Source organism: Streptomyces sp. NPDC056452, from assembly GCF_042796085.1.
In the GTDB taxonomy this organism is placed as follows: Bacteria; Actinomycetota; Actinomycetes; order Streptomycetales; family Streptomycetaceae; genus Streptomyces.
Window position 1 is genome coordinate 191696 of sequence record NZ_JBHTRI010000002.1, and the last position, 55016, is coordinate 246711.

The following is a 55016-nucleotide window of genomic DNA, read 5'->3' on the forward strand; positions in this document are numbered from 1 at the left end:
CGCGACGTCCCCCGAGGGCGCCCGCGACTTCGTGGTCCCGTCCCGCCTGAACCCGGGCAAGTTCTACGCCCTTCCGCAGGCGCCGCAGCAGTTCAAGCAACTGCTGATGATCTCCGGCTTCGACCGCTACTTCCAGATCGCGCCGTGCTTCCGCGACGAGGACGCCCGCGCCGACCGTTCGCCCGGCGAGTTCTACCAGCTCGACGTCGAGATGTCGTTCGTCGAGCAGGAGGACGTCTTCCAGCCGATCGAGAAGCTCATGACCGAGCTCTTCGAGGAGTTCGGCAACGGCCGCCCTGTCACCTCGCCGTTCCCGCGCATCCCGTTCCGCGAGTCGATGCTGAAGTACGGCAACGACAAGCCGGACCTGCGTGCCCAGCTGGAACTCGTCGACATCTCCGACATCTTCGCGGACTCGGAGTTCAAGGCCTTCGCCGGCAAGCACGTCCGCGCCCTCCCGGTGCCGGACACCGCGGGCCAGTCCCGGAAGTTCTTCGACGGCCTCGGTGCGTACGCGGTCGAGCACGGCGCCAAGGGTCTCGCCTGGGTCCGCGTCGGCGAGGACGGCACGCTGGCGGGCCCGATCGCCAAGTTCCTCACCGAGACGGACATCAAGACCCTCACCGAGCGTCTGGCCCTCGTCCCGGGCCACGCCGTCTTCTTCGGTGCGGGCGAGTTCGACGAGGTCTCCAAGATCATGTCCGTCGTCCGCGTCGAGGCCGCCAAGCGCGCCGGCCACTTCGAGGAGGGCGTCTTCCGCTTCTGCTGGATCGTCGACTTCCCGATGTACGAGAAGGACGAGGACACCGGGAAGATCGACTTCTCGCACAACCCGTTCTCCATGCCCCAGGGCGGCATGAAGGACCTGGAGGAGAAGGACCCGCTCGACATCCTGGCGTGGCAGTACGACATCGTCTGCAACGGCATCGAGCTGTCCTCCGGCGCCATCCGTAACCACGAGCCCGAGGTCATGCTGAAGGCCTTCGCGATCGCCGGCTACGAGGCGGAGACCGTGGAGAGGGAGTTCGCGGGCATGCTGCGCGCGTTCCGTCTCGGCGCCCCGCCTCACGGTGGCATCGCCCCGGGCGTCGACCGCATCGTGATGCTGCTGGCCGACGAGCCCAACATCCGGGAGACGATCGCCTTCCCGCTCAACGGCAACGCCCAGGACCTGATGATGGGCGCCCCGAGCGAGCTGGACGAGACCCGCCTGCGTGAGCTGAACATCCAGCTCCGCAAGCCCGTCGCGTCGGCCAAGGAGAAGGCGGAGGCCAAGGACTCCGTGGCGAGGGACACCGGCGCGAAGTAGGCGTCAGCGGTTCCGCTTCGGTTCCACGTGAAACAGTCCCCGGCCACCCGGCCGGGGACTGTTTTCGTGCGCGCACGGGATACGCACAGGAACGCACAGCCTGCGCTCACGTCCCTGCCAGCTGGGCTGCCTAGCCTCACCCCTCATGACAGAGAATCAGGGACCCGCACACAAAAAGGATCTGACCCGCCGACGCGTGATCCTCGCAGGTGGTGCGGCCGTGGCTGCCGCAGGCATCGGTGCCGGGGTCGTCGCGACTGCCTCGGCCGGCGAGGAGAAGAGCGGCAGCGGCAAGAAGAGCGGTCGGAGCGAGGCGTGCTACCGGCTGACCTCGGAGACCACCGAGGGCCCGTACTACATCGACGCCGACAAGATCCGGAAGGACATCACGGAGGACAAGGCGGGCATCCCGCTGACCCTCCGGCTCAAGGTGATCGACTCCGACACCTGCAAGCCGCTGAAGCGGGCCGCGGTCGACATCTGGCACTGCGACGCGCTGGGGATCTACTCCGGTTACGAGAGCATGAGCCAGGGCGGCCCCGGCGGCGGCACCCCACCGAGCGGCGCCCCCACGGATGCCCCGACCGACGCCCCCACGGGCACTCCGACCGGGACTCCCCCGTCCGGCGGCCCCGGCGGAGGAGGCGGCGGGCACAGCGAACCCACCGACGACGAGCGCTACCTGCGGGGCACACAGCTCACGGACCAGCACGGGTACGTGGAGTTCAGGACGATCTTCCCCGGCTGGTACCAGGGCCGTGCCGTGCACATCCACACCAAGGTGCACGTCGGCGGGAAGATGACCGACGCCGGGTACGAGGGCGGGCACACCTGCCACACCGGCCAGTTCTTCTTCGCCGAGTCCGCGGTCCTCGACTCGGCCAGGATCGAGCCGTACTCGACCAGCACCACTACCCGCACGACGCTGACCGAGGACACCATCTACGACCGGAGCGGTGTCACGGGCGGGCTGCTCAAGCTCAGCTACGGCAAGGGCCGCATGGCGCGCGGAGTGACCGGCTCGATCACGATGGGCGTCGACCCGGACGAGACCAACGACGGCACCGGTCTCTAGGGTTCTCCGTCACGTGGGGAAGGGCCCGGAACCCCACGGTTCCGGGCCCTTCCCCCTGCGTACGGACAGCCGGGCGGAACGCGCCCCGCCCCGGGTGCACGGAACCCGTACAGCCGGATGGCCCCGGTTCCGATTCGACGCCGCGGGGCCCGGCAATGACTGGCACCGAAGAAGACCGACCGCCCGTCATTGAGGAGCTCCGCACCGTGTCCCTCCTGCGCCGCCCGTATGCCCTTCTCGTCGTTCTGTTCCTGCTGGTCATCGGCTGCTCCGCCGGTGCGGTGCAGACCTCGGCGCCCCGTGGTGCCGCCGGTCCCGAGTCCTCGGCCGCGGCGTCCCCCTCTCCCGAGCCCGTCCGCCCCCGGGAGATTCCGGGGCTGGGCCCGAACACCCGGGCGCAGATCCCGGACTCGGCCCGGCAGGCCGTCGTGGTGACCGGCGAGGGCCCCGACGCCAACCTGTCCACGGCCGTGCTCTACACCCGCGACGACCCCGCTCTCGGCTGGAGACCGGAGGCAGGCCCCTGGCCCGCCCACAACGGCATGGAGGGCTGGACGGACTTCCACATGGCGGACGACCTCAGATCGCCCATCGGCGTCTACAGCCTCACCGACGCGGGCGGCCGCCTCGCCGATCCCGGTGCGCTGCTCCCGTACGACGAGCAGTCGCGCTTCGCGGTGAGCGGCGAAGGCTTCTTCGGGGAGCCCCTGGACGGGTCCTTCGACTATGTCGTCGCCATCAACTACAACCGGATCCCGGGCACGACCCCCTTGGACCGCACCCGGCCGCTCGGCGAGGAGAGGGGCGGCGGCATCTGGATCCATGTGGACCACGGAGGCCCGACCCAGGGCTGTGTCTCGCTTCCCGAGGAACGGATGAGGGAGCTCCTGCTCATCCTGGACCCGGTGAAGTACCCCGTGATCGTGATGGGGGACGCCGCGGCGCTGGGGCTGTGAGGACCGTACGTACGAGAGCCCGGGACCGATGTCCGGTCCCGGGCTCTGAGCTGCCTGCGCAAGGCCGCGTACGACTGCTAAGCGGGCTTCTCCTCCAGGCGCGGGAACAGCACCGCGCCCTTCGTCACCGTCGTCCCCACGGACAGCTGTCCCCAGCGGCCCGCGTCCTGCACCCGCTGCTCGCTCAGGGCGCCCAGCGACGCCTCGGCGCCCAGGGACTCCCACAGCTTCTGCGAGGTGTCCGGCATCACGGCGTTGAGCAGGACCGCGACACCGCGCAGCGACTCGGCCGCCGTGTACAGGATGGTCGCGAGCCGGGCCTGGCCCTCCGGCGACTCGTCCTTGGCGACCTTCCAGGGCTCCTGCTCCGTGATGTAGCCGTTGACCTGCTTCACGAAGTCGAAGATCGCCAGGATGCCGCCCTGGAAGTCCAGCTCCTCGCCGATCTTCAGGTCCGCCGCGGCGACGGCCTGCGCGAGGCCCTCCTGGACCGCGCGCTCGGCGTCACCGGCGGCCGTGGCCTCCGGGAGCGCGCCGCCGAAGTACTTGCCGACCATGGCCGCGACCCGCGAGGCGAGGTTGCCGTAGTCGTTGGCGAGCTCCGAGGTGTAGCGGGCGCTGAAGTCCTCCCAGGAGAACGAGCCGTCGCTGCCGTACGCGATGGCCCGCAGGAAGTACCAGCGGTACGCGTCCACGCCGAAGTGCGAGGTCAGGTCCTGCGGCTTGATGCCCGTCAGGTTCGACTTGGACATCTTCTCGCCGCCGACCATCAGCCAGCCGTTGGCGACGACCTTGCCGGGGAGCGGCAGGCCCTGCGCCATCAGCATCGCCGGCCAGATGACCGAGTGGAAGCGCAGGATGTCCTTGCCGATCAGGTGCACGTTCGCCGGGAACGTACCGTCGAACTTCTCCTGGTTGGCGCCGTAGCCGACCGCCGTCGCGTAGTTGAGCAGCGCGTCGATCCACACGTAGATGACGTGCTTCGGGTCCCAGGGCACTGGGACGCCCCAGTCGAACGTGGAGCGCGAGATCGACAGGTCCTGCAGACCCTGCTTGACGAAGTTCACGATCTCGTTGCGCGCGGACTCGGGCTGGATGAAGCCCGGGTTGGCCGCGTAGAACTCCATGAGCTTCGGGCCGTACTCGCTCAGCTTGAAGAAGTAGTTCTCCTCCTTGAGGAGCTCCACCGGCTTCTTGTGGATCGGGCACAGCTTCGTGCCGTCCTCGGACTCGATCAGGTCGCCGGGGAGCTTGTACTCCTCGCAGCCCACGCAGTACGGGCCTTCGTACCCGCCCTTGTAGATCTGGTCCTTGTCGTACAGGTCCTGCACGAACTCCTGCACACGGTCGGTGTGCCGCTTCTCCGTCGTACGGATGAAGTCGTCGTTCGCGATGTTCAGGTGCTCCCAGAGGGGCTTCCAGGCCTCCTCGACGAGCTTGTCGCACCAGGCCTGGGGCGTGACGTTGTTCGCCTCGGCCGTGCGCATGATCTTCTGACCGTGCTCGTCCGTGCCGGTGAGGTACCACACCTTCTCGCCGCGCTGGCGGTGCCAGCGGGTGAGCACGTCGCCTGCGACGGTCGTATAGGCGTGCCCCAGGTGAGGAGCGTCGTTGACGTAGTAAATGGGGGTCGATACGTAGAAACTCTTCACGCCGTCGCCCCCTTGCTTCTCGGATCCAGTGGCCGCCATGGTCGAAATCCTAACGGTCCGTGGGAGTTCCACTCACATCGTTAAAAGCGGCCCGGTGCTCGGAGAGCTTTGCGAAACATCCCTTCCCGTACCAAAGACGCATCCTGGGAGGAGTGGGCACGCGTGCGCGAGGCGGGAGACAACACGATGCGGGTACTGGTCGCCGAGGACGAGGAGATCCTGGCCGAGCTGGTGGCGACCGGGCTGCGGCGGGCCGGTTTCGCCGTCGACACCGTGTACAGCGGGGACGCGGCGCTCGCCTACCTGGGCCTGCACGACTACGACGTGGTCGTCCTGGACCGTGATCTGCCCCGGGTGCACGGCGACGACGTGGCCCGCAGGCTCGTGTCCTCCGGTTCCCGGACCAGGATCCTGATGCTCACCGCCTCGGGGACCATGGAGGACCGGGTGGAGGGGCTCGATCTCGGAGCGGACGACTATGTGAGCAAGCCCTTCGAGTTCCCCGAGCTGGTGTCGCGGGTGCGCGCGCTCCGGCGGCGCAGCGCCCGGCCCGTACCGCCGCAGCTGGAGCGGCACGGCATCCGGCTCGACAGCGTGCGGCGGGCGGCGACGCGGGACGGGCGGGACCTGGACCTGTCGCCGAAGGAGTTCACCGTGCTGCAACTGCTGCTGGAGGCCGACGGGGGGACCGTCAGCGCCGAGGAACTGCTGGAACGGGCCTGGGACGCCAACGCCGACCCCTTCACCGGGGCCGTCCGCGTCTGTATGAGCAAGCTGCGCGGCAAGCTCGGGGAGCCCGCCCTCATCCGCACGGTGCAGGGCGTGGGGTACGCCCTGTGAAGCGGCTGCTGAGGCGGCTGCGGGCGACCGGTGCCTCGCAGGTCCAGCACTCGACGATCCGGATGCGGATCGCCCTCGTGTACGGCGGAGTGTTTCTGATCCTCGGTACGGCCCTGCTCACGACGGTCAATCTGGCCTCCCGCGCCGGTACGGACTCGCAGGCGCGGGCCATCGCCACGTCCGCCGCGGTCGCCCAGCCGGGCTTCGCGGTCAACGGCCCCCTGCACACGCGGGGCCGCCTCGGTCCGCCCACGGTCTACGACCTCACCGACGATGTGAGCGACGCCGCCGGCCGTGAGCTCATGTACTGGTCGGTCGCCGCGCTGCTCGTCATGACGGCGTGCGCGGTCGCCGTGGGCTGGTGGACGGCCGGGCGGGTCCTACGGCCCGTCCACGCGATGACCGCGAAGGCCAGGCGGCTCTCCGAGCACACCCTCCACGAGCGGATCGCCTCCAGCGGTCCCGACGACGAGCTGAAGGAGCTCGGGGAGACGCTGGACGCGCTGCTGGCCCGGCTGGAGAAGGCGTTCGACAGCCAGCGGCGGTTCATCGCCAACGCCTCGCACGAGCTGCGCACCCCGCTGGCCACCCAGCGGGCCGCGATCCAGGTGGGTCTCGACGATCCGTCGCCGGACGAGCTCGTACGGACCCGTCAGACGCTGCTGGACAACAACCGGCGCAGCGAGCGGCTCATCGAGGGGCTGCTGGTGCTGGCGCGCAGCGAGCGGGGGCTGGCGAAGAGCGAGCGCGAGGAGTTCGACCTCGCGCAGGTGGTGACGGAGGAGGCGGCCCGGCCCGCGGTGGCGGCGGAGCGCCCCTCGGCCCACCCGGAGGTGACGGTCGCGGCGGAGCCGTGTGCGGTACGGGGGAACCGGCAGCTGCTCGCGCAGCTGGTGGCGAACCTGCTGTCCAACGCGGTGAGGTACAACGTGCCCGGCGGTTCCGTGCGGGTGGCGCTGTCCGCGGGCGGGACCCTGGTGGTTCGCAACACCGGTCCCGTGGTGACCGAGGGGGACATCGCGGGGTTCTTCGAGCCGTTCAGGCGCGGTGAGGGGCGGGACCGGATGGGTCAGGGCTCAGGCCTCGGCCTATCGATCGTACGTTCTATTGCGGTGGCTCACGGCGGTACGGTCACGGCGGTACCCGGCCCCGGGGGCGGGCTCGCCGTGACCGTACGGCTGCCGGTGGATCAGTCCCCGGCGACGATTCCGCGGGCGGCGGCCCAGGCGGGAAGCCCGGCGAGCACCTCGCGGTAGAACGTCGCGTCGGGCACCTCGCGCGGTGCCGGGCCGGCGTGGAAGAACCCGGCGTTCTCGACGTCGAGCCTGCGCAGGAAGTCGAAGCCCTTCGCGTCCTCGTCGCCGAACGCGACGAACTGGAAGAACAGCGGCAGCCGTGCCGCGTCCGCCAGCGCCTGCTTCGCGGCCTGCTTGGCGTCCGGGGCGCCGTCCGTCTGGAAGATCACCAGCGCGGGCCCGGTGGCCTCGGACTTCTCGTAGTGCGTGACGATCTCCTCGACGGCACGGTGGTAGTTCGTACGTCCCAGGCGCCCGAGCCCCGCGTGCAGCTCGTCGATCCGGCCCTCGTGGGCGGTGAGGTCGATCGCGCCGGTGCCGTCGATGTCGGTCGAGAAGAAGACGACGGGCACGGTGGCGTTCTCGTCCAGGTGCGCGGCGAGTGCCAGGGTGCGGTCGCCCAGGTGCTGTGCGCTGCCGTCCTTGTAGAACGACCGCATCGACCCGGACCGGTCGAGCACCAGGTAGACGTTCGCCCGGAGGCCGGTGAGCGCGTGAGCCTTGAGCCCGGCCTGCGCCGCCTTGTAGGGGGCGACGAGCTCGGGCGCGGCGGCCTTGACCCGGGCGAGGGTGACGGCGGGCTTACCGCCGGCAGCGGGGGCCGGGGCGGCGGCGGGAGCCTCGGCGACCGGCTCCGGCTCGGCGACCGGCGCGGCTTCGGCGACCGGCTCCGGCTCGGCGACCGGCGCGACCTCGGCGACCGGCGCGGCTTCGGCGATCGGCTCGGCGACCGGTGCGACCTCGACGACAGGCTCGGCTTCGGCGACCGGCTCGACGACCGGCTCGGCCTTCGCGGTGACCTCTTCGGCGACCGGCGGGGCCTCGACGACCGGCTCGGCGACCGGGGCCTCGGGGGCGGTCTCGACCTCGACGATCTCGACGACCGGAGTGGCCTCGACGACCGGCGCGGCTTCGACGGCCGTCTCGGCGGGCTCGGCGACCGCAGCGGGTGCCTGCTCCGGCTCCGCGTCGATGTCGATCGTGATCGGCGTCGGGTCGGCCGCCTCGGCTGCCGGTGCCGGCTCGTCCGCGACGGTCGTGGTCTCCGCGACGGCCGCGGCAGCCGCGGCCGGCTTGGCGTCAGGGGCCGACCCCTGCGCCGGAACCGTCGGCGTGGGCCCGGAGGCCGAGGTGGATGTGGTGGTGGCCGCCTTGTCGAAGGCCTCCGCCACCAGGTCCGTGGCCAGTCCGTTCTCCCGGTCCGCGGTGGACCGCGCCGAAGAGGAGGAGGCCGGTGCCGGTACCGAGGCCTTCGCGGGCTCGGCCGCCGAAGTGGTGGTCTCCGGCTCCGGCTCCGTGGGCTGGGTGCGCTCGGCCTGGGGCGGGACGGTGGCCGTGACCGGCTCGTCCTGCTCCGTGCGGCCGAACACCTTGCGCAGCAAGCTCCGAATGCCCATGGGCGAGGCCTTTCGCATGAGTTGGTGGCGATAAATGTCCGTACTGCGGGAATTGATCCCTGGCCAGGGCGGATACGTAAGGTTAGCGGCCGGATCCGGCCGTTCGGTGGCGCGGCCCGCCCCTGCGTCAACCGAGCTCCAACCGAGCTCCAATTGAGCCCTGAGGACAGCGGTGGCCCGGACTTCACCCCTCGTTCACCGGCCGTCCCTCGTACCGCGTGGATGCGCACCTACCGTCACGCAGGACACACAGACGGAGGGACGAACAACGTGCGCAATCTGCTGCCGCTCATCGGCTCGCACCAGGGCGGGCGCTCTGCGCTGACGTGCCGCTACCGCTGCGGTGACGCCTGCTTCCAGGAGGTACCGAACACCAGCGGAAACGAGTACGCCGGCGACATCATCGCCGGTGCGCTGTCGCGCCGGTCGATGATGCGCGCCGCCGCGGTGGTGACCGTCGCCGCTGCCGCCGGAACTGCCGCTCTGACCGGCCCGGGCGCCCCGCGGGCCGAGGCCGCCGCGCTCGCGGGCCACGGCCACGGGCCGAAGCCCCCGCACCAGAACACCCCTTCGGGCGCCCGCGGCCTGCGCTTCGCGCCCGTGGCACCGAACAAGGACGACAAGGTCACCGTCCCGGACGGCTACAGCCAGAACGTGGTGATCCGTTGGGGCGAGCCGATCCTGCGCGGTGCCCCCGCCTTCGACCCGGACAAGCAGTCGGCGAAGGCGCAGGCGGGCCAGTTCGGTTACAACAACGACTTCCTCTCCCTGCTGCCGCTCCCCGGCGAGCGGGGCCGTCAGGTACTGGTCGCCAACCACGAGTACACGGACGAGATCCTGATGTTCCGTGGATACGATCCGGCCAACCCGACCCGTGAGCAGGTCGAGATCGCCTGGGCCGCGCACGGACTCTCCGTGGTCGTGGTCCAGGAGGAGAACCGCACCGGCAGGCTCGGCCCGGTCAGCCGCCACCCGCTGAACCGCCGCCTCACCGCGACCAGCGAGTTCAGGGTCACCGGCCCGGCCGCGGGCAGCCCCCTGCTCCGCACCTCCGCCGACCCCACCGGCCGCAAGGTCCTCGGCACGCTCAACAACTGCGCGGGCGGCACCACCCCGTGGGGCACCACGCTGCACGGCGAGGAGAACTTCAACCAGTACTTCGCCAACGGCTCCAGCGACACGGACAAGCGCTACGGCATCGCGGCGAGCGCCACCGAGCGCAAGTGGGAGCGTTTCGACAAGCGCTTCGACCTGGCCCAGGAGCCCAACGAGGCGCACCGCTTCGGCTGGGTCGTCGAGCTCGACCCGTACGACCCCGACTCCGTGCCCCGCAAGCGGACCGCGCTCGGCCGCTTCAAGCACGAGGCGGCCCAGCCGCGGCTGACCGCCGACGGCCGCCCCGTCGTCTACATGGGCGACGACGAGCGGTTCGACTACTTCTACAAGTTCGTCTCCAGCAAGAAGATGAAGAAGGGGAACTCGCGTGCCGCGCGCGAGCACAACCTCACCCTGCTGGACGAGGGCACGCTGTACGTCGCCAAGTTGACCGGCGACTCCCCGGCCGCGGAGTTCGACGGCACGGGCAAGCTCCCCTCCGACGGCGAGTTCGACGGCAGCGGCGTCTGGATCCCGCTCGCCACGGGCAGTACCTCGCACGTGCCCGGCATGACCGCCGAGGAGGTGTACGTCTTCACGCGTCTCGCCGGTGACAAGGTCGGCGCCACGAAGATGGACCGCCCCGAGGACGTCGAGCCGTCGCCGCGCACCGGCCGCGTCTACATCGCCCTCACGAACAACACCGACCGCGGCAAGGCGGGCAAGCCCGGTGCGGACGAGGCCAACCCGCGCAACGCCAACAAGCACGGCCAGATCCTGGAACTCGCGGAGAACTGGGACGACCCGGCGGGCGACGGTTTCGCCTGGCGGCTCTTCCTCGTCGCGGGTGACCCGAACGACCCGTCGACGTACTTCGCGGGCTTCCCCAAGGAGAAGGTCAGCCCCATCTCCTGCCCGGACAACGTGGCCTTCGACGACCACGGCAACCTGTGGATCTCCACGGACGGCGCCCAGCTCGGCTCGCACGACGGCCTGTTCGGCGTCGCGACGCAGGGCGAACGGCGGGGTGAGCTCAAGCAGTTCCTCACCGTGCCGTCGGGCGCCGAGACCTGCGGCCCGGTGATCCAGGACCGCCGGGTCCTGGTGGCCGTGCAGCACCCGGGCGAGATCGACGGAGCGTCCGTCGAGAAGCCCGCGAGCACCTGGCCGGACGGCCCCGGCCGGATCGTCCGCCCGTCCGTCGTCGCCGTCTGGCGCAAGGACGGCAGCGACATCGGCGTCTGAACCGGACCCGGTTCCCACTGCCGTTTTCGGTGAGCATCAGGCCTGTGCCCCATGCGGTGCAGGCCTGATGGACGTCGTACAAATGTCCTCTCCGTGGACCGAGTTGCCTTGCCAGCGTGGGCCGAAGGCGTCGGAGACTTCGGTTCCTGACCCGCCCGGGGCGCCTCACCGCATTAGAGTCGGTCGCATGGTTTCCGGTGAGGCGCCGCAGGCGGAGGGAAGTGTCCGGGTCGACGTCTGGATCTGGTCGGTCCGGCTGACGAAGACCCGGTCGCAGGCCGCTGCCGCCTGCCGGGCAGGGCATGTGCGGGTCAACGGCGAGCGGGCCAAGCCCGCCCAGGCGCTGCAGACGGGCGACGAGGTACGGCTGCGGCATGCGGGACGGGACCGGATCGTGGTCGTCTCGAAGATCGTGAAGAAGCGCGTCGGGCCGCCGGTCGCCGCCGACTGCTTCGTCGACAACAGCCCGCCCCCGCCGCCGCGCGAGGCCGCGATCCAGGTCCCGGTCCGCGACCGCGGCGCGGGCCGCCCGACCAAGCGCGACCGCCGGGAGATGGAACGCCTCCAGGAGCGCGGACCCGGCCCGTCCTAGGGCTTCCCGTCGAAGGACCGGCTTCAGATGACGAAGACGGTCTTTCCGCGCGCCCCGCCCGTACGGTTCTGGGCGAGCGCCTGCGGTGCCTTCTCCAGAGGGAGCTCGGCGTCCACGGGTACGGCCAGCTCGCCCCGCACAGCGCCGGCGGCCAGTGATTCGAGCAGTTCCGCCGTCGGGGCGAGCCGGAAGTCGACCCGTGCGACGCCGGGCGGGCCCGCGACTCCGCGGGTGGTGACGGCGACACCGCCGTCGCGCACCAGCGCGGCATGCGCGGCGAAGGCGTCCGGGTCGGTGGAGACCAGGTCCACGAGCGCGTCGACACCGTTCGGGTACACGTCCCGTACCGCCGCGGCCAGCTCGCCGGGACCGACGGTCGTGTCGACGGCTGCGGCGGCGCCGAACGCCCGCATCCGCTTCTCCTCGTCGCCCCGTACCGCCGCGACGACCCCGATGCCCCGGGCGGCGGCGAGCTGGGTCAGGAAGGTGCCGACGCCGCCCGCCGCGCCGATGATCAGCAGACTCCGGCCGCTGCGGACCGCCGTACCCCCCAGAATCTGCGCGGCAGCCGTCCCGGCGGACGGGAGCGCCGCCGCGACTTGGAGCGGCAGGTCGCGCGGAACCAGGGCGATCGGGGAGTCCTGCGGAACGGACACGTACTCGGCGTACGCCCCGCAGCGCCCGACCGGGGGCGCGGTCACCCGGCCGAAGACGGCGTCACCCACCCGGAAGCGGTTGTCGCCGCTGCCGATCATGTCCACCCGGCCCGCGAAGTCGACTCCGACGACGAGCGGGAAGGTATGCGGGGCAACCCCGTCCAGGGCGCCGTCCGCGGTCTGCCAGTCGAGCGGGTTGAGCGCCGCGTACTCGATCTTGACCCGCACGTCGCCCGCGTCGGGATCGGGCTTCGGCACTTCGACGAGACAGGGCTCCGCACAGAACGCGCTGACAGCGATGGCTCGCATACGGCAGACCTCTCAGTCGCCCCCCTGCTCTCACGGGTCCCACTTTCGTACGGCCCACGCGCCCGCGCATGTCGGAGCACGGCGGGCCTGGAGCCACCTCCTACGGCCCGGTGTTCCGTCCGGCGCCCCGCCGCCCCGACACGTATCGTCCCGCCAGTCCGCCGACCACCAGGACCGCACCCACCACGATCACGATCCACACGGTCGTCCGCAGCGAAGCGGTCAGCGCGTCGTACACGGCCGCGGCCCCGCCCCGGTCGCTGCCCGGCACCTCGTCCAGCACCCGGTCGCGGCCCACCGCGACCAGGATGCGCAGCACGATCGCGCCGAGCACCAATCCGCCGCCCACCACGGCGGCGGCGCCCAGCCCGGCCCGCAGTCCTCCCCGTACGAGCGCGAGACCCAGCACCAGGACGAGGAGCACCACCGTCCCCACGGCCGGCCAGACGCTGCAGTGGCGCAGCCACTGGAAGGAGCTCCGCAGGTCGTCCGCCCGGTCGGCGGAGAGCACCGTGATCGCGGTGCTCTCGACGGGGATCTGCTCGGCGAACGGCACTCCGGAGTTCACCAGTTCCCCTTTGACCTGCTCGATCACCGGCGCCAGATCGATGATCACCGCCTGCCCGCTGTCACCGTGCAGCGCGGCGGTCACGGCCTGGTGCGCCGTCCGGTTCGCGGTGTCCCAGGCCCGCTGGAAGGACTCGGTGGTGGTGAACGACTGCACGGTCTCGTGCAGGAACTGCTCCAGGGTCTCCTGGAGCGGGCCGACGTCGATGTTCTTCATCGCCTCGTCGGTGACCAGGGTGGCGACGGTGGTCTGGACGGCGGGATCGGAGGCCAGCGGGGAGACGGCGGCCAGGTACCGGTCGGTGTCGTCGATCTCCAGGTCGACCCATGCGGAGAGCGCGCTCACCGGCACCAGCACGGCGAGCAGGACGAGCAGTACCGCCGAGAGAGCCGCTGAGAGGTAGGTCCGCACACCACCCAGACAATCCCGTGCGGGGCCGCGGCGCTCCGGGCCGTGGGCCATTCGAGTTGCCGGTCGGCGCGGTCGGGTGTGCCCTGGAGGGACGGAGGACGGGGGCGAGGGAAGGAGCTGTCCGCCATGGCCACTCACGCAACGATGCCGACGCGTGGACGCACGCATGCCCGCACACCGGCACGGCGGACGCACAGCGCGCTCGCCTGGGCGCTGCCCCTCACGCTGGGCGTGATCTTCGGTTTCTGGGCCTTCTTCATCAAGCGCGACGGCGGCGCGACCACCGGCGGGCAGATCTGGCTCGGTGTCGTGTCCGGAGTGGCTTTCGCCGCGCTGTGCTTCGCGCTGGGGCGGGTCGGGCACGCCCTGCCGAGGGAGCTGCGGGCGGCGGCGTACGGCGCGCTGACCGGGATCGGGATCGGCTTCCTCTACAGCCTGAACGGCAACAGCGTGTTCTCGTCGAGCGTGCTGGGGCTGGTCGTCGGGGCAGGGATGTTCTGCACGGCCTTCTACCTCTACTACACGCGGGAGGACTGAGCTCCGGGTCCCTCCGGACCGGTGCGTGGCCGCCAGATCGGATCTGGCGGCCACGCTTTTCCTTCTGACGTGCCCCGTGGCGCGGTGCTCGCGTGCCATCGTGGCTCTGACCCACCCGACCACCTCGACATCCCCTCGGCAATCTCCCACTCTCGGCAATCTCGACAAGGAAGGGACCATGAGTACTGAACTGGCCATCGAGACAACGGGGCTGGTGAAGACCTTCGGCGACAACCGTGCGGTGGACGGCATCGATCTCGCCGTTCCCACCGGCACCGTCTACGGCGTCCTCGGACCCAACGGCGCCGGGAAGACCACCGCCGTACGGATGCTGGCGACGCTGCTGCGCCCGGACGAGGGCCAGGCACGGGTCTTCGGCCACGACGTCGTGAAGGACGCCGACGCGGTCCGCAGCCGGGTCAGCCTCACGGGGCAGTACGCCTCGGTCGACGAGGACCTGACCGGTACGGAGAACCTGGTGCTGCTGGGCCGGCTGCTCGGGCACTCCAAGCCCCAGGCCCGGACCAGGTCGGCTCAGCTGCTGGAGGCCTTCGGGCTGAGCGAGGCGGCCGGCAAGCAGGTGAAGAACTACTCGGGCGGCATGCGGCGCCGTATCGACATCGCCGCGTCGATCCTGAACACCCCGGACCTGCTCTTCCTCGACGAGCCGACGACCGGGCTCGACCCGCGCAGCCGCAACCAGGTGTGGGACATCGTGCGGGCCGTCGTCGCCCAGGGCACGACGGTCATGCTGACCACGCAGTACCTGGACGAGGCCGATCAGCTGGCCTCGCGCATCGCGGTGATCGACCACGGCAAGGTGATCGCCGAGGGCACGAAGGGCGAGCTCAAGGCGTCCGTCGGCTCCGGCTCGGTCCATCTGCGCCTGCGGGACCCCGCCCAGCGGCCCGAGGCCGAGCGGGTACTCGCGCTCGTGCTGGACGCCACGGTCCAGCTGGACCCGGACCCGGTCGCGCTGACGGCCAGGGTCAACGGCCACGGCACGGAGAAGGGCGCGGCGGAACAGGCCGCGCGGGCGCTGGCCGAGCTGGCCAGGTGCGGCATCCACGTGGACAACTTCGCGCTGGGGCAACCGAGCCTCGACGAGGTCTTTCTCGCGCTCACGGACAAGAAGGGGGTGGCGGCGTGAGTACCGCACCGGCCAAGACCCAGACGGAGGACGTCGAGCTCACCGCGCCGGACGCCGAGACGCTCGCCTCCCTGCTGGTCGGCCAGGAGCGGCCGCCCAGGCCCAGTGCGCTCTCGGCGTCCCTCACCTTCGGGTGGCGGGCGATGCTGAAGATCAAGCACGTGCCCGAGCAGCTGTTCGACGTCACGGCGTTCCCGATCATGATGGTGCTGATGTACACGTACCTCTTCGGAGGGGCGCTGGCCGGTTCCACCGAGGCGTACATCCAGTTCCTGCTGCCGGGCATCCTGGTGATGAGCGTCGTGATGATCACGATGTACACGGGTGTCTCGGTGAACACGGACATCACCAAGGGCGTCTTCGACCGCTTCCGTACGCTGCCGATCTGGCGCCCCGCGCCGATGGTCGGCTATCTGCTCGGCGATGTCCTGCGCTACGTGCTGGCCTCGGCGGTCATGCTCGCCGTCGGCATGATCATCGGCTACCGGCCGGACGGCGGGGTGCTGGGAGTGCTGGCGGGCGTGGCCCTGCTGCTGGTGTTCTCGTTCGCGTTCTCCTGGATCTGGACGATGTTCGGGCTGCTGCTGCGCACCGAGAAGTCGGTGATGGGCGTCAGCATGATGGTGATCTTCCCGCTGACGTTCCTGAGCAACGTGTTCGTCGACCCGAAGACCATGCCGGGCTGGCTGCAGGTCTTCGTGAACAACAGCCCGGTCACCCATGTGGCCACGGCGGTCAGGGAGCTCATGGCCGGCAACTGGCCGGCGACGGACATCGCCTGGTCGCTGGGCTGGTCGGCCCTGTTCGTGGTGGTGTTCGGCACGGTGACGATGCGGCTCTACAACCGGAAGTGACGCCGGCCGTCGGTCCTCCCGGCGGGGTGCGCTCCGGCGGTGGGGCCGTGCTCCTTCTCTCGCCTCCTCCGCAGGCCGGGACCAGACTGGAAGACAGGGGCACGTGCCTGCCCTGAGAAGCCTGGAGGAGCCATGACGGCCACGACAAGGAACGAGACGCCCGTTGCCTTCGAGGGCGAGGGTGCGGAACTGCGCATGAAGGAGATCGGTGGAGACCTGACGGTCGCCTTCGTCCGGTTTCCCAAGGGCACGGACATGCGCCCGGCGCTCAAGGGCATGCCGGACGACCTGTGCCCCTGCAACCACTGGGGCTATCTCCTCAAGGGCCGGCTGAAGATGTGGACAGGTGCCGACTCGGAGTCGTACGAGATCTACGAGGAGGGGCAGGCGTACTACTGGCCTCCCGGCCACGCCCCCGAGGCTCTCGAGGACTGCGAGTACGTGGACTTCTCGCCCACCCAGGAGTTCGCCCGGGTGCTCGAACACGTCAATTCCCAGGGCTGAACCCGTCCGGCCGCGACAAGGGCGGGCCACCGCGTGGGTGGCCCGCCCGTGAGCCGGACCGGGAGGTCCTAGTCGCGTACGACGGTGACCGGGCAGGGGGCGTGCTGGGTCACGTGGAGGCTGACCGAGCCGAGCAGCGTCGCCTTGAAGCCGCTGTAGCCGCGGGCGCCGACGACCAGCAGATTCGCGCCCGCGGCCCGGTCGAGCAGGGACTGCGCGGGGTTGCCGATCACGACGATCTTGCTGACCGATGCCGCGCTTTCGGCGCCGAGGGCCTCCTCCAGCGCCTCGGTGAGGGCCACGATCGCCACGGCCTGAGGATCGAAGTCCTCCGGCATGCCCGGCATCATGGACGCCCAGCTGGACGCGGGGTACTCCCAGCTGTTGACCGCCTCGACCGTGTCCCCGGTCAGTTCGGCCTGGCGTACCGCCCAGCGCAGCGCCTTGATCGACGCATCCGAGCCGTCCACGCCGACGACGATCCTGCCCATGTCTGCCTCCCGTTCGGTCCGCTCATGCCTGGCCTGCTCTTCACCAGGCCTCTATTCGCGACAACTCTAACGAAAACGGGCATCTGGGGCCTGCGGGTCGAACGGAGGCCCCAGGTGTTCCGTTCAGGCCGTGCGCAGTCCGGCGAGCTGTTGCTCGAACGGCACGACCGCGTCCTCGCCGTCGTCGAGGGTGAGCGACCGGGACGCCCCGGAGGCCGTGTGCCCCATGACCGCGGAGGCGAGTTCGCCGCCGGCGCGGCGGATCCGGGAGGGCAGCCCCTCGGTGTACTCGTCGCCGGACGCACCCCAGTCCTCGGACGCCGCGTACACGGACGTCGGCAGGACGACCGCCCGCAGGTACGTGAAGAGCGGGCGCATCGCGTGCTCGAGGACCAGCGAGTGCCGGGCCGTGCCGCCGGTCGCCGCGACGACGACGGGCTTGCCGGTCAGGGCGGTGTTGTCGATCAGGTCGAAGAAGGACTTGAACAGCCCGCTGTACGAGGCGGTGAAAACGGGCGACACGGCGATCAGCCCGTCCGCCCCGGTCACCGCGTCGATCGCCGCCTTGAGGTCCTTCGGCGGGAAGCCGGTGACGAGGTGGTTCGCGATGTCGACGGCGAGATCGCGCAGCTCGACGACCTGCACGTCGACCCTCCGGTCCTGGCCGGCCGCCAGCCGCTCACGGGCGGCATCGGCCAGCCGGTCCGCCAGCAGCCGGGTGGACGAGGGGCTGCTCAGCCCGGCGGCGACGGCGACGATCTTCAGGGGTGCGGTGGCGAACACGGTGGTCAGACCTCCTTCTGGGTGGCGCGGGCGGCGCGGGCGGCGGTGACCGCCGGGTGGACGGGTGCCTCCGGCACGCCGGCCGGGCGCAGGGCGGCGAACTCCTTGCGCAGCACGGGTACGACCTCCTCGCCGAGGATGTCGAGCTGCTCCAGGACCGTCTTGAGCGGCAGTCCCGCGTGGTCCATCAGGAACAGCTGGCGCTGGTAGTCGCCCACGTGCTCGCGGAAGGTCAGGGTCCGCTCGATGACCTCCTGCGGGGAGCCGACGGTCAGCGGGGTCTGCTCCGAGAAGTCCTCCAGGGAGGGCCCGTGCCCGTAGACCGGCGCGTTGTCGAAGTACGGGCGGAACTCCCGTACCGCGTCCTGCGAGTTCTTGCGCATGAACACCTGGCCGCCGAGGCCCACGATCGCCTGCTCGGCGGTGCCGTGCCCGTAGTGGGCGTAGCGCCGGCGGTAGAGGTCGACCATCTTCTTCGTGTGCTCCAGGGGCCAGAAGATGTTGTTGTGGAAGAACCCGTCGCCGTAGTAGGCGGCCTGCTCGGCGATCTCCGGGGAGCGGATGGAGCCGTGCCAGACGAACGGCGGGACGCCGTCCAGCGGGCGCGGGGTCGCGGTGAAGGACTGGAGGGGTGTGCGGAACTTGCCCTCCCAGTCGACGACGTCCTCGCGCCACAGCTTGTGCAGCAGGGCGTAGTTCTCGACCGCGAGCGGGATGCCCTGGCGGATGTCCTTGCCGAACCAGGGGTAGACCGGCCCGGTGTTGCCGCGGCCCATCATCAGGTCGACACGGCCGTCCGCGAGGTGCTGGAGCGTGGCGTAGTCCTCCGCGATCTTCACCGGGTCGTTGGTGGTGATCAGGGTGGTGGACGTGGACAGGATCAGCTTCTCGGTGCGGGCGGCGATGTAGCCGAGCGTGGTCGTCGGCGAGGACGGGACGAACGGCGGGTTGTGGTGCTCACCGGTGGCGAAGACGTCCAGGCCCACCTCCTCGGCCTTGAGCGCGATCGCGAGCGTCGCCTTGATCCGCTCGTTCTCGCTCGGCGTCGTACCGGTCGTGGGGTCGGTGGTGACGTCCCCGACGGTGAAGATCCCGAACTGCATGGCGCCCGCCTCCAGCTACTGGTTGAACGTTGAACTATCTGAACACACCCTACAACGGGAGACCCCGCCCCCCTATTCCGCGGGCTCCGTGCGCCCCGGGGCTGCGTACCCTGGAGCCGGGCCTGTCGCGGTGAAGGAGCGGAAAGAGGTGAGCCATGAGCGAGAGTGAGAGCTGGAAGGAGCGCGGTGTCGTCCTGCGCGTCTTCGTCTACATTTTCGCGACGCACCTCTTCGCCGGGTTCATCATGCTGCTCTTCTACGTGGGCGGCCACGCGGACAAGTGACTAAAGTGGGCGCATGACCTCCGTCCCGTGCCTGAACCGGTGGCGCTCCTCCTAGGAGCGGCCACCTTCATCTGCACGGAACCAGGGCCGTTCGACATGGACGGCCCTTTTTTGCTGCCCCGATGTCCGTCGGCGGGCCGTCCTGAACGCATACGCGATCAGCGAGGAGAGCCACGTGACCGTCACAGACCTGCCGCCCGCCGGCCCCGCAGCACCCGCCCTGCGCCGCAGTGCCGAGCTTGAGGAACAGCTCGCACAGGATCCGGGCCGTTTCCGGGTCCTCACCGGCGACCGGCCCACCGGGGCCCTCCACCTCGGGCACTACTTCGGCACCCTCCACAACAGGGTGCGCCTCCAGGACCTCGGCGTGGACGTCTTCGTCCTGATCGCCGACTACCAGGTCCTCACCGACCGGGACGTCGCCGAGCGGCTCACCGAGCATGTGGAGGGGCTGCTGCTGGACTATCTGGCCATCGGGATCGACCCCGCCCGCACGACGGTCTTCAACCACAGCGCCGTACCGGCCCTCAACCAGCTCCTCCTGCCGTTCCTCTCCCTCGTCTCCGTCGCCGAGCTCGGCCGCAACCCCACCGTGAAGGACGAGATCGCCCACTCCCGGCAGGCCGCGGTCAGCGGGCTCATGTACACCTACCCGGTGCACCAGGCCGCCGACATCCTGTTCTGCAAGGGCAACCTCGTACCCGTCGGCCTGGACCAGCTGCCCCATCTGGAGGTCACCCGCACCGTCGCCCGCCGCTTCAACGAGCGGTACGGGGCGGTCTTCCCGGAACCCGACGCGCTGCTCTCCGCCGCGCCCCTGCTGCTCGGCACGGACGGCACCAAGATGAGCAAGAGCCGGAACAACTCCGTCGCCCTCGGCGCGGACGCCGACGAGACGGCCCGGCTGATCAAGGGCGCGACCACCGACGCCGAGCGGCACATCACGTACGAGCCCGAGCGGCGGCCCGGGGTGTCCGGTCTGGTGCTGCTGGCCGCGCTCTGCCTCGGGCGCGACCCGCACGACGTCGCCGAGGAGATCGGGGACGGCGGCGGTGCCGCGCTCAAGCGGACCGTGACGGACGCGGTGAACGCGACGATGGCCCCGATCCGGGCCCGCCGGGCCGAGTACGCGCAGGACATGGCGTACGTGCGGTCGGTGCTGCGCGCGGGCAACGAGCGGGCGAACGCGATCGCCGAGGCGACGCTGGACGAGGTGCGCGAGGCGATGGGCACGCCCCGCTGACCCCGCCGCCGCGCCGACCCGTGGCCGAGTGCTCGGCCACGGGTCACAGCCGGTTCATCGAGCGCTGCCTGCGCAGCAGTTCCGCCAGACCGCGCCGGGTCGCCGCGATCACCACCCGGTCGTCCGCCCGCAGCACGTAGCCCGGATGCAGGTTCCAGACCAGGCCGGCCGGCCGGTCCGTCGCGTCGGGGCCGAAGGCGAGATCGGGGCGGCGGTCGGCCGGCGGGGTGGCGTCCAGGGCCAGGACGCGCCAGGAACCCGGTCGGAACGCCTGCTCGACGGTGTGGCCCTCCAGCTGCGGATGGCCACCCACCTCCAGGGCGGCGAACAGCATGACCTTTCTCTCGACCGGGACCGCCCCCAGGATCTGACGGCCCATCATGGCGACGGCGAACGAGGGGGCGGCCAGGTGGGAGACGGAGCGGGAGCGGGTCAGGGACTGCGGGTGGACGGTGCGCAGGGTCCGGTAGACGGCGTTGGCGAACTCGTCGTCGTACAGGCGCAGCGCCACCCGCAGGTCGGGCTTCACCGAGCGGGCGTACAGGGCGGCTTCGAGGTTCGTCGTGTCGACGCTGGTCAGGGCGAGCAGCGCGCGGGCCCGGCGGATCTTGGCCGCTTCCAGGACGCCCTCCTGCGTGACATCGCCGATGACCGTCGGGATGTGCATGCTCCGGGCCAGCGGGATACCGCGTGCCTCCGGGTCCTCCTCGACGACGACGACGGGGATGTCCAGCTCGCGGAGCCGCACGAGGACCCTGGTGCCGATCTTGCCGAGGCCCAGGAGCACGACATGGCCGGACAGGCCCCGCGGGGGGCGGCGCAGCGCGGACGCGGTGCGCAGCGAGCCGAACGCCTCCAGGACGGCGGCGACCAGCAGCGGCAGGAGGAGGAGTCCGGCCGTTCCGGAGAGGAGCTGGATGATCTGGCGGGACGCCGGGTCCTTGTCCCCGTCCGCCGGGTCGCCCATCGCGAGCAGGTCGAGCAGGGTCAGATAGGCGGCGTGCACGGGGCTGTCGCCGGTGGTGACGACCGAGGCGACGGCCAGGGCCACGACGGCCGTGGCGACGCCCGCCGCCGACCAGCGCAGCCGGCGCGAGAAGATGTGGCCGAGCGGTGCGCCCCTGCCGCCCATCCGGGTGGGTGTCCGGTCGGGTCCCGCCTGGCTGATGGCTTCCAGGACGACCGTGCCCCGGCCGGTGGCCGCGGCCACCGTCGCATCGTCGGGCAGGAGCTGGGGGCCCTCCTCGCCGCTGCTGTCGGAGCCCTCGGTGCCCGCGGGGTCATGGGTGGTGGAGGAGAGCAGGGCCAGCGTGCACAGGCCCGGGTCGGCGAGCTCGCCCTGCCGGGGCGGGGTCCGCTCGGCGGCACGCAGGAGCACGCCCTCGGCCTGGATGACCTTGCTGCTGCCGGTCAGTGCGGTGGCGGCAAGGGCGGGGGCGGCGGTGTCGGCGTCGGACAGCACGGTCGTGGAGGCGTCCAGGGCGGCCGGGTCGAGCCCCGGCATAGCGACGGCGGCCGCCTGGTCGAGCAGGGTCTCCAGGTGCTGGCCGAGCTTGCGGTTGTAGAGCCGGATGACCAGCCGCAGACGTGGGTTGAGGCGCCGGGCCGTCAGGGCGGCCCGGATGTTGCGCTCGTCGTCGTCGTAGACCAGCGCGAGTGCGGCGGCCCGGTCGACACCGGCCTCTTCCAGTACGTCGTCGGACGGCTCGTGCGCCTCGATGATGCGTACGGCCTCGACCCCGGCGTTGGTGTCGCCGTCACCGGTCCCGCCCGCCCCGCCGTTGCGGTTCATCGCCGCCGACATGCGGCCGAACAGGGCTGCCGCCCGCGCGCGTTGGGTCAGCGGCAGATCGGGGCGGCTGGTGTCGCGGCCCGGCGGGAGCAGCAGGGTGACCCGTTCCCCGTACACATAGCGCAGCTCCACGGCGAGCCGCCGGGCGAGCGTGTCGTCGCCGCAGACCACCATGTGGCCGCTGGTGGTGGGTCGTTGGGGCTGCTGAGGAAGGGGAGGCACGAAACCCAGCATGCCTTGTCCTCTCCCGAATCTCGATCATCAGCCTTCGCTCACCCGCGGTGGGCGGGGCGTGGGCGGTCAGGCGGCCTCGCGCGGCAGCGGTCGGCGGGCGGGCGCGTCGTCGTACGCCGAGACCCAGAAGAACTCGCCCTCGTCGTCGTACGCGTGGAGGAGCCCCGTACTGCCCGCCGCGAGCACCTCACCGGGACCGGACGACGGCACCGGCCGGCGGACCCGCACGAGCGCGGTCGAACCGTCGGCCGCCGAAACCTCCGCCTGCCCGAAGCCGGTACCGACGGACCCCGTACGGATCGTGCAGGCCTGCCCCAGGAAGTCCTGCCGCGACGGAGGTCCCGCGTGGAAGTACCGGCGGAGGTGGCGTACGAGCATGCGGACGACCCCCCAGGCGATCAGCAGCGCCCCCGCCAGTACGGCGACATGGAGCAGGGAGCGTGCGGTGCCGGTGACACCGCTGCGCTGGACCAGGACCGAACCCGTGAGGCCGGTGAACCAGGCGATGACCACGGCGAGCGACGCGGACACGGCGACCGGTACCCCGCCGACGCCCGCCGCGTCCGCGTCGAGGTCGCTGTCGAAGGAGTCCGTTCCGGTGGCCCCGACCAGCACCAGCAGCCAGAAGCAGACGACGACGACCAGGGCGGCATCGAGGACGACGACAGGAAAGGCAAGTGCTGCGGAAAGGATTTCGGCCATCCGGTTCACCCCCTGCGTCGCTGCGCGCCTCTGTCGGCCAGGGGTGGCGGGGTGCGCACGGGGCCCCGGCGCCGCGACACCGCGAACGGCACCGCAGCGGCCGGGTCTTCCCCCGTGTTTCCCCCGTAACCCCCGTGCTTCCCCCGTGTGTTGCTGAAGAGATCGTGCCAGTCGGGGCGCTTTCCCCGCACTGCCGGAATGCGGCAGTCTTTGCGAGTTCCTGATGCCGGGCACCGGCACCCGTCCGTGTGCGTTGGAGAGGTGTCGGCGCCGGTCGGTGCCCTCACGTACGGGATGCAGGAGGAGTGAGCCGTGGCAGAGCCGGAGATCCCCGAGGAGTTCCTGGGGGACCACGCCCGCGTGCTGGGCGAGGTCGCGGACACCGGCCGCCGGCTCACCCGTGACGAGCTGGAGACCCGTCGCGCGCTGGGCCGTGCGGCCGCGGAGGCCGGCCACCAGCTGCGTGCCCTGGTGAATCTGCATCTGGCGGCCACCCGCGCCGCGTGGCCGCGCGCCGCGGTCGGGTCCGGTGCGGCCGCCGATGCCGTGCTGGCCGCGGTGGAACAGGCGGTCGACGCCTTCGCGGAGGGCTTCGAGCGGGCGCAGCGGCTCACCGTACGGCGCGAGGAAGCGGCGCGGCGGGAGTTCATCGACGACCTGCTGTACGGGCGCAGCGACCTGGGCAGGCTCGCGGAGCGCGCCACACGCTTCGGGCTGCGGCTCTCGCGGGCGCACGCCGTCGCCGTGGCGACGGGGCCGGAGGCGTACACCGAGACCGACTCCGTGTCCCGCAGTGTGGAGACGGCGCTGCTCACCCGCTTCAGCGGCCGGAAGATCCTGCTCACCACGAAGGACGGGCGCCTCGTCTGCATCGCCCCCGGCAGCCAGCCGGATGTCCTGAGGTACTTCGCCAAGCAGGCGCACGCCGCGACGGACGGCGGCCAGGTCGCGGTCGGGCGCGCGCACCGGGGTCCCGGCGGCGTCGTCCACTCGTACGACGAGGCGCTCGAGGCCCTCGACCTGGCGCAGCGGATGGGGCTCGACGAGCCGGTGCTGTACGCCACGGACCTTTTGGTCTACCCGGTGCTGACGCGGGACCGGCAGGCGATGGCCGACCTGGTGCGCAGCGAGCTCGGTCCGCTCCAGGAGGCCCGGGGCGGCGCGGAACCGTTGCTGCGGACACTGTCCGTGTACTTCGAGGCGGGATGTGTCGCAGCCGAGACGGCCCGCCGGCTGGCGCTGAGCGTGCGCGCCCTGACGTACCGGCTGGAGCGCATACACCAGCTGACCGGTTCCGATCCGTCCGATCCGATGCACCGCTACACGCTCCAGACCGCGGTGATCGGGGCCCGGCTGCTGGACTGGCCGGCGAAGGAGCTCTGAGGCGGGGAGGGGGCCCGGTTCCCCGGGGGCTCCGGGGACCGGGCTGCGGGGAACCCCCGGCTCACCGTCTCAGTCGGCGTCGCGCCCTGCGTGCTCCGGCGTGAGGTCGTCGTGCGAGGGCATGGGCTCGACGCTCGCCACGGCCGGTGCCGGCTTCTTCCCCCGGCCCGCCAGCTTCGCCTGAAGCCCGGAGGCGACCGGCTCGGTCCAGCGGGCGGTGAGCGGTCCGACGATCACCAGGATCAGCACGTACGCGGTGGCGATGGGCCCGATCCGCGGTTCCGTCGCCACGGCCAGACCGGCGATGACGATCGAGAACTCGCCGCGCGCGACCAGCGTGCCCCCCGCGCGCCAACGGCCCCGCGGACCGATGCCGGCCCGCCGCGACGCGTACCAGCCGGTGCCGATCTTGGTGAAGACGGTGACGATCGCCAGCAGGGCCGCAGGAAGCAGCACCGGAGGGATGTCCGCCGGATCGGTGGACAGACCGAAGAACACGAAGAAGACGGCGGCGAACAGATCGCGCAGCGGCGTCAGCAGCTTGCGCGCACCCTCGGCGACCTCTCCCGACAGGGCGATACCCACGAGGAACGCGCCGACGGCCGCGGACACCTGCAACTGCTGCGCCACACCGGCCACCAGGACCGTGAGCCCGAGGACGACGAGCAGCAGCATCTCCGGGTTGTCGGAGGACACCGCACGGCTGATGAGCCGCCCGTGCCGCAGCGCCAGGTACAGCACGAACCCGACGGTCCCGAGTGCGATCAGCAGGGCGATGCTGCCACCGGCCAGGCCGACGCCGGCCAGCATCGCCGTGAGCAGCGGCAGATAGACGGCCATGGCGAGGTCCTCGATGACGAGGACACCGAGGATGACGGGCGTCTCGCGATTGCCGAGGCGCCCCATGTCGGTCATCACCTTGGCGATCACGCCGGACGACGAGATCCAGGTGACCCCGGCCAGCGCGACGGCCCCCACGGGCCCCCACCCGAGCATCAGACCGGCGATCGCCCCGGGCGTCGCGTTGAGCACGAAGTCGACGGCCCCGGACGGGTACTGCGTCTTGAGGCTGGTGACGAGTTCGGACGCGCTGTACTCGAGCCCGAGCAGGAGCAGCAGCAGGATGACGCCTATCTCCGCCCCGATGGCGGTGAACTCCTCACTGGCGCCGAGCGGCAGCAGACCGCCTTCCCCGAAGGCCAGCCCGGCCAGCAGATAGAGCGGAATCGGCGAGAGGCCTATCCGCCCGGCGAAGCGGCCGATGATGCCGAGCCCGAGAATGACGGAGCCGAGCTCCACCAGCAGTGCAGTCGTGTCGTGCACGGTCAGCCCTCCGCAATGATCTCGGAGAGCGTGTCGACGCCCTCACGTGTGCCGACGACGACGAGCGTGTCCCCGATGGCCAGCCGGAAGTCCGGACCGGGCGACGGATGCGCACTGTGCGTACGCAGGACGGCCACGATCGACGCGCCCGTCCGGGTCCGCGCCCTGGTCTCGCCGAGCAGCCGCCCGCCGTACGGGGAACGGGTCCCGAGCGGAATGTGCTCGGTGACGAGATCGATCCCCTCGGTCCGTACGGCGTCGATCGGCGCGGCATCGATCAGATGCGCGAGCCCGGTGGCCTCGGCGGTGGTCAGGGGTACGGAGAGCAGGCACGAATCTGGGTCGTCCTTCTCGTAGAACCCGAGGAAGCGCCGCCCGTCGTGGTGCACGACCACGGAGATGTGCTGTCCCGACTCGGTGGTGTAGTCGTACTGCACGCCGACTCCTGGCAGCGATGTGCGGTGGGTTCCCATGGCTTCCTCCCGAGGAGCGCGGCGGTTCGGCGATGCGTCTTGGTGATCCTTTTAGCTTTCCATTACCTTATCCGGCGACGAAAACCGGCCATGGGGCAGCAAGCGGGGCGCTGTCGGAGCGGCGTGATAGTTCTCCGGGCATGGCTGACTTCAAGGACTTCAACTTCAAGCTGCTGGTCATCGAGAAGCTCATGTACGCGGACGGGACACTCCTACCGGCGTACCGCATCGACGAGCGGATGCGCGCCCGGGGCGTCGAGGACGTGCAGACCCACGTGTTCGACAACGACCTGGCGTTCACGGTGCTCGACGAGTCCCGCGCCTTCTTCGAGGAGCTGGAGATCAGCGACGAGCTGCTGGCGAGCGTGGACGAGCTGCTCGTCGACGGCGGGCACGAGGTGTACTACGAGTGCTCCCCGGTCTGGGACGGCGAGGACGACCTGTTCGACGTCCGGTCGCTCGACGACCTGGCCCTGCTGCCGAACCTCGAGCGCATCACCTGCATAGCCGATCTGCGGGTCCCCGGCGCAGCGGAGATCCTCGCGGCCCGTGGGATCGCCATGGACTGAGGCGGTGCTCCCCGCCGAGTGAAAGGGCCCGGCGGCGAAGGATCGCCGCCGGGCCCGGTGGGGCGGAGGTGCGTCAGTCCGTGACCTCGATCTTGTTGTTCGTGTGCTGGGGGGCGGCCGGCGCCGGTACGGACTCCGCGCCGCCCACCTTGCCCTTCAGGTTCTGCAGGAGCGCGCCCAGATCGACGCCCGTGGTCGAGCTCAGCAGTTCCATGCCCTGGGCCACGTTGTCCGTGACCGTGCGGGACAGCTGGCTGGCGCCGTCCGTCGAGATGACCGTCAGCTTGTCGATGGCACTCAGCGGCTCGGCCGCCTTGGCGACGACCTGCGGGAGCACCTCGACCAGCATCTGCAGCACCGCCGCGTCGCCGTACTGCGCGAAGGCGTCGGCCTTCTTCTGCATGGCCTCGGCCTCGGCGGAGCCCTTGGCGGCGATGGCGGCGGCCTCGGCCTCGCCCTCGATGCGGACGGCGTCGGCGAGGGCCGAGCGGTGGAGCTTCTCGCCCTGACCGGTCAGACGGGAGCGCTCCGCGTCGGCCTCGGCCTCCTTGACCTGGGCGATACGGCGGGCCTCGGCCTCCTGCTCCGCCCGGTACCGGGCGGCGTCGGCGGGCTTGCGGACCTTGGTGTCGAGCTCACGGTCGGTCAGGGCCGCCTGGCGCTGGGCGACCTTCTCCTGCTCGGCGAGGACCTCCTGCTGGCGGGCCGCCTCGGCGAGGGGGCCGGCCGCGTCGGCCTTCGCGGTCGCGGCTGCCGTCTCGGCCTTGATCTCGGCCTGCTTGAGGTAGAACGTCCGCTCGGCGATGGCGATCTCCTCGGCCGCCTTCAGCCGGGCCTGCTCCGAGGCCCGCCGGGCGATGGCCTCGGCGATGTCGGCCTCCTGCTTGGCGCGGGCCGCCTCGGGGCGTCCGAGGTCCTCCAGGTAGGAGCCCTCGGTGGTGATGTCCTGGATCTGGAAGGCGTCCAGGATCAGGCCCTGGCCGGAGAGGCTGGCCTCGGCCTCCTCGGCGACCTGGCCGGCGAACGCGGCGCGGTCGCGGATGATGTCCTCGACGGACATCCGGCCGACGATCGCGCGCAGGGCGCCGGAGAGCACTTCCTGGGTGAAGCCGACGATGCCGTTCTGCTGCTGGAGGAAGCGCTGGGCGGCGGCGCGGATCGCGTCCTCGCTCCCGCCGACCTTGACGATCGCGACGCCCTCGAGGTTGGACTTCACGCCGCGCAGGGTGACCGCTCCGCGTACGGCGACGGGGATGTGCCGGCTGGAGAGGTCCAGGGTGAACTTCTGCTGGACGAACGGCACGACGAAGACGCCGCCGCCGACGACGACCTTCTGGCCGCTGTTGTCGATGCTGGTGCGGCCGGTCACCGGGTCGGTCGACTTCTTGCCGCGGCGGCCCGTGATGATGAAGGCCTGGCTGGGTCCCGCGACCTTGTAGCGGGTGATGACCGCGAGGCCGAGGAGTACGACGAGAACGACTATGCCGATGACGGCGATCACTACTGGACTCATGAGAAGGATCCCCCCTGCCCCCCGACGGGGTGGCAGCTCGTTCAGGTGGTGGACAGACGTGTGGCCCGGCGGTGTCAGCGCTCGACGGGGCGGACCGTGACCGAGGTGGTCGAGAGGGTGGCCTCGACCCAGATCTCGGCGCCGCGTTCGACCGGTACGTCGCTCTTCGCGGAGAACTTCACGGTCTGGCCCGCGAGTCGCAGCAGGACCTCGCCGTAGCCGTCGGCCGGGATCGGGGTGACGACGGATCCCGAGGTGCCCACGAGGTCCTCGCCGCGGGGCGTGGCCGTGGTCTGATCCCGCATCAGCGCCTTGCTCAGCCTCCAGGTCAGCCAGGCCGCCACGAGCCCCGCCGCGGCCCCGGCCGCGACGGACACCGGGATACCCGCGCCGGTGGTGCCGAGGACGATCGCGCCGCCGAAGCCGAGCATGGAGATGAAGCCGGCGATGACGGGCAGGGAGAGCAGACCGTCGAAGAAGCCGTTCAGCAGCCCGCCCAGCGCGTCGCCGAGGAGCCCTTCGAGGATTCCGTCGAAGATCAGGGAGAGGGTGAGAAGAGCGATTCCCGCAATGCCGAGACCGAGAAATATGGTCACGTGATCACTCCCCCGGCTTTCGATTTCCCCCGAAATGTTTCCGTCGAACCGACTGAAGGATCCCATACGCCACCGGCCAGGGATACTGCCGGAGTCCGGCAGTCTTTACGCGGTTCCGATGCCGGAAAGGTGCCCGGCGAGCGTGTCCAGCGACTGGAACGTGGCACCGAGCAGGGCGACATGCTTCCAGCGCAGTACGCCGTCGGGCCCGATCAGGAAGACGGAACGCCGTACTCCGATGCCGGGCGCCGCGACCCCGTAGGCCCGGGCGATGTCCCGTCCCGTGTCGGCCAGGAGCGGCATGCGCAGTTGGTGGGTGCGGGCGAAGGACTCGTGGCTGTCCACACCCTGTGGACTGATTCCCCAGACCTCGGCGTCGAGGCCCTCGAAGGTTTCGAGGCCCGAGGAGTAGGAGCAGAGCTGCTTGGTGCAGACGGCCGTGTTGTCGCCGGGATAGAAGGCGAGGACGACGGCCCGGCCGCGGGCGGCGGAGAGCGTGAAGTCGCGGCGCTCGAAGGTGTCCTCGGCCAGTATTCCGCCGGGAAGCGTGAAGTCCTGGACGTTCTGGCCGATCTGGGGTCCTGATGCCATGCCGGCAGCTCCCTTGGTCCGGTAAGTGAATGGGTCCGTGCCTCGTACAGTGAACGGCACTTTCCACGTATCGACACGTTCGACCCATCCTTGCGCCGCCCGGCGCCGAATATGGGAGGAGTGGGCGGGCACGGGCTCCGCACCCCGACCCGGAGGTACGCGTGGCCGAACGACCGCCGTCAGCAGCTGTGCTCGTCCTGCACGGCGGGTACGAGACGGGTCTGGCGCCGCCCCCGCCCGGCGTCATGAACCTGCCCGGCCTGCGGATGCTCCCGATCGCCCGCGCGGTGGCCCGGGCCGTCCGCCCCGCCCCCGGCGTACGCGTCCGCCGGGTCCGCTACAGCCACCGCGGCTGGAACGGCGCCCGGCAGGACCCGATGCGCGACGTCGTACGGGACCTGGACGCACTGCGGAGCGAGGCGGGCGACATCCCCGTGGTCCTCCTGGGCCACTCGATGGGTGCGCGTGCCGCTCTGCACGCCGCCGGCCATCCGCTGGTCCGCTCGGTGGTGGGCCTCGCCCCGTGGTGCCCGCCGGGGGACCCGGTCACCCAGCTCGCGGGGCGTGACGTCGTCCTGCTCCACAGCACCCGGGACCGCGTGACGAGCCCTCAGGCCACCCAGTCCCTCACGGCCAGGGCCCGCCGTGCGGGCGCCCGCACCTGCCTGGTCACGATCAGGGACAGCGACCATGCGATGCTCCGGCGCGCACCGTCGTGGCACCGTCTGACGGCCGACCTGGTCAGGGGCATGCTGGGGCTCGGTCCGCTCCCCGACGCGGTCACCGCCGCGCTGGAACTGCCGGTGAACGCATCGGCGGCCGACGGGACCATGGCCCTGGACAGCCTGCCCGCCGGACCCGGCCGACGGCCGGTGCGGGGGATGCCGCGCACCTGAGACCGGGGGCGGCCCGGGCCGAAACGGCCCTCGGGCGACGCATGCCGGACGGTGGCAGCCCTGGCGCCCCGGCCCGTTGTCGGTGGCGGGTGCGAGGATCGGCGGCATGGAACCTCTGCTCCTCGCCGACATCGAAGCCGCCATCCGCAGCAGTTGGGACGCGGACACGACCACGCCCGAGCACCGGCCCCGGTGGGACCCGGACAATCCGGCGCGGGACCAGTGCGGAGTCACCGCCCTCGTGGTCAACGACCTGCTCGGCGGCGAGCTGATCCGGGGCGAGGTGACGGTCGACGGAGAGCAGGTCGACTTCCACTGGTGGAACAGGCTGGGCCTGGGCATCGAGATCGACCTCACCCGGGAGCAGTTCGGACCGCACGAGGTCGTCACCGGGGGCACGGTGATCGAGCGGCCGGCGGAGATCGTACGGCTCCGCGAGGAGTACGAGACGCTGCGCGGCCGGGTGCTGGAGCGGCTGCGCGGGCGGATACGGGTGGGTTCCGGCCGGTCGGTGTGATCGGTCAGCCGAGTTCGAGGCTGGTGATGCCGTACAGGCCCGCCCGGTCTGTTTCCGGCACCGGCCCTGCGTACATGCGCGCCGTGTCGAACGACGGGGCCAGGCCGAGCTGTTCCGCGAGGCGTACGGCCGCCGGGTTGATGTCGGGGACGTCGATCGCGACGGCGGTGCCCTGAGCGGTTGCCGCGAGCGCGCTCACGAGGGCGCCGGCCACCTCGGGGGAGTCGGCGTGGAGCGGGCCGATGCGCGAGGCGGCCCGGCAGGCGCGCAGCACGGCGAAGCCCACGAGCGAGCCGTCGCGGACCGCGGCGAGCGCCGTGCGCCGGGGCGCGGTGATCCAGGGGGCCAGGAAACTGTCGCGTGCCTCGGGGAAGAAGCGCCGGTCGTACGCGCTGAGCAGGCCGAAGGGAAGGGTCCGGGCGTCGACGAGCGTGACACCGGCCGGCGGTGCGACGTCCAGGGGCACCACCCCCTCGTAACGCGCGTTGCTCCAGGCGGTGCGGAATCCGGACCTGCGGTAGTTGTCCTGCTGGGCGGGTACGCCGTCGAGCCCGACGCTGCGCCCGGAGAGCCGGGCCAGGCCGGCACGCCAGACCTGGGTCCCGTACCCCCGGCCACGCAGTGACGGCCGGGTCAGGTAGAAGCCGAGAAAGCCGAAGCAGGCGCCGTAGCGCACGACGGAGACGGACGTGACGGGCTCGCCGTCGAGCCGGCCGATCAGGAAGCCGCACGGATCGGCGGCGAAGAAGGCCCGGTCGTCGGTGAGGCCGGGGTTCCAGCCCTCGTCGTCGGCCCAGTCCCCCAGCATTCCGACGTCATCGGCGCTCGCGGTGGTGATCTCGAATGTCGGCACGGATCACTCGTACCCGGTACGGGGCCCGTTGGCTCAGGCGAGGAGGAAAAACGCCGCGGTCGCCGCACCCAGGAACGCCCCCGCGGCCGTCTGCGCCACCGAGTGGTAGCGCAGCGCCACCCGCGACCAGCACACGGCGACCGCCGGTACGCAGGCGGTCAGCCACCACAGGGAGTGCACCACGCAGAGCAGGGCCACCACGGCCGAGGCGACCGCCGAGTCCACCGAGATCTTCCAGACCGTGTTGACCGCCAGCAGCACGATCGTCATCGCCCACAGGGCGATCATCGCGATCAGGATGCCCGCGGGGGCACCGCCGAGGACCATGATCAGCGAACCGGCGCCGAGGGAGCCGAGGATCACGAGGAAGATGGGCGCCCGCTGGGTCCGGTCCACGACATGGCGGTCGCCCCAGGTGCCGCGGCTGCGCTCCCACTCCACGTACCCGGCGGGGACGAGCCCGGCACAGACTGCGCCGAGGAGGCCCCAGGGCAGCCCGGTCCAGTCACCGGCGGACGCGAGTCCGATGGCGAGCATGCCGGCGAGCAGGACATTGCGGGGCTGGAGGACGTCCGTGACCGTGCGGGCCGCCGTCGTGGTCCTGCTGGTGGTGCTCATACCGTGTTCTCCGGGGCTCCGCGGGCTCCGCCGGCCCCGTGATGCCGGTGGCCGGGCGTGACTGTAGCCCTTCACGACGGGGGATGCGTGAAGGGCTACTCCTGCAGTATGACCGCTCGCAGGTCGGCGGACAACTGACCGGCCGGTCAGTCGTGTTGGGGCATTCGGGGGAATCCTCGCAGCGCCGGGAGGGCGGTCCGGGCGGCGCCACGCTGCGCGCGGGGCGCCACGATGTGGGGAAATCTGTTCCGGTGGCGATAGACATGGACTACCGGTACGCCTAGGGTTTCTTGTGCAGCCGGGCCATATCAATGGGTCGGTGCGCAGCAGAAGAGGTGCAGATGCCCCCGGAAACCCCCTCTCACAGCATGGATCGTCTCGACGACGACGACTACCCCGCGTACACGATGGGGCGGGCCGCGGAGATGATCGGTGCGACACCGGGTTTCCTCAGGGCCATCGGTGAGGCCCGCCTGATCACGCCCCTGCGCTCGGAGGGCGGCCATCGCCGCTACTCCCGCTACCAGCTGCGTATCGCCGCCCGCGCCCGCGAGCTCGTGGACGGCGGCACCCCGATCGACGCCGCCTGCCGCATCGTCATCCTGGAGGACCAGCTCGAGGAGGCCCTGCGCCTCAACGAGGAACTGCGGAGGCCCGCGGTCGGCCGGAGCACCGCCGATTCCTGACCGGCGGGCGGGTGCATATCTGTTTTCGCCAGCACAGAAATACGCGCAATGAGCGGTGAAGGTTTATGCCGCGAACGGCGGAGCGGTGCCGGAGTGATATGGCGTACAGCCCGCACCTGCCCAAATCGTGCTACTGTTGAGCTCAGTTGCAGTTGTGGTTCCCAAAACTTCAAGTGCTCTCGCCGGTTCACTCGGGTGGGTGCACTTTTGTATTTCCGGTTTCTTCCGGACGGGGCAATCATTTGCGGCGACGTGGCTCGCACAGTGCGGGACACGGGCAACGCCCCGAAGGAGATATGACATGGCTACTGGCACCGTGAAGTGGTTCAACGCGGAAAAGGGTTTCGGTTTCATCGAGCAGGAGGGTGGCGGCGCTGACGTCTTCGCCCACTACTCGAACATCGCCGCCCAGGGCTTCCGCGAGCTGCAGGAAGGCCAGAAGGTGAACTTCGACGTCACGCAGGGCCAGAAGGGCCCGCAGGCGGAGAACATCACCCCCGCCTGATCACCTCAGGCGTATGGCGCAGCTGGGGCCCGCACCTTGGGGTGCGGGCCCCAGCTCGTTGTTGTTTCCCGGCACTGTGACCCCGGCGTCGTCGCCGCGGTAGGCCCAGTACGTAAATTTCTGGTGCACGCGGGTCGTGCCGGAGCAGTCCCATTGCAGTCATTCCGAAGCGCCGTATACGGCTGATTACCGACGGACGGGCTTCGTTCTTCATTATTTCATCGGCTCGTTCTTGCGATTCTTGGCGCCGTACTTGGCTGCAGCCGCCCGGAAAAAGAATCCCTCGATACGTGCCATTCGAGGGAAGGGTTCTCCATTGAACCGCGATCGCACAGCTCGCACGAACGACCGATTTTCGCGCACTCGCTCCGGCGGGTCCCAGAGCGGCCGCACCGCCAACGGATTCCGCTCGGCGGCGTCCAGTAGGCAGGGTGGCTCGGGCTCCCAGGGCCGCTCCGGCGGCGGACGCTCCGGAGGCTACGGCCGCCGGTCCTCCTCCGTCTCGGGTGAATTCGCCCTTCCGGTGACCATCACTCCCGCGCTCCCCGCCGCCGAGTCCTTCGGCGACCTGGACATGCCCGCGCCCCTGCTGGCGGCGCTCAGCTCCGAGGGCATGACGGTGCCGTTCCCCATCCAGGCGGCGACGCTGCCGAACTCGCTCGCCGGACGTGACGTCCTCGGCCGCGGCCGCACCGGTTCGGGCAAGACGCTCGCCTTCGGTCTCGCGCTGCTGGCCCGTACCGCGGGCAACCGCGCCGACGCGCGCCGCCCGCTGGCCCTGGTCCTCGTTCCCACCCGGGAGCTGGCCCAGCAGGTCACCGACGCGCTGACCCCGTACGCGCGCTCCCTCAAACTCCGACTGGCAACGGTCGTCGGCGGTATGTCGATCGGCCGCCAGGCCAGCGCCCTGCGTGGCGGTGCCGAAGTCGTCGTGGCCACCCCGGGCCGGCTGAAGGACCTCATCGAGCGCGGCGACTGCAAGCTCGACCGCGTCGCCATCACCGTCCTCGACGAGGCCGACCAGATGGCCGACATGGGCTTCATGCCCCAGGTCACCGAGCTGCTCGACCAGGTGAACCCCGAAGGCCAGCGGATGCTGTTCTCGGCCACCCTCGACCGCAATGTGGACCTCCTGGTCCGCCGCTACCTGCACGACCCGGTCGTCCACTCGGTCGACCCCGCTGCCGGTGCGGTGACGACGATGGAGCACCACGTGCTCTACGTGCAGGGCTCCGACAAGTACGCCACGACCACCGAGATCGCGGCCCGCGAGGGCCGGGTGATCATGTTCCTGGACACCAAGCACGCGGTGGACAAGCTCACCGACCACCTGCTGAACAGCGGTGTACGGGCTGCCGCACTGCACGGCGGCAAGTCGCAGCCGCAGCGCACCCGCACCCTGGACCGGTTCAAGACCGGCCATGTCACGGTGCTGGTCGCCACGAACGTCGCGGCCCGCGGCATCCACGTCGACAACCTCGACCTCGTCGTCAACGTCGACCCGCCGAGCGACCACAAGGACTACCTGCACCGCGGCGGCCGTACCGCCCGTGCCGGGGAGTCCGGCAGTGTCGTCACGCTGGTGCTGCCCAACCAGCGCCGCGAGATGACCCGTCTGATGGCCGATGCGGGGATCACCCCGCAGGTCGCCCAGGTCCGCTCGGGCGAGGCCGAGCTCAGCCGCATCACCGGGGCGCAGGCGCCCTCGGGTGTCCCCGTGACCATCTCCGCGCCGCTGACGGAGCGGGGCAAGGGCAACGGCTCCTCCTCGCGCCGGCGCGGCAGCAGGCCCCCGCAGGCCCGCCGCTCCAACGCCACCACCGCGACTCCCGAGGCGCGTGCAGCTGCCGCGCTGCGTCGGTCCAACCGGGCTGCCTAGTCACCGGACCGGCTGTCCCTTCCCGGCTTTCTCTTCGACCCTGTTGAGGCACTATGCGCTGTGTCATCGCCCGCTTCCCCTTCGATCTGTTCAAGAACGAGGTGGAGGATTCGATGAAGGGCATCAAGCCCGAACCCGTCACCGGTGACGCGGTGGTCATCAGCCGCCGCGTCTACCCCGTCAAGCAGGTCGGGGAAGTGATCACCCGGCAGGACCGCCGCGACTTCAGCGCCGCCGAGGTGACCAGGGCGCTGTCGCGCCTGGGCTTCACCTGCCGTCCGGCCGAGGTGCCCGCCCCCGCGGTGCCCCTCACTCCGCTGGAGAACGCGTCCGCGATGCTCGGAACACCCGGCAACGTCTGAACCGGCCCGTCCGGTGAGAACCGCACCCCCTGTGCCCGTCCGGGCCCAGGGGGTGCGGTGCGTCAGGAGGCCGCCGGGTCCGGGTTCCGCTTCTTCGCCCAGTCGAGCCGGGGCTCCACCACGTACCGGAAGACCCGTCGCACGGGCGGGCTGCACAGCAGGGTGACGACGGCCGCCGCGGCGAGTGACACCGCGATCCGGCCCGTCGGGGTGGAGACGATGTCGGCCTCGAAGAGGTCGAGGCGGATCGCCCCCTTGATGACGAAGCCGTGCAGCAGGTAGCCGTACAGCGTGCCCGCGCCGAGCGCCGTCATCCACAGCCGGCGGCTCGGCACCCAGGCCAGGAAGCAGGCGCTGAGCACCACGGCGCAGCCGAACAGGAGCAGGGTCACCGGCGCACCCGTCCAGGCGGGCGAGCCGAGCTCCTCGGCGCCGTACCGCCGGAAGAACCACGACGTCGTCGTGCGCGGGACCGCCCAGTACGCCGCGGCCAGGGCGATCAGACAGACCGGTACGGAGGCGATCCGAACGGCGCGGCGGCGCACCAGGTCGAAGTGCGCGGGCCGGAGCTGCAGGCCCAGGACGTAGAACGGCAGGAACTGCAGGACGCGCTGGAGCTGCAGATCACCGCCGATGTTGCTGGTCACCGCCCCCATGGCCGCGACGACCAGGGACAACGCCAGGGGCCACCGGACCGTCTGCCAGATCGGCGTGGTGAGACGCCACAGGAACAGCGCGGGCAGGAACCACAGCAGCCAGTACGGCGTGAGGGGGCTCAGCGGGAAGTCGGGGGTGCCCGTGAGGCGCTCGAACAGTGTGTACGCGATCTCGAAGACCGCGTAGGGCACGACCAGGCTGGTGACGAGCTTCCACACCCGCTCGGGACGCAGGTCGAAGCTGCGGGAGAAGTAGCCGGCGATCATGATGAAGACCGGCATGTGGAAGGTGTAGACGAAGGTGTAGAGCGTCTCGACCAGGCGGCCGCTCCCGGGCAGCGGCTCCCAGGCGTGCCCCATCGCCACGAGGACGATCGCCAGGTACTTCGCGTTGTCGAAGTACGGATCGCGGCCGGCCCGGGGCGCGGCCGGGGACGCGGCCCCCGGGGAGGCCGGGCGGCCTGGGGTCAGTGAGGTCAAGGACGGCATCCGGCCACCCTAATCACCCGCGCAAGGGCCCCGGGCCCCGTGCCGTGGCCCGTCAGGGGACCAGGATCACCTTGCCGGTCGTCCGGCGTGCCAGCAGGTCCTCGTGGGCGCGGGCCGCCTCGGCGAGCGGGTAGCTGCCGCCGGCCACGGGCCTGAGCCGGCCCGCGGCCGTCAGGGCGAAGAGCTCCTTGACCGGTCCGGAGACGGCGCCGGGCACCGCGAGGGTGGGACGCAGCCAGAAGCCGACCACGGAGGCGTTGAGCCGGCCGAGCCTGGCGGGGTCCACCGGGGTGAAGCCGGTGCGGGAGGCGTTGCCGTAAGTCACCAGGCGGCCGAAGGACGCCAGCGAGTCCAGTGCCCGGTCGAAGAGTTCGCCACCGACGGCGTCCAGGACGACGTCCGCCTTCTCCTGGAGGGGGTAGGTGACCACCGCGTCCGCGCCGAGGTCCAGAGCGAGCCGCTCCTTGGCCGGGGAGGAGACCTGGGCGAGCACCCGCCCCGCGCCGAACTCCCTGGCCAGCTGGACGGCGAGGCTGCCCACCCCGCCCGCTGCGGAGTGGACGACGACGGTCTCGCCGGTACGCAGCCGGGCCGAGGTCCGCAGCAGGTGCCAGGCCGTGAGTCCCTGCACGAGCAGGGCGAGTGCCTCGGCGGCGCCCAGCTCCTCGGGCAGGTCCAGCACGGCGGACTCCTTGGCGACCACCTGCTCCGCGTACCCCTGCGAAACCCGGGCCAGGACCCGCCTGCCGTCCGGGGTCCGGCCGACGACCTCGCTGCCGGGTACGTACGGAAGGGCGTCGGCCGTCAGGTAGGAGCCGTCCACCTGGTGTGTGTCCGCGAAGTTCACCCCGGCGGCCTCGACGGTGATCAGCACCTCGCCGGGGCCCGGTACGGGGGTGGCCAGTTGCGTGGGCCGGAGGACTTCGGGACCACCGAAGCGGTCGAACTGGATAGCGAGCATGCCGCACGGTATCGCGGTGATCCGGAACGGTGTCCGGGAAGTGACTTTCGGCCATCTCCGGAGGACGGTCGAGAAAACAGTACATCCGGTTTGTTAGAGTACTCACTCTGGGTGGCTGTCCGATTGCACAGCATGGGCAGCCGCTTCCGCAATCATCGGAACCCCGTACTCACCGGAGCGCCAGGATGGCCCAGCAGGACCGCGCGGTACGCACGCGGCAGGAGCTGATCCGGTCGGCCGCCGAGGCCTTCGACCGGAGCGGGTTCGCTCCGTCGTCACTCACGGAGATCAGTGTCGGAGCCGGAGTCAGCAGCGGTGCGCTGCACTTCCACTTCGGCAGCAAACGCGCGCTGGGCGCTGCCGTCGAGTCCGAGGCGGCCCGGATCCTCCAGGACATCATCGCTCCGCGCCCCTGTGAACAGCCCGCGTCGTTGCGGGATCTGGTCGACACCTCGCACATCCTGGCGCGGCGGCTCGCCGAGGACGTCGTGCTGCGCGCCGGCTTCGGCCTCGCCGCGGACGCCGCCTGGCAGGAGGACGTCGCGCTGTGGCGGGTGTGGCACACCTGGGTCCGCTCGATGCTGACCCTGGCCCGCGCCGAGGGCGTCCTGGCGGCGGACGTCCTCATCGAGGACCTGGTGTCCGCCGTGACCGCGGTGGTGGTGGGAGCGCAGGCCCTGGGACGCGCGGACGCGGACTGGTCGGCGCGGCATGCCGTCGCCCAGTTCTGGAACCTGATGCTGCCGCGGATCACCACGGCCATGGTCCGGCCCTGACGGGCCTGCAAGACTGCGGCCATGAGCGATCTTCTGAACGGCAAAGTCGTCCTCATCACAGGGGCGAGCAGTGGTATCGGCGCAGCCGCGGCACGGGTCTTCTCGCAGGAAGGCGCGACGGTGGTGCTGGCGGCGCGCAGGGAGGACCGGCTGGCCGCGTTGGCCGGCGAATTGAGGGACAAAGGCGGTCAGGCGGCCCATGTCGTCTGCGATGTCACGGTGGCGAAGGACGCTGCCAGGGCGGTCGACTTCACGGTGAACACCTTTGGGCGCCTGGATTCGGCATTCAACAATGCGGGACTCGGCGGCGACCGGACTCCGCTGCACCTGATGGGCGATGACGTCTACGACGCCGTCATGGACACGAATGTGCGGGGCGTCTGGAACTGCCTGCGCTACGAAATAGCGGCCATGCTGCCGAACGGCGGGGGCTGCTCCATTGTGAACAACAGCAGTGTGGGCGGTCTGGTGGCCATTCCCGCCGCCGCACCGTACATAGCGGCCAAGCACGCGGTCGTCGGGCTCACCCGGGCAGCGGCCGACGAATACGCCCAGCAGGGAATCCGGGTCAACGCCGTGGCCCCCGGTACGACGCGCAGCGAGATCACCGCCGACTGGTTCGGGCGCAACCCGGGCCTGGAGGAGATGGTCAACAGCCGTACGCCGCAGGGTCGTACGGCCGAGCCCGAGGAGATCGCGAATGCGGTCGCCTGGCTGCTCAGCGACCGCTGCCCGTTCCTCACGGGCACGGTCCTGCCGGTGGACGGCGGCTTCATCAACCAGTGAGCCGGCGGCCTCCGGGAGCTGTCAGCCGCACGGCCCGCTCAGCCGGCCCCGGAACGCGGTCTGCCCGTCCTGCGTCCCCGTGACCAGAACGGCGGACTGCCCGGGGCCGGGGGCGGGTACGAGCTCCGCCCCGATCCAGCAGGGCCGGTCGAACTCGACGTAGCGCTCGAAGGCGCTTGCAACGGCGGTGGGTTCGAAGGGGAGGGGGTGCAGCAAGGCCTGCGCGGCCTGGTGGGCGGCTTCCATGAGGACGAGCCCCGGCACATGGTCGACCGGGTGGTCGTACAGGAGGAAGTTCTGGGTGTCATTGCGCAGTTGCCACTGGTTCGGCCGCTCGCCGTGCCCCAGGACCACATCCGTGCCGCTCGCCCGGCCGACGGTGCGGGGATCGATCGGCGCGGGCAAGGCCCATTCGTTCCAGCCTGCCGTGAGGTTCTCGCCGCGAAGTCGGCGATAGGCGGCGGGAGATATCCAGCCGAACTCCGAATCGGCCCGCGCCACCATGGTGTTGTCCTGGAAGAGTCGTACATCCATACCCAGGGAACTGACGGTCCGTCTGTTCTTCGTCGGTTCCGAGACGGAGATCTCGACACCGAGTGCGGCCGGCCGGCCGGAGGGAACCCGGAATCCCGGAACGACCGTGAAGTCGAAGTAGTGCAGCAGGGTTTGATGCGACAGTGGAACGCCGTACGCTGCATGCGCTATGGCCAGGCCGCTCTGCCGGATGGTCTGCGTGAGGACCCGGGGGTCATAGCGCAGTCCGTCATCGGGAGAGGGCCATTGGGCGGTGAGCGAGAACTCGCCATCTTCGAGGCATTGCCATCCGGTGACGAAAACCGTGGCATCGCGTCCGAGGTGGACGTTTTCCTTCGGTACCCCCCGTACGTCGACGTGTGGCGGATGCGGGAAAGCAGGTACTTCTGGCACGGTCCCCCCGGACTCTGGCGCTAAGCGGGCCCCTGGCGCTGTTATGATACCGGTTCACCGGTATTTTTTGACCGAGCGCAACGTCAAGTCAAGGGGAGCGCGAGTTGGCAAGACAGCAACGGGCGATCCGGACGCGCAGAGTCTTCCTCGAGGCCGCTGCCGAGGTCTTCGACGAGCACGGTTACGACGCCGCGACGATCGCCGCGATCCTCGAACGGGCAGGGCTCACGAGGGGTGCGCTGTACTTCCACTTCACCTCGAAGGAAGAGCTGGCCCGCGGTGTCCTCGAAGAGGCGGTGACCGCGGAGGGCGTCACACCCCAGACGTTCAAGCTTCAGGAATGGGTGGACATAGCGCTTCTGCTCGCCTATCGGCTGCCCAGGGAACCCATGCTCAGCGCGTCGATCCGGCTGTCCGTCGACCCTCGGGCGCGCGGGCTGTTCGGCACCCGATGGCCGGACTGGATCGCCCTGGGCGTCGAGATCCTCTCCGAGGCCAAGGAGCGCGGCGAGCTGCTCCCGCACGTCGATCCGGTCCTGACGTCGCGGCTGTTCGTCGGGGCATGGACCGGCGTCCAGCTGGTGACCGAGTCGATGGCGGAGCCGCCCGATCTGGTCGCCGAGATCTCCGCCCTCTTCGAGCTCATCCTTCCCAACAACGCCGTTCCCGGTGTGCTGGCCCGGCTGGACATCTCCCCGCACCGTGCGCAGCGCCTCCTCGAGGAGAGCAGGACGGCCGCCGCCTCCTGATCCGGCGCGGGCAGCCCCCGCCGCGATGCGCCGGACTCGCGCGTACCCACGCGGGGGCGCGGTGACGCGGTGTTCCGGCTTCACCCGAGTGGGTGCCGCGCGACTGCGAAGTGGCTGGTCAGGGCGCAGGGTGGCCCTATGTGGCTTCGTCGTACAGCCCTGGGCGCCATGGTGGTGCCGCTGGCCGTCCTGGTGTTCCGGGACGCGCCGGTCCGGCTTGTCGCGCCCGAGACCACCACGGCCGAGCCCGAGACGCCCCCCGCGGCAGCCCCGCAGCCGACGATCGTCAGCCGGGCGGCCTGGCACGCGGACGAGAGCCTGGTCAAGGAGCACGCGACGTACACGGGTGCGGTCAACGCCGTCTTCGTCCACCACACCAACCACACCAACCACTACGACTGCGCCGATGCCCCCAGGATGCTCCGGGCGATGGAGGAGGACCACGTCTCCGGCGAGGGTTGGGACGACATCGGCTACAACTTCGTCGTCGACCGCTGCGGGACCATATACGAGGGCAGGGCCGGCGGCGTCGGACGGTCCGTGCGCGGCGCGCACGCGACGGGGTTCAACGCCCACAGCGTAGGGATCGCGGCCCTGGGCAACTTCGGGCCCGGGGTGCCGGTGCCGCTGGAGCTCATCGAGGGGATCGCGAAGGTGGGCGCGTGGAAGCTGCGCCGGGGCATCGACCCGATGGGCACCGTACGGATGGTCTCGACGAACGACGACAGCCTGTACGAGCGGGGTGAGGTGGTCCGCCTCCACGCCGTGTCCGGCCACCGGGACACCTACCAGACCAGCTGTCCCGGCGAGGAGCTGTACGCGCAACTGCCCGCGATCCGCGAGGAGATGGCCAGGCTGCGGGAGCCGCGCGCGTGACGCCCGGCCCCCGCGCCCCGATCCGGCCCGATCCGGACGATGGGCCCTAGCGCGCTACGAACTGCGTGAGGATCGCCTGCACTTCGTAGATGTCCACGCCCTTGGTGAAGGTCTTCTGGATCGGCACGGACGTGCCGGAGACCCAGATCTTGAGCTCGGCGTCGAGGTCGAACGTGCCGGCCGTCTCCACCGCGAAGTGCGTGATGCTGCGGTACGGGACGGAGTGGTACTCGACCTTCTTGCCCGTGATCCCCTGCTTGTCGACGAGGACCAGCCTGCGGTCGGTGAACAGGATCGTGTCGCGGATCAGCAGGTAGGCGGCGTGTACCTGCTCCCCCTGGCCGAGCAGTCGTGCGTAGTCCCGCTGTGCTGCGGCCGGGTCGACCGTGTGAGCGTTGCCGAACAGTGCCATGCGAAAGCCTCCACCCGAGTGAATGTGCGGGCGTTGAACGCGTCAAAGCCCAACAAAAAGCATATCGGCGGCTTATCTGTACGTGCCCTTGAAAGCTTTCGGAGCACAGCGGAGGAATACCGTCATGCCGGCATCACCCCTCGCCAAGCGGCCCGTCGAATCGGCGCTCGCCCTTCTGCTGATTCTGCTGAGCGTTTTGGGTCTGGCAGGCCGCAGCGCCGCGGACACCCCGGCCCGGGTCGCTCCGGCCCAGGCGGCTCCGGCGCAGGCGGCCCCCGCCCGGGTGGTTGCCGCCCGGGCCGCCACCGTGCAGGCTGTCGCCGCTCCGGCCCTCGTCACGGGCACCGACTGGGACCGCATCGCCGAGTGCGAGAGCAACGGACGCTGGAACATCAACACCGGCAACGGCTACCACGGCGGCCTGCAGTTCGCCCCCTCGACCTGGCGGGCGTACGGCGGCGGGAAGTACGCACCGCGCGCCGACCTCGCCACCCGGTCCGAGCAGATCGCCGTCGGTGAACGCGTCGCCCGCTCTCAGGGACTGTCCGCCTGGCCCACCTGCGGACGCCTCGGCGCGAACCGGACGTCGAGTCCTCAGTCCGGCAGCACCGACCGGCGGAACGAGACGGCACAGGCCACCCCGAACCGGCAGTCGAGCGGAAGTTCGAGCAGTGCGGGGAGCCATGCCCCCAAGGCATCCGAAGCCGGTGGAGCCGATGAAGCCCGCGGAGCCGGTGGAGCCCGCGGAGCCGGTGGAGCCGAACACGCGGATGCCGCCGAAGCCGTGGACTCCCACGAACTCGCCGGTGACCGGACCTACGTCGTCGAGCCGGGAGACTGTCTCTCCGTCATCGCCGAGCGCGCGGACGTACCCGGTGGCACCGAGGCGCTGTACGTGATCAACAGCGACATGCTGGACGAGGGGCCGGACCTCATCTACCCCGGTCAGCGTCTCCGGCTGACCATCTGAGCCAGGCAGGCCCGGCTCGTGGTGCCGGTCATCGGCCGGCGACGGCAGTGTCCCCGTGGTTGCGGGTGGCTCTACCGGACCTCGGTGCCCCCGTCTCCTCCGCCTCGGCCACGTAAGCCGTGCACTCTTGATTCCGGCACGGACCCGGACCCCAGACGGGGACGAAGATTCCGAGGGTCTTGTGTCGCTTCAGCTCCGTCTCGACGTCGTGCTTGCAGGCCGGACATGCGTGCTCCGCCTGTCGTTCGTGCTTGCGCTCGATTCTGGCCATGCTTTTACGGTAGTCCTACAGCGGACAAGTCGAAACTTTTCCGTAGTTTTTACTTCAATCTTCCGGGGTTGCTGCCCCGTTTTGAGGCCCGTACAGCTGAAGCAGCCTGGTGCGGGTTCCGTACAGCCGCTCCGCCACCGCCTCGGCGACGTACTTGTACACCGCACGGCCCAGCTCCGCATCGTCCTCGCACAGGGCACGGACGGCCGCCGCGTCGAACTCCACCGCCCGTCCCGCATGGACGACATGCGCGCCCAGGTGCCACACATGAGGAGGAAAGAGCCAGGACCAGCCGAGGAGGTCGTCCCGTCCCAGCGTCTCGACGACCGCCGCACGCCGCCCGGGAACCCGGAGGTCGACCTCGACCCGGCCGGACCGGATGATCCAGAAGCGGTCGGCACGCCGGCCCTCTTCGAAGACGCGCGCGTCCTGCGCCAGGGGGACCTCGTGCGACGCCTCGGCGAGCAGGCGTGCCCGGCTCCCGGGCGGGAGCGCGTCCAGCAGACTCCTGGTCTTCGGCATGAGGGCCTCGCTCCTGTGAAGCGTCACGACGGCCGCGAGGCCACCAGTACGCCGATCCTGTCGATGCGGTGTTCCGGATTGTCCCTGTCGTCCCGCCAGAAGTTGCCCGCCGCGTTGTCCTCGGGCGTGGCGCACGTGGAGAGAGTGATCATCGCCTTCGTCGGGTTCTCCCCCGGAGAGCCGGGGACCTCGGCACGCTGCTCGGCGAGGGAGCGCTCGGAACGGAAGGAGGTCGTCCTGGACTCGGTGATCCGGTACTCGTACACCGTGCCGCCCTCCGTGACGAAGACGGAGTCGCCCTTCTCGACGGACGGGAGCGCGCGCAGCGGTCCGCCCGCGGAGAGCCGGTGGGCCGTCACGAGGTAGTTGCCGACCTCGCCCGGGCCCACGCCGCCGTCCTTGCCGTACGGGCTGGCCGCGACGCCGCGGTTCTGGATACGGGTCCCCGGCCAGTCGTCCGTCGTCCCCTTGTACGGAACGACGCGCAGATCGGTGAGGCCGATCGACGGGATGGAGAGCGTCGCGGTCTCGGTCCGCGGATCGGTCCGGTCGGCCGGTGGCTGTGCCGGGGCTGTGGTCGGTGCCGGTGCGGCAGGTGCTGCGGCCAGGACGGGGGCCGGCGCCGTGGCCTGCCCGGCCGTCGCTGCCGAGCAGCCGGCCGCCAGCGCCACGAGTATCGCGCCCGCGAGCGCCCGGGGAACTCTTCGGAGACTGTGCATGGGGGGATCCGGATCGTTGTCGGCAGGTGCCGGAGCGGACCGCGGTCCACGGCCCGCTCCTTCCAGTACACCACCGCTTCCCGGCCGGGCGCTCCCCTGCCGGGCCCCGGTCAGCCGGGCTCCGGGGCCGCGAGCAGGTCGCGCACCTCCTCCGCGGTCGTCTCCCGGAGCTCTTCCCCGACGAGCAGCCAGCGGGTGATGCCGACCGATTCCAGGAAGGCCAGATCGTGGCCGGCGATCACGAGCGCTCCCTCGTAGGCGTCGAGCGCGCTCGCCAGCTGCCGCACGCTCGCCGTGTCCAGGTTGTTGGTCGGCTCGTCGAGCATCAGCAGCTGAGGGGCGGGCGAGGCCAGCATCGTCGCCGCGAGCGCGGCACGGAAGCGTTCGCCGCCCGAGAGGGTGCCCGCCGGCTGTTCGGCGCGCGCCCCCTTGAAGAGGAACCGTGCGAGCTGGGCGCGGATGTGGTTGTCGGTGATCCCGGGAGCCAGCCGGGCCACGTTCGCCGCGACGCTCAGCTCCTCGTCCAGCACGTCGAGGCGCTGGGGGAGGAAGCGCAGCGGTACGAAGGTCCTGGCCTCGCCCGACAGCGGTGCGAGCTCCCCGGTGAGGGTCCGCAGCAGCGTCGTCTTGCCCGCCCCGTTGCGTCCGACCAGGGCGATGCGTTCGGGCCCCTTCACCTGGAGCTCGCCGTCGCGCAGCGCGCCGAACCGCGGGTGCAGCCCGTGCAGGCTCAGGACGGTGCGGCCCGCGGGGACGGCGGTGTGGGGGAGGCTCACCCGGATCTCGGCGTCGTCGCGGATCGCGTCCTCGGCCTCGTCGAGCCGCTCGCGCGCCTCCTGAAGGCGGTCCTCGTGGAGGCCGCGCAGCTTGCCCGCCGACTCCTGCGCGGACCGCTTGTGTGCCCCGGCGACGATGCGCGGGGCCCGCCGCTCGGCGTCCATCTTCTTGTTGTGGCGCTGCCGGCGGGCCACCTTGATCCGGGTCTCCTCCAGCTCGCGCTTCTGGCGGCGCACGTCCGACTCGGCGGCCCGCAGCATGCGTCCCGCCGCTTCCTGCTGGGTGGCCAGCGCCTCCTCGTAGTCGGACCAGCCGCCTCCGTACCAGCTCACGGATCCGGACCGCAGTTCGGCAATGCGGTCGACCCGTTCCAGCAGGTCACGGTCGTGACTGACCACGACGAGCACGCCGGAGCGCCAGGACTCGACGGCGTCGTAGAGCCTGCGACGCGCGAACAGGTCGAGGTTGTTGGTCGGTTCGTCGAGCAGCAGGACGTCGGGGCGCTCCAGCAGCAGGGCTGCCAGGCGCAGCAGTACGGTCTCGCCGCCGGACAGCTGCCCGACGGTGCGGTCGAGGCCGATGCCGTCGAGTCCGAGCGAGCCCAGGGTCGCCAGGGCCCGTTCCTCGACGTCCCAGTCGTCGCCGACGGTCTCGAAGTGCTCGACCGCGACGTCGCCGGACTCGATGGCGCGCAGCGCCGTGCGGCGCTCGGCGATGCCGAGGGCCGCGTCCACGCGCAGTCCCGTGTCGAGGGTGAGGTTCTGCGGAAGGTAGGCGAGGCTGCCCCCCACCGTCACCGAACCCTGGGCGGGGCGCAGCCGGCCGGCCAGCAGCCGCAGCAGGGTGGACTTGCCGGAGCCGTTGCTGCCGACGAGGCCGGTGCGGCCCCGGCCGATGCTGAGGGAGAGCCCGTCGAAGACTTCCGTGCCGTCGGGCCAGCGGAAGGACAGGGCGGAGCAGGTGAGAGTAGCCGTGGGCGTGAGGGGGTGGGACATGGTGATCCTCGCAGTCGCAAGCACAGGAACAGGGGCTTCGTATGCGAGCACCACGCGGCGACCGGGCCATGGGAAAAGGGGGTGCGGTCCTCCGGAGGGCGGGGACGGCTCATGCACCGAGGTCGCATCCACGCGGGGTCACGGGGCGGCAGGAAAGCCGACGGCAGCGTGACAGGGCTACGGCTGAGTGCCGTACCGCGCGATGATCGCGAACCTCAGATGCGCAACGTCCACCTCTATCGGAGACAACAGGACCTGACGACTGTAGCGCAGGGGGGCCGGGGCCCGCAGGTGCGCGGGGATGCCCGGTCCCGGCAGCGGGGACGTCCTGCCGGGACCGGGACGCTGTCAGGCGCCGGTGCAGACGGATCCGTTCAGCGCGAAGGAGGCGGGCTGCCCGGTGTTCCCCGTGTGGCTCGCCTGGAGGCCGATCTGGACCGAGCCGCCGGGGGCGAGTGTGCCGTTGTACGCGACGTTCCTGGCCGTCACCGCACCGCTGCTCGGGCTGTACGTCGCTCCCCAGCCGGAGGTGATGGTCTGGCCCGCGGGCAGGGTGAAGGCGAGCGACCAGCCGCTGATCGCCGCGGCCGAGGTGTTGGTGAGGGTGAGGGTCGCGGTCAGGCCGGTGTTCCAGGCGCTGGTCGTGTAGCCCACCCGGCAGGCACCCGGCTCCGGGTCGGGGCCGGGGTCGGGCGGGGTGGTCGTGGTGCCGTCCAGGCCGAAGAACGTGAGGGCCCGGGCCGCCATGCCGCCGGTCGGCAGGGAGTGGCCGACGCCCTGGATGCTGACGGCCTCCACGGGGGCCTGGTTGCCGGTGGCGCCGTAACGGGTGCGGGTCCAGCCGGACTGCGGGGTGTCGGTGGCCGCGGGGGTGCGGCTCACGCCCAGGACATCGGTCCACTGGTCGATCTGCTCGTTGAAGTTCGGGTAGCGCAGCGTGCTGTCCTCGGTGCCGTGCCAGATCTGCATCCGGGGCCGGGCACCGCTGTACCCGGGATACGCCGCACGCACCAGGGCGCCCCATGCCTGTGGCGTCCTGTCGACCGTGCCGTTGGCGCAGGCGCTGTTCCAGCCCGATCCGTCGGTGGTGGCGAAGCAGGAGTGCGGTACGCCCATGAAGGCGGCCCCCGCCTTGAAGACGTCGGGGTAGTTGCCCAGCAGGACGTTGGTCATCATGGCGCCCGAGGAGGCTCCGGTGACGTAGATCCGGCCGGAGTCGGCGCCGTACCGCTGCTGGACGTAGCTGACCATGGACCTGATGCCCACGGGGTCGCTGCCCCCGTCACGCTTGAGGGCCTGCGGCGAGGAGACGTCGAAGCAGTTGCCGCTCCTGGTCGCCGAGGGGTAGACGACGATGAACCCGTACCGGTCGGCGAGCGAGGCGAATTCCGTGCCCGAGTAGAACGCCGGGCCCGATCCTGTGCAGTAGTGCACCGCCACCAGGACGGCCGGCCGCTGCTGGACGGTGTCCGGCACGTACACGTGCATCCTCAGATTGCTCGGGTTGCTGCCGAAGGAGGTCACCTCCGTCAGCGAAGCGGCGGACGCCGGGGGTGCGACGGCCAGCAGGAGCGCCGACACGAGGGGGAGGACGCCCGCGAGGAGGGCTGTCAGCAGCGCTCTCGCCGACCGCCTTCCGGCCTCCGGTGCATGCAGGGATCTGTTGGTCATGTTCCTGTCCTTCCTAGACTGCCGGGTGTGAAGGGACTGCTGTGAAGGGCCTGTTGCTGCGGCTGTCGGCGCTGGACGCGGACGCCGCCACCGCCGTGCGCGTGATCGCCCACTTCGAGGCGCTGCTGGGCGGCGGCCCCGATCCGGAGACGCTGGCGCGGTCGACTGCGGGCCTGGCCGGCTGTGCGGCGGGCCTCGAGCTGCCCGACGGACGGGCGGCACGGTTCGGGCCGGACGGCCTCGCTCTGCCGGGCGCACCCGCGCAGGTCTCCGGCCGGGTGGATCTGGAGCCGTCCGGCGGTGTCTGGCTGGAGCGGCCCGGTGTGCCGGGGCCGTTCGACGAGCTGGTCCTGGAGTGGATGGCGATCACCGCCCGCGTGCTCGCGGGCCGCCCCTGGCAGCCCCGGGTGCCCACCGCGGCGGATCCGGCACTGGTGGAACTGGTGCTGTCGGGCCGTGAGGACGCCACGGACCGGATCCGCGCGCTGCGGCTGCTGGGCCTCGCCCCCGATGTGCCGCTGCGGGTGGTCGCGGTGACCGGCCGCCCGGGGACGGACGCCGGGCTGGAGGCGGTGGCGCTGCTGGGGCGCGGTGCTGTGCGGGGCACGGTCCGGGTGGCGCGGGCCGGTGCGCTGGGGGCGGTGCTGGTGCAGAGTCCGGACGCGGGCGGCCCCGGTTCCCGTACGGCGTCGACGACCGCGGAACTACGGGCGGCCCTGCACGAACGGGGCCGTGAGCGGGGGACGGACCGCCGTCCCGCGCACGCGGTACGGGCGGGGGTCGGCGCGTCCGCAGCCCCACTGGACGCACGGCTCTCATGGGAACAGGCGCGTTCCGCGCTGCGGTTCGCCGTGGCGGGCACCCCCGAGGAGTCGGTGGCGGACCACGGTGAACTCGGCCCGGTCGCACTGCTGGCGGACATCCCGGTGGAGCGGCTGCGTGCCCAGGAGGACGTACGGCGGCTGACGAAGCTGGCCTGCGGCGAGGGGGCGGGGCAGGGCGTCGAACTCCTGACGGCGCTGGCCGCGTTCTGCCGTACGGGTTCGCTGCGGCAGGCCGCCGTGGAACTCCACCTGCACCACAGCTCGGTGGCCGCTCGGCTGGCCCACGTCGAGAAGGAACTCGGCCTCCGGCTGCGTGATCCGCAGGACCGGTTCGGCGCCCAACTCGCCCTGTACGCATGGCGGCTGACGCAACCCGAAGAGGGCGGCGACGGCAGTGACGGCGAGGAAGGTAACGGCACGGTCGGATGAGCGCGCACCGGCCTACCGCCCCAGCGCCGTGCGGAGCGCCGCGACCGCCTCGGCGGTCGCGTTCCGTATGACGGCGGCGTGCTCCACGGCCCAGGCGCCGTGGAAGGTACCGGGGAACAGCCGCAGTTGTGCGGGCACCCCGGCGGCACGCAGCGCGCGGGCGTAGTCGGCGCCCTCGTCCCGCAGCGGGTCGAACTCCATCACCGACACATAGGCGGGCGGCAGCCCGGACAGGGCGGCGGCCCCGGCACGGGCCGGTGCCGCGTACGGGGAGACATCGGTCGTGCCCGGTATTCCTTTCCCGAGGTAGGCCTCCCAGCTCAGGCGGGCGCTGCGGCGGTTCCATACGGGGGTGTCGGTGAACTGCCGTGCGCTCGACGTCTCCAGCCGGTCGTCGAGCGCGGGGCTGCACAGGTGCTGGAAGCAGATGGCGGGTCCTCGGCGGTCCCGGGCGAGCAGGGTCAGCGCTGCGGCGAGACCCCCTCCGGCGCTGTCGCCCCACAGGGCGATCCGGTCGGCCCGGACACCCAGCTCCACGGCGTTCGCCGCGAGACCGGACAGTCCCGCGTAGCAGTCCTCCAGCGATGCGGGGAACGGGTGTTCAGGGGCGAGCCGGTAGTCGACGGAGACCACGAGTGCCGTCAGTTCCCTGCAGAGCAGCAGATTCCAGTCGTGGTCGACGTCCGGCGAGCCCAGGACGAAGCCTCCGCCGTGGATGCTGTAGACGACGGGCAGCGGCCCCTGGGCGGACCGGGGCCGGTACAGCCGCAGCGCGACGTCCGGCGCACCGTCCGGGCCGGGGACGGTGACCTCCCGGACGCCCACCCCCGCGGTGTCCGCCGTCGCGAGGGACGCGGTCAGCTGCTGGGCCTGCGCGGCCCTGGCGGCGCCCACGTCCGTGATGTCGACCTCGGGCATCATCGTGAGCGCGGCGGCCAGTTCCGGATCGAAACGGTGTTGCGGGAGCATGCCCCTCCTCCGGTCCGGGCCGCGGGCGGCGGCGTCGTGAGTGAGACGGTGTCACGGGGTGTTCCCCCAGGTCATCCGACATGTGTCGGGTCCATGGCCGTACTCGTCCGACACCTGTGCGTCTTCCGCGCCGATTTCGGCCCCGGCGGTGCCCCGAACGCCCGCGATGACCCGCTCCGACCAGCGAAAACACCTGCAGGGTAAGGGAATTGGGCCCTCTTGACGCCGACCGGGTGGCTTCTCTACCGTCTGCTCGCCCGATCGCCGGACCGGCCGAAACTTTCGCGTCCGGCGATGCGTAACGCCTCCGAGAGGGACCAGCGTTGACCACTTTCCGTACCCGTGCCCGCATCCGCCTGCGCCGCCGTGCGACGCCCCTGCTGCTCTCCGGGGGGCTGTGCCTGGCCGCCCTCACCGTGACGGGTCCCGCGTACGCCGGGCAGCAGGCGGGCACCGGGATCGTCGACTCCACCCGGCACGGCGGCCGGGCCGTCGCCCTGACCTTCGACGACGGCCCGAACCCCACCGACACCCCGCGGCTGCTGGAAGTGCTGCGCAAGCACCACGTCAAGGCGGTGTTCTGCCTGTGGGGCGACCACGTCAAGGAGCACCCCGAACTGGTGCGCGCGATCGTCGCGGGCGGCCACACGCTGTGCAACCACACGATGCGCCACGACGACATGGCGGCCTGGCCGGCCGAGGACATCCGTGCGGACCTGGAGCGGACCAACGCCGAGATCCGCCGCGCCGCACCCGGCGCGCGTATTCCCTACTTCCGTGCTCCGTACGGGAGTTGGGGACAGACCCCGCAGGTGGCGGCTGATCTGGGGATGCAGCCGCTGGGCTGGCGGCTGGCGATCGGGGACTGGGAGCCGCCGGGCACCGACGAGCTGGTCCGCCGCATCGAGGAAGGCGTCACCCCCGGGGCGGTGGTGCTGCTCCACGACGGTGGCGGCGACCGCAGCCAGACCGTCGAGGCCGTCGACCGGATCGTCCCCGCACTGCGGGCGGCCCACTGGCGCTTCGACAAGCCCGCCCGCAGAGCCTGACGCAGCTCCGATCAGCTCCCCTCACCTCTTCAGGAGATCCCTGTGAGACCGCATTCCGCAGGGTCCGGCGCCCGCCGCGCGGGACGCCGTCCGGTGGCCGTACTGACCGGAGCCCTGTTCCTGGCCGGATCCGTACGAGCGGGGCCTACGACGCGGTGATCGACTTCGACAGGGCCCTGCGCGATCCGGCAGACCCGGAACGCCTCCTGGCCCGGTACGACAGCGGCGACCACCTGCACCCCAACGACGCCGGGGCCGAGGCGATGTCCCGGGCCGTCCCCCTCCACCTGCTGCGCTGATCCCTCCCGGGGCCCGACGGCGAGCGGCGCCGGGGACCCCGGCTCTCAGGGTGTGACGACGGCGAAGTCGGGGTCGGGGTCGTCCAGGACGGAGAGGATGGTGTCGAGCACGCCGGGGTCGCCGGTGTGCTCGATTCCGTCGAGCCCCTTGCCGCCGAGGAGCTGCATGAGCTGTGGCTTGGTGAGGGTGAGGGCGAGGTCCGCCCCGTCGCCGGGCTGCGAGGTGCGGGAGTGGATCAGGACACCGTTGTGCAGGGTCATGCGGTACGCCTCACCGAGGTCGGTGAACTGCCAGTGCACCGTGAAGGAGTGGTCCCACGCCTCGGGGCCGTTGACGCGGACGGCGAGGGAGTCGAAGAGCTGTTCCACGGACAGGGCGGTGGCCATGGTGCCCGCCGTGATGACGGTCGGAGTGATGCCCTGGCGCAGCTCGGCGGCCCCGGTGAGGTAGCAGTTGCGCCAGGTCGCGCACTCGGCGCCGTACGCGAGCCGCTCGTAGACCTCCGCCAGGAGGTCCTTCGCGTCGGTGCTGTCCGGAGCCGCGAACACGGCGTGCTTGAGCAGCTGGGCGGCGAAGCGCAGATCGCCTTCGGCGATGTACCCGCGCGCTTTGGTGAGGACCGCTTCGAGGCCGCCGATGCAGTCCACGTACCGCTGGGCGCTCTCGGTGGGCGGGTGCTCCCAGAGCGATGAGGGATGCCCGTCGTACCAGCCCATGTACCGCTGGAAGATGGCCTTGATGTTGTGGTTGACGGAGCCGTAGTAACCACGGGCGTGCCAGGCGCGCGCCAGCACCGGCGGGAGTTCGAGCACCTCGGCGATCTCGGTGCCCGTGTACCCCTGGTTGGCGAGGCGCAGCGTCTGGTCGTGCAGGTATCCGTACAGGTCGCGCTGCTCGGCGAGGAAGGTCCGGATGCGCTCCTTGCCCCAGGTGGGCCAGTGGTGGGAGGCGAAGAGCACGTCGGCGTCGTGCGCGAACAGCTCGCGGGCCTCGTTGAGATAGCGGGACCAGACGCGGGCGTCACGTACGAGTGCACCGCGCAGCGTCAGGATGTTGTGGAGGTTGTGGGTCGCGTTCTCCGCCATGCACAGGGCGCGCCGCTCGGGGATGAGGAAGTTCATCTCCGAGGGTGCTTCGGTGCCCGGCGTCATCTGGAAGCGGAGGAGGACGCCGTCGAGGGTCAGCTCCTGGCCGGTGTGCTTGATCTCGATCGTGGGCGCGAGGAGCCCCGGCAGCCCGGTGGACGCGGTGAAGCCGAGGCCCATGCCGATCAGGCCCTCGGGGTCACGGCCGAGGTTGGAGCCCGCGTAGTACGCGCCGCGCCGCAGCATGGCCGTTCCGGCGTAGACGTTCTCCGCGACGGAGCTCTCCATGAAGCCCTCGGGAGCCACGACGGGGACGTCGTCGCCGTCGCCGGTGACGCCGTGGACGCCGCCGAAGTGGTCGAGGTGGGAGTGCGTGAACAGGACGGCGGTGACGGGCCGTTCACCGCGGTGCTCCCGGTAGAGGGCGAGCGCGGCGGCTGCCGTTTCCTCGGACACCAGCGGGTCCACGACGATCACGCCGCGGTCGCCCTCGACGAGCGTCATGTTCGACAGGTCGAATCCGCGGACCTGGAAGACCCCGTCGGTCACCTTGTAGAGGCCGGCGCGGGCGCACAGCTGGGACTGCCGCCACAGGCTGGAATTCGCCGTATCGGGGCAGTCGCCGTCCAGGAAGGCCGTGTCGTCGAAGCTCCACACCACTCTGCCGTCGGCAGCCGTGATCGTCCCGGCTGCGGGGGGTGCGACCAGCCCGCGATCGGCGTCCTCGAAGTCGGCTCGGTCCTCGAAGTCGGGGATGACGTCGACTCTGGTCACGCGGGCCTCCAGGGGTTGGCACTGTGTTCATCCTGTGGGAGCGGCAGGCGTCGTGCCCGGGGGGTATGGGCCGTCCGGGTGTCCGGCGCTGCGGGGGCCGTCCATGGTGTGCGCCCGTGCCCGCCCGGTACGGCGGGGTGTCAGGTGGCCAGACCGCTGATCGCGTCGCCGATGTACTTCGCTCCGAGGACCACCAGCAGGGTCGTCATGATCGCCGCGTCGTGCGCGGCCATCGACGCCTTCCACCTGCCCAGCACCCCGGCCGACCTCTCCCCGCCGACGAGGTAGACGGCCAGCGGGACCGTGGCGCACAGCGAGGCGATGACGACCATCAGCACGGCCGCGACCGTCTTGCCGCCGGTGCCCGCCGTGCTGGAGGCGATGGAGACCGCGCCGCCGACCGCCAGCACCAGGTTCTTCGGGTTGGCGACGGCGAGGACCGCGGCGAGGCCGGCCGACTTCATGGGCGTGAACGTGTCGACGGCCTTCATCCAGCCCGGGGTCGGGGCCTCCTGGCCCTGGCGCGGCCGGCCCTTCCACTGCCTGACCCCGATCAGCAGGAACAGCACACCGAGGGCGAGTTTCAGCCAGAGCGTCCACGTCGCCGGTCCCTTGTCGCCTCCTGAGGCGCCGGCTCCCGAACCGGCCAGCACGATCACTGTCACCAGGACGCCGAGGGAACCCACCCAGCCGAGCGTGAACGCGATGCCGTTGAAGCGGCCGTGCGGAGTCGCGAGCATCAATATCACCGCGATCAGCGGTACGGGGCTGATGGCGATGCCTGCCGCCGAGGCCAGCATCTGTCCGACGGCGTCACCCATGCGGTTCAGGCCTCCCGCGCGGGGAGCGCCCGCACGCGCCACGTCCTCGTTCCGCCGGGAACGCGGGAGCCGTCGCCGAGCACCCGCGCGTGCGTCGTCCACATTGGTTTCATCATGCATAAAACTGGCATATTGCCCACCGCTCAGCATCCGCTGTCCCGGTTGCGGGCGCCTCGCGGCGCGGCGATGCACTGGGGGCACTCACGCGTGGGCGGGCTTCACCCGGCACCCCCTCGCCCACCGTTGCTCACGTCGCCGACCAGAGACGGCGGTAGAACTCGGCCCGGTGCGGGTCGGCGGCGATTCCGTAGGCGTCGAGGAGGGTGTCCTGCCAGCCGGGGCCGTAGTTGTGCTCGGTGTTCCAGGT

The 55016-nt window shown here is 71.0% G+C and carries 56 protein-coding genes and 2 pseudogenes (2 of these 58 running past the window's edge); 29 read left to right on the forward strand and 29 right to left on the reverse strand.

From position 1 onward, the window contains the following. The 3 genes from aspS to ACFQ6X_RS03210 form a co-directional block, all read left to right on the forward strand. Window positions 1–1309 carry the 3' portion of an aspartate--tRNA ligase gene (gene aspS / locus ACFQ6X_RS03200; RefSeq protein ID WP_383175044.1) on the forward strand. The gene continues 509 nt to the left of window position 1, outside the view, so only the last 1309 of its 1818 coding nucleotides appear in the window; the start codon falls outside the window, past its left edge; the stop codon is at window positions 1307–1309. 145 nt (window positions 1310–1454) lie between these two features. Then, entirely contained in the window at window positions 1455–2384 is a 930-nt protein-coding gene (locus tag ACFQ6X_RS03205; RefSeq protein WP_383175047.1) for an intradiol ring-cleavage dioxygenase, read from the forward strand. Between the two features lie 206 nt (window positions 2385–2590). Then, window positions 2591–3340 carry a hypothetical protein gene (locus tag ACFQ6X_RS03210; RefSeq protein WP_383175050.1) on the forward strand — a complete coding sequence of 250 codons (750 nt, stop codon included), beginning with the start codon at window positions 2591–2593 and terminating at the stop codon, window positions 3338–3340. Window positions 3341–3417: 77 nt separating this feature from the next. Here the strand turns inward: ACFQ6X_RS03210 and metG are convergent, their stop codons facing one another. Further along, window positions 3418–5031: a methionine--tRNA ligase gene (gene metG, locus ACFQ6X_RS03215; RefSeq protein WP_351166213.1), complete on the reverse strand. Its 1614-nt coding sequence runs from the start codon at window positions 5029–5031 to the stop codon at window positions 3418–3420. A 147-nt stretch (window positions 5032–5178) separates the two neighbouring features. On the opposite strand from metG, the gene ACFQ6X_RS03220 reads away from it, so the two are divergent. After that, on the forward strand, window positions 5179–5832 hold the full coding sequence (locus ACFQ6X_RS03220; protein WP_383175394.1) for a response regulator transcription factor: 654 nt from the start codon (window positions 5179–5181) through the stop codon (window positions 5830–5832). 62 nt (window positions 5833–5894) lie between these two features. Continuing rightward, a complete protein-coding gene (locus tag ACFQ6X_RS03225) occupies window positions 5895–7088 on the forward strand; it encodes a sensor histidine kinase (protein WP_383175397.1) in 1194 nt (397 codons plus the stop codon). Here ACFQ6X_RS03225 and ACFQ6X_RS03230 read toward each other — a convergent pair. Beyond that, window positions 7022–8524, reverse strand: a complete 1503-nt coding sequence (locus ACFQ6X_RS03230) for a VWA domain-containing protein (protein WP_383175054.1) — start codon at window positions 8522–8524, stop codon at window positions 7022–7024. The two genes, ACFQ6X_RS03225 and ACFQ6X_RS03230, sit on opposite strands and share 67 nt — an antisense overlap. 270 nt (window positions 8525–8794) lie before the next feature. Between ACFQ6X_RS03230 and ACFQ6X_RS03235 the strand changes: the two genes are divergently transcribed. Together ACFQ6X_RS03235 and ACFQ6X_RS03240 are read left to right on the forward strand one after the other, a co-directional pair. Next, complete coding sequence (locus tag ACFQ6X_RS03235; RefSeq protein ID WP_383175057.1) at window positions 8795–10864, forward strand: PhoX family protein; 2070 nt, start codon at window positions 8795–8797, stop codon at window positions 10862–10864. Window positions 10865–11051: 187 nt separating this feature from the next. Beyond that, window positions 11052–11456, forward strand: a complete 405-nt coding sequence (locus tag ACFQ6X_RS03240; RefSeq protein WP_329209269.1) for an RNA-binding S4 domain-containing protein — start codon at window positions 11052–11054, stop codon at window positions 11454–11456. A 23-nt stretch (window positions 11457–11479) separates the two neighbouring features. Here the strand turns inward: ACFQ6X_RS03240 and ACFQ6X_RS03245 are convergent, their stop codons facing one another. Then, window positions 11480–12421 carry an NADP-dependent oxidoreductase gene (locus ACFQ6X_RS03245; RefSeq protein WP_383175061.1) on the reverse strand — a complete coding sequence of 314 codons (942 nt, stop codon included), beginning with the start codon at window positions 12419–12421 and terminating at the stop codon, window positions 11480–11482. Window positions 12422–12521: 100 nt separating this feature from the next. Continuing rightward, complete coding sequence (locus ACFQ6X_RS03250) at window positions 12522–13400, reverse strand: hypothetical protein (RefSeq protein WP_383175063.1); 879 nt, start codon at window positions 13398–13400, stop codon at window positions 12522–12524. 126 nt (window positions 13401–13526) lie between these two features. Between ACFQ6X_RS03250 and ACFQ6X_RS03255 the strand changes: the two genes are divergently transcribed. From ACFQ6X_RS03255 to ACFQ6X_RS03270, 4 genes are all read left to right on the forward strand, one after another. Further along, window positions 13527–13937 carry a hypothetical protein gene (locus ACFQ6X_RS03255; RefSeq protein WP_383175066.1) on the forward strand — a complete coding sequence of 137 codons (411 nt, stop codon included), beginning with the start codon at window positions 13527–13529 and terminating at the stop codon, window positions 13935–13937. A 178-nt stretch (window positions 13938–14115) separates the two neighbouring features. Beyond that, a complete protein-coding gene (locus tag ACFQ6X_RS03260; protein ID WP_383175069.1) occupies window positions 14116–15087 on the forward strand; it encodes an ATP-binding cassette domain-containing protein in 972 nt (323 codons plus the stop codon). Continuing rightward, on the forward strand, window positions 15084–15941 hold the full coding sequence (locus ACFQ6X_RS03265; protein WP_383175072.1) for an ABC transporter permease: 858 nt from the start codon (window positions 15084–15086) through the stop codon (window positions 15939–15941). The genes ACFQ6X_RS03260 and ACFQ6X_RS03265 overlap by 4 nt, the downstream gene beginning before the upstream one ends. 132 nt (window positions 15942–16073) lie before the next feature. After that, window positions 16074–16445: a hypothetical protein gene (locus ACFQ6X_RS03270; RefSeq protein ID WP_383175074.1), complete on the forward strand. Its 372-nt coding sequence runs from the start codon at window positions 16074–16076 to the stop codon at window positions 16443–16445. 68 nt (window positions 16446–16513) lie between these two features. Here the strand turns inward: ACFQ6X_RS03270 and ACFQ6X_RS03275 are convergent, their stop codons facing one another. The 3 genes from ACFQ6X_RS03275 to ACFQ6X_RS03285 all read right to left on the reverse strand — a co-directional run bounded on the left by ACFQ6X_RS03275 (window position 16514) and on the right by ACFQ6X_RS03285 (window position 18822). Further along, complete coding sequence (locus tag ACFQ6X_RS03275; RefSeq protein ID WP_383175077.1) at window positions 16514–16936, reverse strand: universal stress protein; 423 nt, start codon at window positions 16934–16936, stop codon at window positions 16514–16516. A 123-nt stretch (window positions 16937–17059) separates the two neighbouring features. Next, entirely contained in the window at window positions 17060–17719 is a 660-nt protein-coding gene (locus tag ACFQ6X_RS03280) for an FMN reductase (protein WP_383175080.1), read from the reverse strand. Window positions 17720–17724: 5 nt separating this feature from the next. Further along, window positions 17725–18822 (reverse strand): LLM class flavin-dependent oxidoreductase, encoded by a 1098-nt coding sequence (locus ACFQ6X_RS03285; RefSeq protein WP_383175083.1) that lies wholly within the window; start codon window positions 18820–18822, stop codon window positions 17725–17727. A 155-nt stretch (window positions 18823–18977) separates the two neighbouring features. Between ACFQ6X_RS03285 and ACFQ6X_RS03290 the strand changes: the two genes are divergently transcribed. Together ACFQ6X_RS03290 and trpS are read left to right on the forward strand one after the other, a co-directional pair. Then, window positions 18978–19106, forward strand: a complete 129-nt coding sequence (locus tag ACFQ6X_RS03290; protein WP_329209287.1) for a DUF6126 family protein — start codon at window positions 18978–18980, stop codon at window positions 19104–19106. 175 nt (window positions 19107–19281) lie between these two features. Next, on the forward strand, window positions 19282–20349 hold the full coding sequence (gene trpS, locus ACFQ6X_RS03295) for a tryptophan--tRNA ligase (protein ID WP_383175086.1): 1068 nt from the start codon (window positions 19282–19284) through the stop codon (window positions 20347–20349). A gap of 43 nt (window positions 20350–20392) precedes the next feature. On the opposite strand, the gene ACFQ6X_RS03300 is transcribed toward trpS, so the two are convergent. Then, a complete protein-coding gene (locus ACFQ6X_RS03300; protein ID WP_383175089.1) occupies window positions 20393–22375 on the reverse strand; it encodes an NAD-binding protein in 1983 nt (660 codons plus the stop codon). Between the two features lie 66 nt (window positions 22376–22441). Further along, a complete protein-coding gene (locus ACFQ6X_RS03305) occupies window positions 22442–23077 on the reverse strand; it encodes a hypothetical protein (protein ID WP_383175092.1) in 636 nt (211 codons plus the stop codon). A gap of 312 nt (window positions 23078–23389) precedes the next feature. On the opposite strand from ACFQ6X_RS03305, the gene ACFQ6X_RS03310 reads away from it, so the two are divergent. After that, the gene (locus tag ACFQ6X_RS03310; RefSeq protein ID WP_383175095.1) at window positions 23390–24460 is read left to right on the forward strand and encodes a PucR family transcriptional regulator; all 1071 of its coding nucleotides are present in this window, start codon (window positions 23390–23392) and stop codon (window positions 24458–24460) included. Between the two features lie 69 nt (window positions 24461–24529). Here the strand turns inward: ACFQ6X_RS03310 and ACFQ6X_RS03315 are convergent, their stop codons facing one another. Then, a complete protein-coding gene (locus ACFQ6X_RS03315) occupies window positions 24530–25783 on the reverse strand; it encodes a cation:proton antiporter (RefSeq protein ID WP_383175098.1) in 1254 nt (417 codons plus the stop codon). 2 nt (window positions 25784–25785) lie between these two features. After that, complete coding sequence (locus tag ACFQ6X_RS03320) at window positions 25786–26256, reverse strand: cation:proton antiporter regulatory subunit (protein ID WP_383175101.1); 471 nt, start codon at window positions 26254–26256, stop codon at window positions 25786–25788. A 140-nt stretch (window positions 26257–26396) separates the two neighbouring features. Here ACFQ6X_RS03320 and ACFQ6X_RS03325 point away from each other — a divergent pair, with 140 nt between their 5' ends. Further along, a complete protein-coding gene (locus tag ACFQ6X_RS03325; protein WP_383175104.1) occupies window positions 26397–26825 on the forward strand; it encodes a DUF6892 domain-containing protein in 429 nt (142 codons plus the stop codon). A 73-nt stretch (window positions 26826–26898) separates the two neighbouring features. Here ACFQ6X_RS03325 and ACFQ6X_RS03330 read toward each other — a convergent pair whose 3' ends face one another. The 3 genes from ACFQ6X_RS03330 to ACFQ6X_RS03340 all read right to left on the reverse strand — a co-directional run bounded on the left by ACFQ6X_RS03330 (window position 26899) and on the right by ACFQ6X_RS03340 (window position 29525). Beyond that, a complete protein-coding gene (locus ACFQ6X_RS03330) occupies window positions 26899–28338 on the reverse strand; it encodes a flotillin family protein (RefSeq protein ID WP_383175107.1) in 1440 nt (479 codons plus the stop codon). A gap of 74 nt (window positions 28339–28412) precedes the next feature. Beyond that, window positions 28413–28934, reverse strand: a complete 522-nt coding sequence (locus tag ACFQ6X_RS03335; RefSeq protein ID WP_383175110.1) for a hypothetical protein — start codon at window positions 28932–28934, stop codon at window positions 28413–28415. A 105-nt stretch (window positions 28935–29039) separates the two neighbouring features. Then, window positions 29040–29525: a peroxiredoxin gene (locus tag ACFQ6X_RS03340; protein ID WP_383175113.1), complete on the reverse strand. Its 486-nt coding sequence runs from the start codon at window positions 29523–29525 to the stop codon at window positions 29040–29042. Window positions 29526–29686: 161 nt separating this feature from the next. On the opposite strand from ACFQ6X_RS03340, the gene ACFQ6X_RS03345 reads away from it, so the two are divergent. Continuing rightward, on the forward strand, window positions 29687–30421 hold the full coding sequence (locus ACFQ6X_RS03345; protein ID WP_383175116.1) for an alpha/beta hydrolase: 735 nt from the start codon (window positions 29687–29689) through the stop codon (window positions 30419–30421). A 106-nt stretch (window positions 30422–30527) separates the two neighbouring features. Next, the gene (locus tag ACFQ6X_RS03350) at window positions 30528–30938 is read left to right on the forward strand and encodes a hypothetical protein (protein ID WP_383175118.1); all 411 of its coding nucleotides are present in this window, start codon (window positions 30528–30530) and stop codon (window positions 30936–30938) included. A 4-nt stretch (window positions 30939–30942) separates the two neighbouring features. Here the strand turns inward: ACFQ6X_RS03350 and ACFQ6X_RS03355 are convergent, their stop codons facing one another. Together ACFQ6X_RS03355 and ACFQ6X_RS03360 are read right to left on the reverse strand one after the other, a co-directional pair. Then, window positions 30943–31791 carry a GNAT family N-acetyltransferase gene (locus ACFQ6X_RS03355; protein WP_383175121.1) on the reverse strand — a complete coding sequence of 283 codons (849 nt, stop codon included), beginning with the start codon at window positions 31789–31791 and terminating at the stop codon, window positions 30943–30945. Window positions 31792–31824: 33 nt separating this feature from the next. Then, on the reverse strand, window positions 31825–32409 hold the full coding sequence (locus ACFQ6X_RS03360) for a hypothetical protein (RefSeq protein WP_383175123.1): 585 nt from the start codon (window positions 32407–32409) through the stop codon (window positions 31825–31827). A gap of 341 nt (window positions 32410–32750) precedes the next feature. On the opposite strand from ACFQ6X_RS03360, the gene ACFQ6X_RS03365 reads away from it, so the two are divergent. From ACFQ6X_RS03365 to ACFQ6X_RS03380, 4 genes are all read left to right on the forward strand, one after another. Further along, window positions 32751–33095: a MerR family transcriptional regulator gene (locus ACFQ6X_RS03365; protein ID WP_383175125.1), complete on the forward strand. Its 345-nt coding sequence runs from the start codon at window positions 32751–32753 to the stop codon at window positions 33093–33095. A 301-nt stretch (window positions 33096–33396) separates the two neighbouring features. Further along, window positions 33397–33600 (forward strand): cold-shock protein, encoded by a 204-nt coding sequence (locus tag ACFQ6X_RS03370; protein ID WP_031090619.1) that lies wholly within the window; start codon window positions 33397–33399, stop codon window positions 33598–33600. Between the two features lie 316 nt (window positions 33601–33916). Next, complete coding sequence (locus ACFQ6X_RS03375) at window positions 33917–35479, forward strand: DEAD/DEAH box helicase (protein WP_383175128.1); 1563 nt, start codon at window positions 33917–33919, stop codon at window positions 35477–35479. Between the two features lie 53 nt (window positions 35480–35532). Further along, entirely contained in the window at window positions 35533–35841 is a 309-nt protein-coding gene (locus ACFQ6X_RS03380) for an SCO5918 family protein (RefSeq protein ID WP_383175131.1), read from the forward strand. Window positions 35842–35903: 62 nt separating this feature from the next. Here the strand turns inward: ACFQ6X_RS03380 and ACFQ6X_RS03385 are convergent, their stop codons facing one another. Continuing rightward, window positions 35904–36986, reverse strand: coding sequence for an acyltransferase family protein (locus tag ACFQ6X_RS03385; protein ID WP_383175134.1), 1083 nt, complete (start codon window positions 36984–36986; stop codon window positions 35904–35906). A 52-nt stretch (window positions 36987–37038) separates the two neighbouring features. Beyond that, window positions 37039–37947 (reverse strand): zinc-binding alcohol dehydrogenase family protein, encoded by a 909-nt coding sequence (locus tag ACFQ6X_RS03390; protein ID WP_383175137.1) that lies wholly within the window; start codon window positions 37945–37947, stop codon window positions 37039–37041. A gap of 185 nt (window positions 37948–38132) precedes the next feature. Between ACFQ6X_RS03390 and ACFQ6X_RS03395 the strand changes: the two genes are divergently transcribed. Together ACFQ6X_RS03395 and ACFQ6X_RS03400 are read left to right on the forward strand one after the other, a co-directional pair. Further along, the gene (locus ACFQ6X_RS03395) at window positions 38133–38723 is read left to right on the forward strand and encodes a ScbR family autoregulator-binding transcription factor (protein ID WP_383175140.1); all 591 of its coding nucleotides are present in this window, start codon (window positions 38133–38135) and stop codon (window positions 38721–38723) included. A gap of 21 nt (window positions 38724–38744) precedes the next feature. Next, window positions 38745–39509 carry a glucose 1-dehydrogenase gene (locus tag ACFQ6X_RS03400; protein WP_383175143.1) on the forward strand — a complete coding sequence of 255 codons (765 nt, stop codon included), beginning with the start codon at window positions 38745–38747 and terminating at the stop codon, window positions 39507–39509. Between the two features lie 21 nt (window positions 39510–39530). Here ACFQ6X_RS03400 and ACFQ6X_RS03405 read toward each other — a convergent pair whose 3' ends face one another. After that, window positions 39531–40436 (reverse strand): ScbA/BarX family gamma-butyrolactone biosynthesis protein, encoded by a 906-nt coding sequence (locus tag ACFQ6X_RS03405; RefSeq protein ID WP_383175146.1) that lies wholly within the window; start codon window positions 40434–40436, stop codon window positions 39531–39533. A gap of 104 nt (window positions 40437–40540) precedes the next feature. Here ACFQ6X_RS03405 and ACFQ6X_RS03410 point away from each other — a divergent pair, with 104 nt between their 5' ends. Together ACFQ6X_RS03410 and ACFQ6X_RS03415 are read left to right on the forward strand one after the other, a co-directional pair. Then, window positions 40541–41185 (forward strand): ScbR family autoregulator-binding transcription factor, encoded by a 645-nt coding sequence (locus ACFQ6X_RS03410; protein WP_383175149.1) that lies wholly within the window; start codon window positions 40541–40543, stop codon window positions 41183–41185. Window positions 41186–41323: 138 nt separating this feature from the next. Then, window positions 41324–42061, forward strand: a complete 738-nt coding sequence (locus ACFQ6X_RS03415) for a peptidoglycan recognition protein (RefSeq protein WP_383175152.1) — start codon at window positions 41324–41326, stop codon at window positions 42059–42061. A gap of 46 nt (window positions 42062–42107) precedes the next feature. Here ACFQ6X_RS03415 and ACFQ6X_RS03420 read toward each other — a convergent pair whose 3' ends face one another. Continuing rightward, on the reverse strand, window positions 42108–42473 hold the full coding sequence (locus ACFQ6X_RS03420) for a PH domain-containing protein (protein ID WP_356416964.1): 366 nt from the start codon (window positions 42471–42473) through the stop codon (window positions 42108–42110). Between the two features lie 124 nt (window positions 42474–42597). Here ACFQ6X_RS03420 and ACFQ6X_RS03425 point away from each other — a divergent pair, with 124 nt between their 5' ends. After that, entirely contained in the window at window positions 42598–43443 is an 846-nt protein-coding gene (locus ACFQ6X_RS03425; protein WP_383175156.1) for a transglycosylase family protein, read from the forward strand. Between the two features lie 325 nt (window positions 43444–43768). Here the strand turns inward: ACFQ6X_RS03425 and ACFQ6X_RS03430 are convergent, their stop codons facing one another. The 5 genes and pseudogenes from ACFQ6X_RS03430 to ACFQ6X_RS03450 form a co-directional block, all read right to left on the reverse strand. Beyond that, complete coding sequence (locus tag ACFQ6X_RS03430; protein ID WP_383175159.1) at window positions 43769–44236, reverse strand: cyclic nucleotide-binding domain-containing protein; 468 nt, start codon at window positions 44234–44236, stop codon at window positions 43769–43771. A 23-nt stretch (window positions 44237–44259) separates the two neighbouring features. Continuing rightward, the gene (locus ACFQ6X_RS03435; RefSeq protein WP_383175162.1) at window positions 44260–44955 is read right to left on the reverse strand and encodes a class E sortase; all 696 of its coding nucleotides are present in this window, start codon (window positions 44953–44955) and stop codon (window positions 44260–44262) included. A gap of 295 nt (window positions 44956–45250) precedes the next feature. Beyond that, window positions 45251–45992: pseudogene (locus ACFQ6X_RS03440) on the reverse strand (ATP-binding cassette domain-containing protein); the annotation flags it as partial. A 135-nt stretch (window positions 45993–46127) separates the two neighbouring features. After that, window positions 46128–46727: pseudogene (locus ACFQ6X_RS03445) on the reverse strand (ATP-binding cassette domain-containing protein); the annotation flags it as partial. A 348-nt stretch (window positions 46728–47075) separates the two neighbouring features. After that, the gene (locus ACFQ6X_RS03450; RefSeq protein WP_383175165.1) at window positions 47076–48398 is read right to left on the reverse strand and encodes a PHB depolymerase family esterase; all 1323 of its coding nucleotides are present in this window, start codon (window positions 48396–48398) and stop codon (window positions 47076–47078) included. Window positions 48399–48439: 41 nt separating this feature from the next. Between ACFQ6X_RS03450 and ACFQ6X_RS03455 the strand changes: the two genes are divergently transcribed. Beyond that, window positions 48440–49651, forward strand: a complete 1212-nt coding sequence (locus tag ACFQ6X_RS03455; protein ID WP_383175168.1) for a PucR family transcriptional regulator — start codon at window positions 48440–48442, stop codon at window positions 49649–49651. Window positions 49652–49663: 12 nt separating this feature from the next. Here ACFQ6X_RS03455 and ACFQ6X_RS03460 read toward each other — a convergent pair whose 3' ends face one another. Then, the gene (locus tag ACFQ6X_RS03460; RefSeq protein ID WP_383175171.1) at window positions 49664–50620 is read right to left on the reverse strand and encodes an alpha/beta hydrolase; all 957 of its coding nucleotides are present in this window, start codon (window positions 50618–50620) and stop codon (window positions 49664–49666) included. Between the two features lie 323 nt (window positions 50621–50943). On the opposite strand from ACFQ6X_RS03460, the gene ACFQ6X_RS03465 reads away from it, so the two are divergent. Both ACFQ6X_RS03465 and ACFQ6X_RS03470 read left to right on the forward strand, forming a co-directional pair. Continuing rightward, window positions 50944–51669: a polysaccharide deacetylase family protein gene (locus tag ACFQ6X_RS03465; protein WP_383175174.1), complete on the forward strand. Its 726-nt coding sequence runs from the start codon at window positions 50944–50946 to the stop codon at window positions 51667–51669. A 155-nt stretch (window positions 51670–51824) separates the two neighbouring features. After that, window positions 51825–51968 (forward strand): hypothetical protein, encoded by a 144-nt coding sequence (locus tag ACFQ6X_RS03470; RefSeq protein WP_383175177.1) that lies wholly within the window; start codon window positions 51825–51827, stop codon window positions 51966–51968. Between the two features lie 45 nt (window positions 51969–52013). Here ACFQ6X_RS03470 and ACFQ6X_RS03475 read toward each other — a convergent pair whose 3' ends face one another. From ACFQ6X_RS03475 to ACFQ6X_RS03485, 3 genes are all read right to left on the reverse strand, one after another. Continuing rightward, window positions 52014–53828, reverse strand: a complete 1815-nt coding sequence (locus tag ACFQ6X_RS03475) for an alkyl/aryl-sulfatase (RefSeq protein WP_383175180.1) — start codon at window positions 53826–53828, stop codon at window positions 52014–52016. Between the two features lie 140 nt (window positions 53829–53968). Then, on the reverse strand, window positions 53969–54649 hold the full coding sequence (locus ACFQ6X_RS03480; RefSeq protein WP_383175183.1) for a GAP family protein: 681 nt from the start codon (window positions 54647–54649) through the stop codon (window positions 53969–53971). A gap of 247 nt (window positions 54650–54896) precedes the next feature. After that, a protein-coding gene (locus ACFQ6X_RS03485; RefSeq protein WP_383175186.1) for a phosphotransferase crosses the window boundary here: on the reverse strand, window positions 54897–55016 show its final stretch. 624 nt of this gene lie beyond the right edge of the window; 120 of the gene's 744 nt are visible here — the last part of the coding sequence; the start codon falls outside the window, past its right edge — the gene reads right to left on this strand; the stop codon is at window positions 54897–54899.

Coding starts and splice junctions, on each gene's coding strand:
- ACFQ6X_RS03205 (WP_383175047.1), top strand. CDS start 1,455: ATGACAGAGAATCAGGGACCCGCACACAAAAAGGATCTGACCCGCCGA.
- metG (WP_351166213.1), bottom strand. CDS start 5,031: ATGGCGGCCACTGGATCCGAGAAGCAAGGGGGCGACGGCGTGAAGAGT.
- ACFQ6X_RS03220 (WP_383175394.1), top strand. CDS start 5,179: ATGCGGGTACTGGTCGCCGAGGACGAGGAGATCCTGGCCGAGCTGGTG.
- ACFQ6X_RS03225 (WP_383175397.1), top strand. CDS start 5,895: ATGCGGATCGCCCTCGTGTACGGCGGAGTGTTTCTGATCCTCGGTACG.
- ACFQ6X_RS03230 (WP_383175054.1), bottom strand. CDS start 8,524: ATGGGCATTCGGAGCTTGCTGCGCAAGGTGTTCGGCCGCACGGAGCAG.
- ACFQ6X_RS03240 (WP_329209269.1), top strand. CDS start 11,052: ATGGTTTCCGGTGAGGCGCCGCAGGCGGAGGGAAGTGTCCGGGTCGAC.
- ACFQ6X_RS03245 (WP_383175061.1), bottom strand. CDS start 12,421: ATGCGAGCCATCGCTGTCAGCGCGTTCTGTGCGGAGCCCTGTCTCGTC.
- ACFQ6X_RS03255 (WP_383175066.1), top strand. CDS start 13,527: ATGGCCACTCACGCAACGATGCCGACGCGTGGACGCACGCATGCCCGC.
- ACFQ6X_RS03260 (WP_383175069.1), top strand. CDS start 14,116: ATGAGTACTGAACTGGCCATCGAGACAACGGGGCTGGTGAAGACCTTC.
- ACFQ6X_RS03270 (WP_383175074.1), top strand. CDS start 16,074: ATGACGGCCACGACAAGGAACGAGACGCCCGTTGCCTTCGAGGGCGAG.
- ACFQ6X_RS03275 (WP_383175077.1), bottom strand. CDS start 16,936: ATGGGCAGGATCGTCGTCGGCGTGGACGGCTCGGATGCGTCGATCAAG.
- ACFQ6X_RS03285 (WP_383175083.1), bottom strand. CDS start 18,822: ATGCAGTTCGGGATCTTCACCGTCGGGGACGTCACCACCGACCCCACG.
- ACFQ6X_RS03290 (WP_329209287.1), top strand. CDS start 18,978: ATGAGCGAGAGTGAGAGCTGGAAGGAGCGCGGTGTCGTCCTGCGCGTC.
- ACFQ6X_RS03300 (WP_383175089.1), bottom strand. CDS start 22,375: ATGCTGGGTTTCGTGCCTCCCCTTCCTCAGCAGCCCCAACGACCCACC.
- ACFQ6X_RS03305 (WP_383175092.1), bottom strand. CDS start 23,077: ATGGCCGAAATCCTTTCCGCAGCACTTGCCTTTCCTGTCGTCGTCCTC.
- ACFQ6X_RS03320 (WP_383175101.1), bottom strand. CDS start 26,256: ATGGGAACCCACCGCACATCGCTGCCAGGAGTCGGCGTGCAGTACGAC.
- ACFQ6X_RS03325 (WP_383175104.1), top strand. CDS start 26,397: ATGGCTGACTTCAAGGACTTCAACTTCAAGCTGCTGGTCATCGAGAAG.
- ACFQ6X_RS03330 (WP_383175107.1), bottom strand. CDS start 28,338: ATGAGTCCAGTAGTGATCGCCGTCATCGGCATAGTCGTTCTCGTCGTA.
- ACFQ6X_RS03340 (WP_383175113.1), bottom strand. CDS start 29,525: ATGGCATCAGGACCCCAGATCGGCCAGAACGTCCAGGACTTCACGCTT.
- ACFQ6X_RS03350 (WP_383175118.1), top strand. CDS start 30,528: ATGGAACCTCTGCTCCTCGCCGACATCGAAGCCGCCATCCGCAGCAGT.
- ACFQ6X_RS03360 (WP_383175123.1), bottom strand. CDS start 32,409: ATGAGCACCACCAGCAGGACCACGACGGCGGCCCGCACGGTCACGGAC.
- ACFQ6X_RS03365 (WP_383175125.1), top strand. CDS start 32,751: ATGCCCCCGGAAACCCCCTCTCACAGCATGGATCGTCTCGACGACGAC.
- ACFQ6X_RS03370 (WP_031090619.1), top strand. CDS start 33,397: ATGGCTACTGGCACCGTGAAGTGGTTCAACGCGGAAAAGGGTTTCGGT.
- ACFQ6X_RS03380 (WP_383175131.1), top strand. CDS start 35,533: ATGCGCTGTGTCATCGCCCGCTTCCCCTTCGATCTGTTCAAGAACGAG.
- ACFQ6X_RS03385 (WP_383175134.1), bottom strand. CDS start 36,986: ATGCCGTCCTTGACCTCACTGACCCCAGGCCGCCCGGCCTCCCCGGGG.
- ACFQ6X_RS03390 (WP_383175137.1), bottom strand. CDS start 37,947: ATGCTCGCTATCCAGTTCGACCGCTTCGGTGGTCCCGAAGTCCTCCGG.
- ACFQ6X_RS03395 (WP_383175140.1), top strand. CDS start 38,133: ATGGCCCAGCAGGACCGCGCGGTACGCACGCGGCAGGAGCTGATCCGG.
- ACFQ6X_RS03400 (WP_383175143.1), top strand. CDS start 38,745: ATGAGCGATCTTCTGAACGGCAAAGTCGTCCTCATCACAGGGGCGAGC.
- ACFQ6X_RS03415 (WP_383175152.1), top strand. CDS start 41,324: ATGTGGCTTCGTCGTACAGCCCTGGGCGCCATGGTGGTGCCGCTGGCC.
- ACFQ6X_RS03420 (WP_356416964.1), bottom strand. CDS start 42,473: ATGGCACTGTTCGGCAACGCTCACACGGTCGACCCGGCCGCAGCACAG.
- ACFQ6X_RS03425 (WP_383175156.1), top strand. CDS start 42,598: ATGCCGGCATCACCCCTCGCCAAGCGGCCCGTCGAATCGGCGCTCGCC.
- ACFQ6X_RS03430 (WP_383175159.1), bottom strand. CDS start 44,236: ATGCCGAAGACCAGGAGTCTGCTGGACGCGCTCCCGCCCGGGAGCCGG.
- ACFQ6X_RS03435 (WP_383175162.1), bottom strand. CDS start 44,955: ATGCACAGTCTCCGAAGAGTTCCCCGGGCGCTCGCGGGCGCGATACTC.
- ACFQ6X_RS03450 (WP_383175165.1), bottom strand. CDS start 48,398: ATGACCAACAGATCCCTGCATGCACCGGAGGCCGGAAGGCGGTCGGCG.
- ACFQ6X_RS03460 (WP_383175171.1), bottom strand. CDS start 50,620: ATGCTCCCGCAACACCGTTTCGATCCGGAACTGGCCGCCGCGCTCACG.
- ACFQ6X_RS03480 (WP_383175183.1), bottom strand. CDS start 54,649: ATGGGTGACGCCGTCGGACAGATGCTGGCCTCGGCGGCAGGCATCGCC.